We start from the raw sequence: 57671 nt of genomic DNA on the forward strand, positions 1-57671 counted from the left end.
GTGTCATCTCGTCCTTCAACGACGATGACTTTTTCGATTTTTTCTTTCATGAGGACAGACCAAACACTTTCAGTGCATTCGCATAGGTTTGCTCAGCGACTTCTTCCAAGCTAATTCCACGGAGTTCCGCGATTTTTTCTGCTGTGTAACGTGTATAACCTGGCTGATTCTCCTTACCTCGATAAGGCACTGGCGAAAGATAAGGGGCATCAGTTTCAACAAGAATACGGTCTAAAGGTAACTTAGCAGCTGCTTCTTGAACATCGAGAGCCTTTTTGAATGTCACAACACCCGAGAAAGAAAGCATCAGACCAAGATCCATAAACTGTTGTGCTTCTGCATAAGTCCCAGAAAAGCTATGCATGATTCCTCCACGAGGACCGACACCTTCTGACTTTATAATCTCATAAGTATCAGCTAAAGCATCACGCGTGTGTACCACAAACGGAACATCTGCTTCTTTCGAAATTTGAATCTGACGACGAAAACTTTGCTCTTGCAATTCTTTTGATTCGACCATCCAATGGTAGTCTAAACCAATCTCACCGACTGCTAGCACCTTATCCTTATGCAAATTTTCTAGAAGATACTGCTCTGCAGCTTGATCAAAGCTTCCACATTCATCAGGATGCCAACCAATCGTGGCATAGCATTCTGTAAATTCTGCAGCGATTTTCATTGCCCAATCATTTGTCTTACGATCCACTCCGACAATATTCATGCGGTGAACACCTTGCTCATGTGCCTGAGTGATAATTTCCTTTTCTCTACCTATGAATTCATCTGAATTGAGGTGTGTATGCGTGTCAAAAATATCCATTCTTCTATTATAACCCAAAACAAAGTAAATCTTCTCTTAGAAAAACCGCTCTATTTTAAAAAGAAAAATTTTCTTTGCTAAAGCTAGATAGCAAAAAACACCCACTCGGGGTGTTTATAATAATTGCATTTGATTTTAGATGGCATTACGCAAACGAGCGCCGCCATTTTCTAAAATACGTACTGTACGTGGTAAGAAAGCACGGATTTCTTCTTCGTTGTATCCCACATGTAGACGTTTCTCATCCATGATGATTGGACGGCGCATGATTTGCGGATTTTCTGAAATGATTTTGATAGCTGCTGAAAGCGATAAGTCTTCAAAATCAACGCCCAATGTTTTCACAAAGCGATTACGGCTAGAAATAAGCCCTTCCACACCATCATCGCACTTTTCGAGAATGCGACTTATTTCTTCTGCTGAAAGTGGGTCGCCAATGAGATTACGTTCTTGAAATGGAATATTGTGATAAGTAAGCCAAGTTTTAGCTTTTTTACAACTCGTACAAGATGGGGCCGTATAAATAGTAAGCATCCCTCTCTCCTTTATATTTATGGAACAATCCATGATCTTATTTATAATACCTAGCGGTATTAGCATTTGCTATTATAGCACAATTGACAGACAAAAAAAAGACCCTTTCTCCTTTTATTCTAAAAAATTCTGTCCTCTTGGACAGAATAAAAAAAAGTATTTAAATGTTGTAATACTGGCGTTTTAGCATAGATGGATAAATGTTCTTTGCTTCTTCCAACTCTTTTTTCTTGTTCTCAATATCTTCCGTAATTTCAACGGAAAAATTCTCAAAAATAGGACGTGCTTCCTTGAAAATATATCCTCCATTTTTCAAATCCTGCTCGTCTTCGAAAACAGCCAAGTGGTGAGAAAGATTTTTGAAGAAAGTACTTAAGAAATAAGCTGGGATGTACAAATTATACATTGAAGTGTAATTTTTCAAAAAGTTATAGTCATAAAACGGCACTTTTACATCACTCCGAGGATTAACGATTTCTTCATCATCTCCAATAATCGGGCGGTTCAAGATTTCGATAATTTTTTGATTTAAAGTATTTCGGACTTCAATTTCCCGTAACAGTTTCTCAACAGCTAAGCGTTTCTTATAGCGATTTTCGTCATAGCGTTTGTAAATATACATGCCGGCGATAAAAAGCCAAGCACCTGCAATCATAGCAATAATCATAGAAATAATAAGTTCTGAATTCATACCATTATTATAACAAAATGACTAATATTTTAAAACTCATTTCTCCAAAATTTTTATCTCTAAGCGGTTATTTCAATCTTGTTCCCCTCGGGATCGAGAATAACTGCTTCATAATAACCATCCCCAGTCCTCCGCGGTCCAGATAAAACTTGGAAGCCTTGGTCTAAGAAATCTTGAGTACGTTTGTCTACTTCAGATTCATCTCCCACCTGTAATGCAAGATGGGCAAGTCCCAGACCTTCTGGCAGGACTTTTTCAATATCTGCACGGTGCATGAGCTCGATACGTGCCCCTTCTTCAAAACGCAAAAAATAAGAGGTGAAGCCTGTTTTCGCGTTGTCATATTTTTGACCAGCTTTTGCTGAAAAAAATGTTTCATAAAATCTTTTCATCTTCTCTAGGTCGCTTACCCAAATTCCGATATGTTCAACTTTCATCTGTTTATCTCCTTACCTTTATTATAGTATACTCCGACAGATAAAGGTGTTCCTTTCTTTGAAACATTTTACTTTTAAAAGATATCTCTATTTCCTCCTTTTTAATCGTACTTATTTTTTGACCTTTTTTGACCTTTGATTTATAATAGAATAAAACATTGAAAAAGGAGACTTATCTATGGGATATTTAGTACCTACTGTCATCGAGCAATCAAGCCGTGGTGAACGCGCATATGACATTTACAGCCGTCTACTGAAAGACCGTATCATCATGTTGACAGGCCAAGTTGAGGATGGTATGGCCAACTCAATCATCGCACAACTCCTCTTCTTGGATGCCCAAGACAGCACAAAGGACATTTACCTCTATATTAATACACCTGGTGGTTCTGTATCTGCTGGACTTGCGATTGTAGATACCATGAACTTCATCAAGTCTGATGTTCAAACAATCGTTATGGGTATCGCTGCATCTATGGGTACAATCATTGCTTCTAGTGGTACAAAAGGTAAACGTTTCATGTTGCCACATGCAGAATACATGATTCACCAACCTATGGGAGGTACTGGTGGCGGCACACAGCAAACAGATATGGCTATTGCTGCGGAACATTTGCTTAAAACACGTCGTACTTTAGAAAAGATTTTGGCAGAAAACTCTGGTCAATCTATGGAAAAAGTACATGCCGATGCAGAACGTGATAACTGGATGACTGCACAAGAAACATTAGACTATGGTTTCATTGATGAAATCATGGAAGCCAATAGCTTGAAATAAAAATAAAAAAAAACACCTGATTGTGAGCAGAACTGCTCTCTGGGTGTTTTTTTCGTTCTATCTAAAAAAGCGTCCAACCTAAGAGTTGAACGTTTTTCTTTTATTGCTCACGTATCTCGATAAGGAGGTCTTTCGTCTGAATAGCTTCTCCTGCTACCACATGGATATCTTCAATCCTTGCATCAAACGGTGCTTCAATCGTTGTCTCCATCTTCATCGCTTCTGTAACCATTAGAGCCTGTCCTTTTTTAACCTGATCTCCTTTTTTCACTAGAATATCTAAAATAGAACCTGGCATGGTTGCACCGATTTGTTGAGGATCTGTGCTATCAGCTTTGCGTTTCGCAACAACTTGCGTTTTTATCGACTGATCTTTTACACTAATTTCACGTCTTTGACCATTTAGGTTAAAGAAGAGAACACGATTTCCTAAAACATCTGGCTCACCAATCTCATCAAGACGAATGATCAAAGTTTTACCTTTTTCAATCTGCACCTCGATTTGCTCACCCATTCGCATACCGTGGAGAAACGTTTCCGTATCTAGCAAAGTCACTGAGCCAAAAGCATCTTGCATTTTTTGATAATCCAAGAAAACTTGCGGGTACATAATATAACTTAAAACTTCATGTTCTTCAGCTGGGTAACCTAATATATCTGAAAGTTCCTTTTCCACTTGTGCAAAGTCAACGGCTGGCGCGTGAAGCCCTGGACGGTCCGTTAAAGCTTGTTTACCTTTGAGAACTAGCTCTTGGAGTTTCTCAGGAAAACCACCTACAGGTTGCCCCAAATCTCCTTGGAAGAAAGAAACAACTGACTCAGGGAAGTTTAATTCTGAACCTTTTGCATAAACATCTTCTTCTGTGAGATTATTTTGCACCATAAAGAGTGCCATATCACCCACAACTTTCGAACTTGGTGTCACTTTAATAATGTCACCAAACATCATGTTCACTTTGCTATACATGGCTTTGACTTCATCAAAACGAGCATCTAAGCCAACTGCAGCAGATTGTGCTTTAAGATTGGTATATTGTCCACCTGGCATCTCATGTCTGTAAACTTCTGTTTGCGGGCTTGTAATTCCAGCTTCAAAAGGTGCATAATATCGACGTGTATCTTCCCAATAATGGTCAATTTGTTCTGCATTAGTAATGTTCAAGGCTGCATGACGTCCGCCATGTTCCAGAGCATAATAGAGGGACTGCATAGAAGGTTGCGAAGTTCCACCAGCAAGTGACGCTGTCGCCACATCAACGATATCTACACCTGCCTTGATCGCACCCGAATAAGTGATAATACCGTTACCGGCCGTATCATGTGTATGCAAATGAATCGGTAAATCAACAGTCTCTTTCAGTGCGGTTATCAGTACATAGGCCGCTTGGGGTTTCAAAAGACCAGCCATATCCTTAATCGCAAGAATATGAGCGCCGCTAGCTTCTAGTTCCTTAGCAAGATTTTTATAATACTCCAGGTCATATTTTTGACGCGTTTTATCTAAGATATCGCCAGTATAACAAATGGTTGCTTCAGCAATTTTCCCTGTGTCACGCACAGTTTGGATAGACTTTTCCATTTGTGGCAGCCAGTTAAGACTATCAAAAATACGGAAAACATCAATACCTTCAGCTGCTGCTTTTTGAATAAACTCTTGAATGACATTATCAGGATAATTTTGATAACCCACTGCATTTGAACCACGGAATAGCATTTGGAAAAGTGTATTTGGCATCTGTTCACGTAATTTTCTTAAACGATACCAAGGTGATTCATTTAGGAAACGATAGGCAACATCGAAAGTTGCACCACCCCACATCTCCACAGAGAACAGGTCTGAAAGTCCTTGGTCTACAGATGTTGCAATCCCCTTCATGTCTTGTAGGCGTAAACGTGTAGCTAACAGACTTTGGTGTGCATCACGGAAAGTTGTATCTGTGAGTAGGACTTCATGTGATTCCTTAACAAAGTCTACTACAGCTGCAGCACCTTCTTGATCAAGGATATTCTTTGTTGTTTTTTTCTGAGTGATCTCAATTTCAGGTTGACGAGCAGGCTCAAAGTAACGCTTCTCTGTTTTATCAATACCTGGGAAACCATTTACGGTAATATTCGAAATGTATTTCAACATCTTTGTACCGCGATTACGTTTACGAGAAAATTTGAAGAGTTGCGGCGTATTGTCAATAAATGTTGTCGTTGCTTGACCACTGGTAAACTGCTCATCATCGATAACATTTTCCAAAAATGGGATATTGGTTTTAACCCCACGAATACGGAATTCACGCAAGACACGCTGCATCTTATGAACTGCCTCTTCAAAATCTGTCGCATGTGTACAAACCTTAACTAAAAGGCTGTCAAAGTAAGGTGTCACTTCGTACCCTGCATAAGCATTACCTACATCGAGACGTACTCCAAATCCACCTGGAGAGCGGTAGGTGTTAATTTTTCCTGTATCTGGAAGGAAATTATTTTCGGGATCTTCAGTGGTGATACGGCACTGAATTGCCGCACCTAAACATGGAATTTCATCCTGTGCAGGGATTTTGATATCTTGGTGCAAGTCCTTACCTTGCGCAATAAGAATTTGTGCTGTAACAATATCGACACCGGTAACCATTTCTGTAATCGTATGTTCTACTTGAACCCGTGGGTTAACCTCGATAAAGTAAAATTGATGATCTTTAACTAAGAACTCAACTGTCCCTGCATTAACATAACCCACAGCTTGGCAGAGTTGGACAGCTGCTTGACAGATTTCATTTCTAAATTCTAGATCTAAGCCAACAGCTGGTGCAATTTCAATAACTTTTTGATTGCGGCGTTGCACAGAACAATCGCGTTCATGGAGATGGACAATATTGCCGTGTGTATCCCCTAAAATCTGCACTTCGATATGCTTTGGGTTTTCAATATATTTTTCAACATAAATTTCTGCTGATCCAAATGCTGTTTGTGCTTCTGATTTCGCACGTGCATAGCCATCACGCATTTCTTCGTCATTACGTGCAACACGCATTCCACGTCCACCGCCACCGAGTGCTGCTTTTATCATGACAGGATAACCGTATGTTTCAGCAAAGGCAAGAGCCCCCTCTAAATCAACAGCGCCATCAGTTCCTGGTATACCCTGAATTTGCGCTAAATCCGCTGCTTTCTTGGCTTTAATCTTGTCGCCAAAAATATCCAAATGTTCTAAATCTGGCCCTACAAAAACTAAGCCAGCTTCACGGACCTTAGTCGCAAATTCTAAGTTTTCAGAAAGTAAACCATATCCTGGGTGAATTGCATCTGCTCCCGCATCTAGAGCAATGCGAATAATATCATCCACATCAAGATAAGCATCTATCGGTTTTTTACCTTGTCCGACTAAATATGCCTCATCTGCTTTGAAACGGTGTACAGAGTACTCATCTTCTTTTGCATAGATGGCCACAGTGGACAAACCAAGTTCATTACAGGCACGAAAAACACGAATGGCAATTTCACCACGGTTGGCAACGAGCAGTTTTTTCATACAATCCCCTATCTTTATTCCCTAATATGTTGTGTAATATGGTTGACGATACCTTATAATTCAATGCTCTTTTTGCTTCAGCGAAATAGAGACATTGAGTATTAGAAAGCATCAGCAACCAAATTATGAATTTTCACAACATACAAACTTTATAAAAAAAGCTAATTTGATTAGCTTTTTCTTAACTTTAGCATTTAATATTAAACATTTCTAGCATACGTACTTGAAAGCTCTCTGACTTCTCTACGCTTCTCATCTGCGGAAATGTTGAGCACAAAAGCAATTCCCAGTGATAACACAAGGAAAGATGACCCTCCTTGTGATAGGAACGGGAATGTTACCCCTGTTTCCGGAATAATTCCAAATGCCCCACCAATATTAATAAATACTGAAATCAGGAGGGTTGAACCAATCCCGATACAGATCATCGAATTAAATGCATTTTTTGCACGGATACCGACCATTAAGATACGCACAATCATAAAGAACAATACGCCCAGAACGATAATTCCTCCAATTAGTCCCAGCTCCTCTATAACAATCGAGAAGATAAAGTCCGTATGCGCTTCGGGCAGAAAGCCATTTTTCTCAATAGAATTCCCAAGACCACGCCCGAACCATCCACCGTTACTGACAGCGTAATATGAGTTTGCCATTTGGTGGCCATATGTTGACAAGCCTTCGAAAGGATTAACCATTGCTTTAAAACGTGCGTTGACATAGTGTCCAGGGATAACATCCCCATCTACAGCATAAAGATAGACGATAAAAGCAACCATCGCTCCCAAAATCATCTTACCGTACCCACTAAACCAACGCCATGAGATTCCACTAGAAGCAATCATCACTCCTGTAATCATCGCCATAATCGATGCATTACCCAAATCTGGCATAATGACCAGAATACCTAACATCAATAAAATCGAAAAGCGCCATCCCCCAAATAGTTTTTGCCCAAGGGTTTTACCTTTGAAAATTGCTGCGATATCTTTTTCATATATTTCATCCTGTTTTTCAGAAAAGACAGAAGCCAGATACCAGACAACGAAAAACTTTGCGTATTCAGCAGGTTGAATTGTACCTACACCTGGGATAGGAATCCAACCGTGAGCACCATTGGCTGAAGTGTTTGGTCCAAATCGTGAATAAAACATGGCTAAAACCAAAAGACCCAGAACCCAACCAATCATTTTTTTACTCTTAAATGCACGGAGCTTCATTCGGTAAATCACAGCAATCGCAACAAAACTGAGCAACATGAATGCGCCTTGGTTGATTGCCATTTTATAAGGTGAGAGTCCCTTTGCCAGCTGATATGGGACCGTTGCTGAAAAAACCATAACGATACCTACAGCTGACATTATCAGGTAGGGGATCAAAATAGAATAGTTCAGGAAGTTTGCTTTCTTCAATCCGTCTTTCATTTTAAGTTATCATTTCATTTCTATTATTTTTTAACATTTTTTATTATACCATTTTTTCAGATTCATTTTTACAGATGTGCAATTATTTTAAAAATAAATGGTTATTCTCAAATGAAAAATGCGTTCTAACGCTTAAACTTCTCGGTGTAATGTAACCCTACGCTCTTTAGGACAAAATTTCATTGTTTCAACTTTATCAGGGTTGCTGCTTTTATTTTTACTACTAATATAGTTTTTGCTCTTACAACTTGTGCAAGCTAAAGTTATTTTCACTCTCATTCTACGATGCTCCGCTTTCTTAAATATTTTCGGAAATTGACTAGGGACCAGAAGAAATTAACAACCACGAAAAGACTTGTCACAATAAACGCCATGCGATAAGAAATCCAACCTGCAATTGCTGAGCCAACTATTGGACCTACGACGACGCCAAAGTTAGAAAACATTTGGTTATAGGCGAAAATCCGTGACACACCTTCTTTAGGCGTAATTTTTGCTAAAAGAGAATTAACTGATGGCATCAAAGCTCCTGTACCGAATCCCAGCATAAATCTTAAGAGTCCTAATTGGAGTGGTGTTTTTACAAAAGCCATCGGTAAATACATAGCGAAACTAAAGGCTAAACCGATTAAAATCAACCGATGAGCGCCGTATTTATCTCCCAATTTCCCTAACGTACTTGAAGACATCATGGCAGACAAACCAACAGCAGACACAATAAGCCCGGAGATAAACATTAAATTATTAGTACTTGTTGTTAATGTTTTGATATAGAGCGTAACAAAAGGTTCTATTGATTGTGTCGTTACTTGGATAATAAAGCTAGTCACCAATAAGCCAAAAAGAATTTGCTTATTACTTACGCGGTTGACAATTTCTTTTGTAGACAACATTTTATCTTTTGCCACCGGTTCAAAGTTTTCATGAACAAAAAAGACTGTCAAAATCGTTGCCAGAGCAAGTAAGCTTCCAACGATAAGGAAGACGTTTGCCATCCCGAACCACTGCGCCAATAAACCACCGATAGAAGGTCCAATCAAAGTCCCTGTAATCATCGCGGTGGATAGGACACCTAGAGCATAACCCGAGCGTTCTTTAGGCGCTTGAGAAGCAATCATTGCTGTCGAGTTAGGAATAAATCCTGAAAAGAAGCCCATGAGACTTCGCATAAGTAAAAGCCACCAATAGCCACCCATTTGGTGTGAAAAAGCAATTGCAGACATGGTAAAGGTCATGGCAAAAGAAGCCCTCACCATCATTGGTTTTCGGCCGTATTTATCCGCCAATTTCCCCCACATAGGAGCAACTAATCCTGAGACTAAAGCTGTTGAAGCAAAAGCAATACCAGAAAACAGCTCTACATTGGAGCCCGTCACCCCTAGACTTTGAATATAAAGGGGCAAAAATGGCATTACAAGTGAAAAAGATGAGCCTACAATAAAACAGCCAATCCATGTGATCCACAAATTTTGTTTCCAATTAACTTTTCTTTCTTTTGTTGATTTACTCGTTTTAATCCCTCTTTTCTACTGCTTTTAACAGTTCTTTGATTTTTTCATACGTTTCAGGAATTGTTCCTGAACTGTCAATAATACGTGTTGCATACTTCTTCTTTTCTGACAAAGGCATCTGCGCTTTGATACGCGCTTCCGCCTCTTCTCTGGTCATGTTATCTCTGCTCATGATACGCTCAATTTGGATACTTTCTGGAGCAGCGACGAGCCATATCTCATCAAAGCCATCATAAGCTTGCTCGATGAGTAAAGGAATATCCATAATTATCGCCTTTTGAACCCTATCATCCTCCAAAAGTGCTTCACGTCTCTTATAGAGTTCTTGGCGAATAATATGATTTTGGAGTGATGCTAGTTTTTCTCGCGCTTCATCATCTGAGAAAATCAAGTCACCCAATTTTCGCCGAATCAAAAGTCCTTTCTCATCAAAGTACGCAGGGCCAAATTCTTGTAGAATTGCCTGATATAAGGAGCCGCCTGGTGCTTGTAATTCACGAACCACTTGGTCCGCATCAATGATCGGATAGCCCTGAGAACGCAAAAAATCAACCGCCGTTGATTTCCCAGAAGCTATTCCACCTGTCAAACCGATTACTTTATTCATAGCTTTATTATAGCACAACTCATGAAACGATATTCAGTAATTACGACCTTGCAAAACGAAGACGTTTTTTCTTCCTAGAAAAAAACGCATGAGATTAGATGTAAAGCACATCAATTCATACGTTTTTACCCTATCATTCTACTGACTAAAGTAGGTTCTCAAATTCCTCTTCGATAGCTTTTACAAGCTTAGAGCGTCCATTGTCTCTAATTAAACCATCTACAGAGAACTAAGACACGCTGGCCGTTAGAGCGGTCAATTTTTTCGTGTTGTTCTGTATAGAGTGATTATAACAAAAGTCAAATAGGAAGGTAAATTGGGAAACAATTCGTAACAATTTGACTTACGGTTTAGACGATACATACAGTTCACTTTATGACAAAAATCAAAAATACGGCTTTTAATATAAGAGCAAGAAAAAAAACAACCCATCCTAAGGATAGATTGTTTCTGCATTTTATTAGATATTAGATGTGTGCATTACTTCATCATCATCTTGTGAAAGAACTTCGTGGAACACACGTTCAGTCAATTCTTGTTTTTGTTCTGGTGTGAGGTATTTAGTGTTTACACAGTAACCAGAGATACGTACGATAACGTCTTCGCCAGCCATAATTTTGCTGTAAACGTCTTTAAGGTCCATAACGTTAAGGTTAACGTGTTGTCCACCTTGTCCGAAGTAGCCGTCAAGGATTTGAACCAAGTTATCTACTTGTTCGTCACGTGTTTTACCAAGTGCACGTGGTGAAACTTGAGTTGTCAATGAAATACCATCATTTGCATGAGCAAATTCAAGTTTCGCCAAAGAATTCAAGTTTTGGAGCCATCCACCGCGCGCTTTGTTTGATGGGTTAGCACCTGGTGAGAAGAATTCTACTTTAGATTTGTTCACTGAACCATCTTCATTGAGGAATACACCTTTATGAACTGGTGAGTTACCTGTTTGTTTAGAGTAAGCCACGTTTGAAGTGATTGTCAAGAGTGAAACTGTAGCTTCAGCATTTTTGTAAAGTTTGTGTGAAGCGAGTTTTTCGTAGTACATCTTCATCAAAAGTTTAGCGATATCGTCTACACGGTCATCATCTTCACCGTAACGTGGGAAGTCGCCTTCAACTTCGTAGTCATAGATGTAACCATTTTCATCACGAATTGTTTTAACTTTTGCATATTTGATTGCTGAAAGTGAGTCAACTGTATTGGCAAAACCACAGATACCGAAGCCCATGTTCGCACGAACACGTGTTGGCAAGAAGGCCATTTGTACAGCTTCGTAGTTGTATTTATCAGTCATATAGTGGATGATGTTCATTGCATCCACATAAGTATCAGTCAACCAAGTCAATGATTTGTCAAAGTTTTCCATAACTGTATCATAGTCAAGAACTTCGTCAGTTACAGGTTCGATGTCGAACACTTTGTAGTCTTTATGAACATCGTCATATCCACCGTTCAAACCAGTAAGCATCGCTTTCAGAACGTTAACACGCGCTCCGAAGTATTGGAGGTTGTGACGTTCGTTTTCATTTTCAGGGTCAAGTGGTGATACACAACATGAGATACAAGACATTTCGCCGTAGCCTTCTTTAGCCATTGTTTCTACACCTTCATATTGAATAGAAGAGTGTTTATGAGACATTGACATTGCATAGCGTTTGAAGGCATGCGGTAATTTATCAGACCAAAGTACTGTCAAATTTGGTTCTGGAGCGTTTCCGATTGTATCCAATGTGTTAAGGAAACGGTAGTCCATTTTTGTAACACGGTGACGACCGTCATTACCCATACCAGCCATAGATGTTGTGATGAAAGTTGGGTCACCAGAGTAAAGTTCATCATAAGCAGCAGCACGCGCGAATTTCATTGTACGGAGTTTCAATACGAAATCATCAACGAATTCTTGAATTTCTTGTTCAGTGAATGTACCACGTTCGAGGTCACGTTCAGCAAAGATATCAAGAACGATTGGCACACGTCCAAGTGAAGTTGCCGCACCGTTGATAACACGACATACAGCCATGTAAGCAATGTTGATCCATTGGATAGCTTCTTTAGTGTTCAAGGCTGGACGACGAACGTCAAGTCCATAAAGATCACCAAATTTAGCAACTTGATCAAGTGCTTGGTATTGCATATTGATTTCTTCTTTAAGACGGATAGTTTCTTCTGTGATTTCAGTGATTGCATCCCATTCGCGTGCTTTTTCTTTCATCAAGTAGTCTGCACCGTAAAGTGCAAGACGTGCGTAAACACCGATGATACGTCCACGTGAATAAGCATCTGGCAAACCAGTTACTGTGTGTGCGTGACGTGCTTTACGGATAGCTGATGTATAAGCACGGAAGATACCATCATTTACAGAAGTCATTGTTGTATCCAACACTTCGTGCAATTCAGGATCAACGCTGAGTCCGTGTTCTGTCAAGATTTTTTCTGCTACACGAAGACCACCTTTTGGCATGAAGTTCAAACGGAAAAGTTCGCTGTTTTGCATACCGTAGATTAATTCAAGATCTTTGTTTTCAGGATCGATATAACCAGCAGGAATTTTGTGAATAGAAGTCACACGATCTGTATCGAATGGGAATCCTACTTCTTCATAGTGCGCTTTTGTTGTTTCGATGATATCTTTTACTTTAAGCGTACGTTCTGTTGGTCCTTCGAGGAAACTTTCGTCTCCATCATAAGGTTTGTAGTTGGCTTGAACAAAGCGCGTAACGCTTGCTTTATCTTGCCAGTCTGATCCTTTGAAACCTTCCCAGGCTTGCTCAAAGATTTCTTTAGTTTCTGTTTTCATGTAGAAAATCTCCTTTGGTCTTTCTGTTTCAGATTACGCTTTTATTATATCATACAGTTTACTAATTTCAAGGGATATATGGGAATGTTTGCACTTTCTTTACTAGTACAGTTTGATTTTTAAGTCAAACTGTTATATTTATGGTAAACGATTACAGATATAAATGTCACAGAAGTACAGAGATAACAAAAAAAGCCAAGCTTTTTTGCTTGACTTTTTTCTTGATACAGTTTAGGTACTTAAATCTTATTTGGTTTCGATTAAACCAATGTTGCCATCTTCACGACGGTAAACGACATTAGTACTATCTGTATCTGCATCTGTAAAGATATAGAAATCATGTCCTAACATGTCCATCTGAAGGACTGCTTCTTCAGCGTCCATCGGTTTCAAAGAAACATGCTTTGTACGGACGATCTTTACTTGATCTTCATTTACTTCTTCAGCTTCATCAAGTGGTGCAAACTCGTCTCCGAAAGCTTGTCCAGTAGGAACATTAATCTTAGATTTACGGTTTACACGAGTCTTATACTTGCGAATTTGACGTTCTAGTTTTTCTTCAACAAAGTCAATAGCTGCGTACATGTCAGCTGCTGTATCTTCTGCACGCAAAGTTACATTTTTAGCAGGAACGGTAACTTCTGCTTTGTAACGTTTGTCGGAGTAAACTTTAAGATTTACATAGGCTGTTACTTCATGACCATCGTTAAAGTATTTTTCAAGTTTTCCAACCTTATCTTCAACATATGAGCGGATTGAATCTGTTAACTCAAAATTTTCACCACGGATATTATATTTGATCATAGAGTCTACCTTAACGGCTCTTGTGTTGAACCTTCACTGTTTTGCAGGCGCTGGACAGTCAAGTTTTAAGAACCGTCCTTTCTTTATTTCTAATTTAATTATAATATATAATCGCTTACAAGTCAATCAATAACACTTATTCTAATCTTTTTATTAGAAGAACCAATAGAAATCGTATCCCCCGGATGAATTTCGCCGGCAAGCAATTGCTCACTGAGCGTGTCTTCAACCTCACGTTGCAGAGCTTTACGCAATGGGCGGGCGCCGTATTCAGGATCAAATCCTTTATCAGCAATAACTTTCAAAGCAGCAGGTGTAAATTTCACTTTGATATTTTGATCTTTCAAGCGTGATACGAGAGATTTACTCATAATTTTCACGACTTGTTCAATCTCTTTTTCTGTCAGTGAATGGAAAACGATAGTTTCATCGATACGATTGAGAAATTCTGGACGGTACTGTTTCTTCAGTTCTTCCATGATTCTCGCTTTCATAGCTGCATAGTCTGTTGAGATTGATTTGGCACCGAAACCAACTGTTTTATCATCACGAATAGCTGTTGCACCAAGGTTAGATGTCATAATGATAATCGTATTTCTGAAATCAACTTTACGACCCTTCGTGTCTGTAACGAAACCATCATCTAGAATTTGTAACATGATATTGAAAATATCAGGATGGGCCTTTTCGACTTCATCAAGAAGGATAACAGAATAAGGCTTATTACGGACTTGCTCTGTCAGTTGCCCCCCTTCATCATAACCTACGTAGCCTGGAGGCGCTCCAATCAGGCGAGATGTCGAGAATTTTTCCATAAATTCACTCATGTCTACGCGAATCATGTTTTCTTCACTTCCAAAAACACTTTCCGCTAAAGCCTTAGCAAGCTCTGTCTTCCCAACCCCTGTCGGACCAAGGAACATAAATGAACCCAAAGGACGTCTCGTATCGGCGATACCTGAGCGTGCACGTCTTATGGCACGAGAAACAGCCGATATCGCTTCTTCCTGACCAACTACACGCTTATGTAACTCTTTTTCTAGATTAATCAGACGTTCACTTTCAGTTTTCGTCATCTGTTGGAGCGGGATTCCTGTAAGGTTGGAAACGACAGCATAAACATCGCTTTCCTCAACCAAAGGATTATCATTTTCCGATACTGTAAAGTTATCAATTTTATGCGTTAACTTTTCAATATCTTTTTCAATCTCCTGTGCTTCAACAATATCAAGTGCTACAACTGCTTTTTGTAATCTCAGCTCTTCTGCTTTTAACTCTGCTTTTAATTCGTCAAGCTTGGTGTAATTTGTTTTACTCGTAATTTTAACTTTGGCTGCGGCTTCATCAAGGAGATCAATTGCTTTATCTGGCAGACGACGACTTGGCATATAACGATTGCTCAGGCTGACGGCACGTTCCAAAGTTCCCTCTTCAAATTTGACCGCATGGTAAGCTTCAAATTTTTCTTTTAACCCTTGTAAGATTGCAACTGTTTCATCTTCTGATGGTTCTTCAACATTAACACGGGCAAAACGACGTTCTAGGGCCTCATCTTTTTCAATATATTTTTGATATTCTTGATAAGTTGTTGCCCCAATAAGTTGAAACTCACCACGTGCTAATGCCGGTTTTAAGATGTTGGAAGCATCATTAACAGAATCCATTCCTCCACCAGCACCGATAATGGTATGAAGTTCATCGATAAAGACAATCACATCTTTATCATGTGTCACTTCATCAACGATAGCTGTCAAACGATCTTCAAATTCACCACGGAATTTTGTCCCCGCAACAACCATCGCCATATTCAAGGCCATGATACGACTGCCACGTAAACCTACAGGAACATCCCCTGCAGCCACACGCGTCGCAAAGCCTTCAATAATCGCTGACTTACCAACACCAGGTTCACCAACAAGAACAGGATTATTCTTTGTCCGACGACTCAAAATGTGGATGAGGCGTTCGACTTCTCGCTCTCTTCCAATCATTGGATCAAGCTTGCCTTCACGGGCTGCTTTTGTCAAATCTGTCGATACCGTGTCTAAAGTAGGCGTTGTCGTGGTTTCGGAAACTTTCCCTGACAAGTTTCTTTTCGAAGCTGGTGTCACCGCTTTACGGCGTTCTGGTACACGTAGATATGCTTTTTGCTCTAGCTTTTTACGGAGGTTAACGATATTGATGTTTTGCTCACGTAAAAGTTGTCCTGCAAAGCCAGCATCATTTGCTAAAAGCATATACAAGAGATGCTCTGTCCCTATGCGGTTTTTATCGTTGTTTTGAGCCAATGCACGTGCTTGCTCAATAATTGTCTCAACTCTTGGGCTAAGCTTTATTTCTGATTTCTTCGTTTTCACTTGACTTGAAAAATCTTCAATGTCGATTAACATTTCTTCCAAATCAATTTTTTCTGAATTAAGTAGCGTAAATGCCAATGAAGCCGGGACCTCAGCTAAGGCAGCCAATAAGTGCGAGCTTTCAACCCAAGCGTAGTTAAACTTATGCGCATAGTCAACAGACTTCTCAAGCACTCTTATGACTTGTGGTGTATAGTCCTTTTCATTAAATTTCATCATCACGATCCAATCTCTGTAGTATTTTTATCATCATTTGTGCTCGACAACTGTTAGAAATATCACTATCAGCCAAAAGCAAAAGGAGAAGATTGCCTTCTCGTTCAGTCAAAATGTGTTCATCAAATAAAAGTTGCAAGACATCTTGAGCCATACTTTCAGTCAAGTTAGTAGGCAACTTCTGCGCTAAATCAAGCAAGAACTCGTGCTTTGCTGAATAATGGTATTTGAATATTTTGATGTAGCCACCACCACCACGCTTTGACTCAACATCAAAACCTTTAGATGGGGTGAAACGGGTTTTAATCACATAGTTAATTTGCGAAGGAACCACGTCAAATTGACTGGCTAAATCTGCACGTTTAATCTCAATCTCACGTGCCTCTTCTAGCAGTTTTCGCAAATAAGCTTCGATAATATCTGAAGTATTTTGGGCAGACATAGAACCTCCAATCTTTGACCTTTATTGACTATTATAACGAAAATTTTTATTTTTTACCAAAAATAGTGGCTGAAACACCTCTAAAATAAAAAAATCCGCTAAAAAGCAGATTTTTTATTTTATTTCACATCAACAATCTTAACTTCGATTTCACCCATAGGCAATGGAATTTTTACCACATCACCAACTTTACGACCAATCAAAGCTTGGGCAATTGGAGACTCATTTGAAATCTTACCTGAAAACGGATCAGCTTCAGCAGTACCAACGATTTCGTACTCTTCCTCTTCATCATCGCCAATTTCTTGGAAAACAACGGCTTTACCAAGCGCAACTTCATTTTTATCGATGTTAGCATTGTCGACGATCTCAGCGTAACGAATCATTGTTTCAACTGTTGAGATACGTCCTTCGATAAAGGCTTGTTCATCTTTTGCTGCTTCGTATTCTGAGTTTTCTGAAAGGTCACCATAGCTACGTGCAATCTTGATGCGCTCAATAACTTCAGGGCGTTTAACCAATTTAAGGTTATCTAATTCTTGTTCTAGTTTTTCCAGACCTTCTTTGGTCATGGGGAAAGTTTTTTCTACCATTTTTTATCCTTTTTAAATTTCTAAATTAATTACCCGACGCAATCGCATCATTAACATACTTTTGAACATTGATATTTTGTTCTTCAAGTGTTTGCGCAAAGTAAATCTTACCTTCAACGTCTGCTACAAAATACAGATAATCATTTGCAGTTGGGTTAAGCACTGCTTTGATTGACGATAAACTTGGGCTGACGATTGGGCCAGGACCAAAACCTTGATACAGGTATGTATTGAAAGGTGAGTCTAATTTTGTATTAATTGCAGCTTGTTGATCAAGCGATGTATCTTTTCCAAGCTTACCTTCAGCATAAAAGATACCTGTGTTGGAATCCATTGTCATCCCCAAGTTCAAACGGTTAAAGAAGACCTGTGCAACGTTGCGACGGTCATCATCACTGTTGGCTTCTTTTTCGACAATAGCAGCTAGACTCAGAGTTTCGTTGACCGTAAGTTGGGAGGCTTCGATTTGTTCATACAAAGGTTCCAATTGTGTATTTGTTGTTGAAAGCATTGTCTCAATTAAGCTTTCAACGGTAGTTTTTTTCGTATACTCGTAAGTGGCTGGGAAGAGATATCCTTCAAGTTGATATTTCACACCACTGTCTTTACTTGGTAAGCTACCAAGAAGTTTTGGAAACTCTTGCTTCATTTTTTCAATGAAGGCTTGATCCTGAACTGTCTTCATAAACTCATCTTTTGTAAAAGGTGTTTTTTCATTTTTATCAGCCGAGTTCACTGTAACAGCTTGAGCGATTTGTTCCAATGTGTAACCTTCTGGAATTAAAATTTTACCCAGAGTTGGTTCAACAGGATGCTCAGTTCCTCCTTGCTCCAAAAGACTCGCAATATCTGATAAGCTCATGCTTGGCGCAAGGTTGTAGTAGCCACTCTTAAAGCCGCTGAAATTTTTAAATTTAGTATAGTATTGGAAAACCATACCATTTTTGATAATACCTTCTCTTTGTAAGATATCTCCGATTTGTTTACTGCTTGCTCCAGCTGGGATATTAATGGCACGCTTGGTTGTATTTGCAGTATTGAGCGGTTGTACCCCTTCTTTGATAAAACTGTAGCCATAAAAGCCAGTTCCAGCTGCTGCCAAAATTAGAACGGCTACGATAACAGCAATAATCTTCCCAGAAGAGACTTTCTTCTTCGGTTTTTTCACTTTCGGCTTAGGTTGGATTTCTTCAGATTCAACTTCAGCTTTTACCGCTGAGCGTCGACTTCTTTGTCTATGCTCCGTCTCTTCGACAATAGCTTCTGCTGTATCTGTCCCTTCATCTTCAGGTGCTTCATATTCATCAGCAACTTCATCAGAATTTTTTGAGTTACGTCTAAGTCGTGAATAACTTTGCCCTTGGCTCGCTTGGAGCATTTGCTCGCGAACACTTGCAAAGTCTGGACGTTCTTCTTGTGCTGGTCCTTTTGTTTTCGCTTGATCCGAAACAGTTTTTTCAGGAAGTTCTACATCTTCTGAGATATTAGGTTGTTCCTCTGCTTCAGGTTTTTCGAGTTCTTCTGTCAACTTAAACGGTGTTGGACGTTGAATATCCGAAAAATCAGCACGTTCTCGCCGAGTATGTCTACTCGGGGTTGAAGAAAGCTCTTTGTTGGATTCACGGGCATAGTTTTCAAAAGTCCCATCCGTGTTTGCTCGATTTCCTTCTTCAAGTTCACGCAAGATTTTATCTTTGAAACTTTCTCTCGAAAACTTCTCCGTATCTTTTTCTACCAAGGTTAATCCTCCTTATCACGCTTCTCTCCCTTTTGAAAAGCGAAGCGTAAGTTTGTTGGGTAATATTCACAAAAGCGAGGCCATGGACCTCACTCTTTTAGATTTTAATTCTCTTCTGAGTCGTTGTCGTCATCATCGTCGTCCTCTTCATCGAGTTCAACGTCTTCATCCACGTTATCCAGTTCAACTTCAGCAAGTTCAGCATCATAAGCTTGAACTTCATCTTTTTCGTCATCTGGATTCTCATCATCATAAGTCATGTCATCTGCATCATTACCTTTATCGATGTGTTCATCTTCAGGATCCACTTCGTCTTCGATACCAAATGCATTAACTTTTGTACGTTTTTTCGTTGTTTTCTCTTCTTCGTCATCAATTTCATCGAGGGCAATGACTTCCTCATCGATTTCGTCAATAGCGTACCATGAGCGTAATGCCCAAACATTATTTCCCAATGGAATAAAGCTTCCATCTGTATTCATTTCTGTATAAAAACGTGCAATTGTGGCTTTGATTTCGTTATCAGACTTTTTCAAGTAGTCTTGAACGGCATTCAAGATTTCCGCAAAAGCCATTTCCTTACCATTTTGTTCCAAAATTGCATGAGCAACTTCAATCATTGAAAGTTCTTCGATATTTTGTCCTTCTAATGCTTCAATTTTCAAACTTTTTTGCTCTCTTTCAGATTTTCTTTTTCTATATTATATTAAATTCGCTTCATTGTCAATATGTAAACGGATTTAAGCTGTTTCATTATATGTCGTTTTCAGTCTTGTTTGGTGAGGCTTAAATTAATAATGCATCAAGACTTTGTAATCATAGTTACCGAGTTTTTCGCGTCCTTTAAGCTCGTCAAGCTCAATAAAGAAGGCACAACCTACAACGATACCACCCAAACGTTCAATCATCTCAATCGTAGCTTTTACTGTTCCACCTGTTGCCAGGAGATCATCTACAATCAGAACACGTTGTCCTGGTTTTATCGAGTCAGCATGCATTGTCAATGTGTCTGTACCATACTCTTTTTCATAGTCTGCTGAAATGACTTCACGTGGTAATTTTCCTGGTTTACGCACTGGTGCGAAACCTACACCAAGCGCAAAAGCAACCGGACATCCAACGATGAATCCACGCGCTTCTGGGCCAACGATTACATCGATTTCTTTATCACGTGCATATTGCACAATTTCTGTAACGGCATAGTTGTAGGCATTTCCATCCGCCATAAGTGGTGAGATATCGCGGAAAACGATACCTTCAGTTGGGTAATTTTCAATCGTTGCAATGTAATCTTTAAGTTGCATGTGCATCTTCCTCTTTTAATTTTTTATAAATTTCTTTGACAGGGGATAAGGCGAAAAGTTCTTGAAATGCAACAATTTCTCGAAGCTCTTGGTAAATGTTACTTTCAGCAATATCACGTTTTTCTGCTGCTTTATTCACACTCATCATGCCATTATCAATTGTTACAAAATTCAGTTCTTCAAATATTTGAATCATCTTTATCAGTAAGATATCTGGTATCTTCAGATAATTTGCTAAATCTTTCAATTTAAAGCGTATATCAAATTCAGGATATTGATAGATTGCTTTATAGAAACGCGCAAACTGCTCACGTGTCCCTGATCCCGTCAAATAATAATTTTGTTTGATTGTATTCTTGAAATAAATCAATTCAAAATCTTGCTCATGTATTAATTCCGTTAAAGTCGATAAGGCACCCTTATCGGTTGGGGCTTCCTCAATAATAAGCACTTCTTCTATTGTACCATTTTTCACTTCATTATGGACAAAACGTATTGTATTTTTGGGCAATTCGACTTGTCGACTTCGAATATCCAGAAGTTCAACACCATTTACTCTGGCATCAGCCACCATAAGCTGAACGGTTGTTGTACCATTCCAGGTATTGCTAGACAAGGTGCCAACAAGCTCAGTATCACTTTGTTCAAATTCCAGACTTTCTGTCCCATGACCAAAGTAAACCGCATCTAAAGGTTGCCCCTTTTGTACTAACTTAAGTTTGAGATGACTGTTATCTTTTCCCATGCTCCGAGCTTGCTCAACCTGGTAATCCGTAATAAGAAAATGAGGTTTCGGATTATCCATGCCATACGGAGACAATTTTTCTAAACTTCTAATCGTCTCTAAGCTTATCTGGTCAAACTGCAGACTTCCCTGAACTTCTAGTGTGCTCTTCCCTGACATATCAATGTCGTTGTCTTGAATAAAATCAAGCATCACTTGCTTAATTGCTTCCACATTCTCCAAGGCAAAAGTCATTCCAGCAGCTTGTTTATGACCACCAAAAGCGATAAAGAGCTCTCGATGTCCATTGAGTGCTTCAAATATATTAAAGTTTTCAATCGAACGGGCTGATCCTCGGAGAATTCCCTCTTCTTCTGCCAACATTATTATAGGTTTGTGAAATTGCTCAAGCAAACGCCCTGCAACGATCCCTAGAACACCTTTATGCCAATCCTTATGATAAAGAATTTGTACAGGTTCATCTGTCATCATTGTGAGGGCTTGATTGAAGATATTCTCGACAATTACTTTACGCTCGCTATTTTTTTCATCAATCATTTGCGCGATTTCAGAGACCACTTCTTCATCCCAGCCCGTTAATAGTTCAATTGCTGGATTTGGATCATCTAAGCGTCCTAGAGCATTCAAACGAGGTGCAATTTGAAATCCAACGGTCTCCTCGTTTACCTTTTCAAAATCAGTTCCTGAGAGACGCATGAGTTCCATCAGGCCTGCACGCTCAGTATTTGCTAGCACTTTTAGCCCATGACTCACCAAGATGCGATTTTCATCTGTGAGACTAACCATATCCGCAATTGTCCCAATTGCTACCAAGTCAAGCATATCTGAAGGAATGTAGTCCAAAAGTGCTGTTGCGACTTTAAAAGCCACTCCGACTCCAGCCAAGTACTTAAATGGATAGTCTGCTCCGGGGTGTTCAGGATGCACAATAGCAAAAGCTTCGGGTAGCTCTTCTGGCATACTATGATGATCAGTAACGATAACATCAACGTCTTGGCTTTGTGCGTAAGCTATAGCTTCATGACCAGCCACCCCATTATCCACGGTAATAATCAAATCAATGTCTTCATTTTGAATGAAATATTTATAAACATCAGGATTTGGTCCATACCCATCGGTAAAGCGGTTAGGAAGATAGACTTGTACCTCCGCTCCTAATTCATCCAGTGCCGATTTCATCACTGAACTTGCCGTCATGCCATCAGCATCATAGTCACCATATATTAAGATATTTTGCCCATTTTCAATTGCAGTCAAAATTCTTTGAACGGCTTTTTCCATATCATGCAGTAAAAACGGATCATGCAACTGCTGCAAATCAGGTTTTAAGAAGGTTTGCATTTTCTCTTCTGTCCTAATACCGCGTTGCCACAAAATTTGCGCTGCCAGTGTGTCTAATTTATATTTTTTACTTAACTTGAGAAATTCATCTGGTAAGTCTGACTCAGTTAAATTCCATATATATTTTGATTTAATCAAGTTTCCTCCACTTCGACTGCCTGTTTGAAGATTTATTTATAATTAAAAAACTTATTTCCTATATTATCTACTAGAGCTGGAAAAAGAGCACGAACTTTCGCAACAAAAGCCAGCTGAAGGGGTAAGTTCATTTCTCTTTTATTTTTACCTAAAACCTGCTCGATTTTACCCGCAACGTAGTCTGCACTAACCGCATTTTTACCTACTTTTTCAAGATAGTCAGCATTGCCTTTATGAAATTTTGTAAGGACCGGTCCTGTATTGACTGTTGTCACGATAAGACCCGGTATTTCTAAACGTAAAGCATCTGAAAAAGCAAGAACAGCAGCTTTGGAAGCTGCATACACTGTTGACTTAGCTGTAGGTAATTTTCCTGCGATAGATGCAATATTAATGACTTGCAGCTGCGGTTGTAAATCACGTGTGCGCTTAATCAAATCTAACGTATTCACCTTGAACATTTCGTCAATCTGTTCATCTGATAAGTGGGTCAACGCCGAAAACTCCCCAAATCCTGCATTGTTAATAAGAATATCCACCTTATCAGGAATGACTGGCTGGGGAAGGGAACGACTGATCAAGATAAGATTATGCCCCTCTAAACGCTGAATAAGCGCCTGTGCAATATCGCCGCTAGCACCTGTAATTACTATATTCTTTTTACTCAACTTTTTCTTCATAAAAATCTTTCGCCACATATGAGTTAGGATGGACAGCTCGTGCTTCTTGTGCGAGCTGAGCCACGAGTGGGCCGACATATCGTGCACTGATATGTGTGAGCAACAAGCGTTTTACACCAGCTTCTTGTGCAACATCTGCTGCTTGTTTTGAGGTCGAATGTCCATGTCGACGGGCCATTTTTGACTCTTTTGCTTCATAAGTTGCTTCATGAACTAAAAGATCTGCACCAACAGCTAAACGAACAGCACTTGGTGTCCGGCGTGTATCTCCAAGGATCGTTACCACTTTGCCAAGTTTATCTGCACCGATATAGTCTTCTGGATGAAATACCTTTCCCTCATACTCTACTGTTTCGCCACTCTTAATTTTTCCAAAGAGTGGGCCAAAAGGTAGACCATCTGCTTTCAAGGCCGCTGCATCGAGTTCTCCAGGACGCTCTTTTTCGACTACACGATAGCCCAAACAAAAAATTGTATGATCCAAGGTATCAGCATATACTTCAAAAGTGTCATCTTCAAAGATTTTCCCAGGCATTTCAACTTCATGAAAATGAATCTTATACCCAAGGCGCGACCCCGACATGCGTAAAGCTGTCATCACAAAGTCTTTCAGACCTTTTGGTCCATATAATTCCAAGTCCGTATGGTCCTCATCTTTACTTGAACCTTGGAATGAACGGCTTGATAGAAATCCTGGTAGACCAAAAATATGATCGCCATGCAAATGTGTAATAAAAATTTTGGTGATTTTTCTTGGCTTAATTGATGTTTCCAAAATTTGATGTTGAGTCGCTTCACCACAATCAAATAGCCATATTTCGTTACGTTCATCGAGTAACTTCAAAGCAATAGCTTGTGTTTTTCGCGTTCGTGACGGCTGACCTGCGCCCGTCCCTAAAAATTGAATATCCATATCTTCCTCAATATTCTAATTACGTTCTTTTCTATCCATTGGTGGAGTCAAATAAAAAACATTTTCTACTTTGGTGCCCGTTTCCCATTTTTCTCACTTATTGATTAAGCAAGAAATGAGAATATCAAAATGTAAAAGACATTGTGCTTCTCACAATGTCTTACAGCGCTCAAAATAAAAAATTATCCGTCTGGAGGGAATCGAACCCCCATCGCAAGAACCGGAATCTTGCGTGATATCCATTACACTACAGACGGCACTGATAACTCTATCATTTTACAGGAAAACAGAGGAAATTTCAAGTTTCTTTATTTCAAAAAGTCCTCAAGAAAGGATTGAATACTCTTATAGTTTTCATCTGCAATTTTACTGTCGTTATATCCTATATAAGCAGTAGCTAAGCCAAGCTCTTGTGCAGGAAGGATATCGTGTTCAACCAAATCCCCGACCATGAGCGTTGCTTTACGTTCAAAGTTTTCCTTTTCCAAAATATTCCGAAAGGCTGCTTGATCAGGTTTAGCAAAGCCCGTTTCAGCTGAAATATAAACAGGAAAGAGGTTTTCAAAACCAAAACGCTTAATCTTTTCTCTTTGTTCCCAACTCTCACCATTACTTAAAATAGCTATATTGTAATTCTGGGAGAGCTCTTTTATTTTAGTCAGTAAATCGTGATCAACTTCTATTTCTTCAAGCAAGGCTGTCAAAAAGATATCAAAGAATAAACGCACAAAGTTTTCTTTATAGTGAATCGCATAGTAATCTAAAACCTGGCGCACACGCTCTTCGCGCAACTGCGCAATCGTCATTTTCCCTTCATGAACCAAGGGCCAGAGTTGCTCATCCAATTCACGGTATTTTGCCATAAAATCATCTATAGAAAATCCATCTTGGAAGTCAATCAAATCTAAAAAAACTTTACGATGCGCTATTTCCCAATATTTTTTAAAAGGAAAGAGTGTGTTATCCCAGTCAAAAATAATGTTTTTTATCTCTTCCATGTTCCTCCCTTTCCACTTCCTTTAAAAGTTTATCATTTTGCCCCTTGTATATCAAATGAATTAGGGCGAGTCCCTAGTAAGTTTTAAACTTCTATTTCTCTGAAAGAACCGCTTTGATTCCTGCTTCAAAGCTTGTAATTTCAAATTCTGGAAAACGTTTTTTAAACTTGTCTGAATTAAATACATTATCCTCTGCATAACGTGGAAGAAGTTCTTGTAATTCTTTCGCTTTTTGACTGAAAAGGCTGGCTAATTTAAATTGCCACATCTTAATTGTTGTATATCGAAGTTTTTGGCCTGTGATTTTTTCCGAAAGTGTAATGATTTCCTGATAAGTCAAACTTGGTGCGCATGGCAAATGCCAAGTTTGACCATAAGCATCGACATCATTCCCTATAAGAGCCATTGCACGGCTAGCATCGGGGGTCCAAATCAATGTTCTCAAACGAGTAGCACTCAAGGGGATTTTTATTTTTTTATTCTCTTTAATAGCGTTGAAGACCATTGTATTTGTGATACTCTGCGTATGATTTGGACCATAAAACTCCGGCGCACGGCAGATCACAGCTTCGAGCGCTTGGTTTTCCATTTCCTTAATGACCATCTCTGCTAAGTGTGCACGTACTGCTGATTTTCTTCCCTGTGGTGCAAATTTAGTGTCTTCATATTGCACTTCTGAATTTTTAGGATACATGTAAGTATTATCAAAGAAAACCAGTTTGCTTTGGTGTAGTTTACAAGCTTCGATAACATTTTTCATCATAAGAGGAAATTGCTCTTCCCAAAGTTCTGAATTCATAGGTAAACCTGCTGTAAAATAAACAATTTCACTACCAGCAATCGCTGCACTGGCTTCTTCAAACTTCAATAAATCTGCTGGAAATAAGTGATCTGTTGAGTTTACTTTACGAGGTTTTCTACTCACAAGTCTAATTTCTTTTGTATATTTTTTAAAAAGTTCCTTAGCCAGTTCTTGACCAATCTGTCCATTACTTCCTAGTATTGTTTGCATTATTTAATCTCCTTTATAAGCATTTTAGCAACTGACCGTACAGAAAACGGATTTTGTCCCGTTATAAGTTGCCCATCTTGGACGGCAAAATCTTTATAGAACCTTTTTTTACACCAGATTGCACCATGGCTTTTAGCAAGTTCTTCATTGAGGAAGGGAACAACGCTCTTCTTGCCTGCAATGATTTCTTCAGCTGTTGTAAATCCCGTTATTTTTTTCCCTGAGATAATATAATGACCTTCTTGATCCTTGAGATGAAGTAAACCGGCAATACCATGACATACGGAAGTGAGGTATCCATCATGTGTATAGATATCTTGCGCGATTTTTTGTATTTCTGGATTATCTGGAAAATCCCACATCACACCATGACCACCTGTAAAATATATGGCACTATAGTCTTGTGGAGCTATCTGTTCAGGGTTCAAGGTGTTTTTTAATGCTCTTTCGACAAAGTCATAATCATCATAAGTGTTCCAGATGGCTTCATCCATATACTTCATGCTTCGTGGATCAAGCGGAACATAACCTCCATTTGGACTCACAAAATCATAAGCAATACCTTCTTTTTGTAGTTCATCAACAAACTCTGCGCTCTCTCCCAGCCAAAGCCCTGTCGCTTCATTGGTATTTTTATAACGATTAACATTTGTTTCGACAATCAAAACTTTCTTCATTTTTCTTGCTTTCCTTTCATTATCCTTGTCACTTCATCTAGAAAGTGTTGCAATTTTATAATTTCTGCTGTGTCGTGTTCAAGATAATAAAAATTTTTTGTTCCTTCTGACCGATAGTTTACTATTTTTGCTTGACGTAGAATCTTTAAGTGATGAGAAATCGCTGGGCGAGATAAACCTGTTGCCTCGATTAAATCGCCTACTTGTATCCCTTTACAATCACTCTCTTCGAGCAATTTAATAATGATTGCTTGTCGTTTTTCATCACCCAAGGCAATTAAAAAGTCACCGACTTCACTCAATTCATGTTTTAAATGTTCAAATTTCATTTTTATCTATTCTTTCGTTTATATTTTTAAACTATTAAACCATTCCCTCTCTTAGAAGTCAAAAAATTTGATTTATAAAATGCTCATCCGTTATTTAAAGAAAATAAAAAAACTCACAGCACCATGTGCTCTGAGTTTTCATTTTTGTATAAAACGATTATTTAACTTTAACTGAATCTGTGATTGTTTCAACAGCTTTCTTCATTGCGATATCGTGTTGGAGCATATCAACTGGAAGAAGTTTTTCAACTTGTTCAACAGGCATGTTGTATTGTGCAGCCAAGTCAGCAATTTCAGCTTTAACTTCTTCATCTGTAGTTTCAAAGTTTTCAGCTGCTGCAATAGCTTCGATTACAAGGTTTGTACGTACACGTTTAGCTGCATCTGCTTGGTATTGTTCGTGCAATTGTTCTTCAGTTGTACCTGTGATTTGGAAGTACATTTCTGGTGAGATACCTTGTTGTTGCATTCCTCCAAGGAATTCGTTCATTGCGCGGTGAACTTCTTCGTGAATCATTTCTTCAGGAATTTCTTTGATTTCAGCATTTGCTACAGCTGTTTCGATAGCTGCAGTTTCAACAGCATCGTTGTAAGCTTCTGCTTTAGCATCTTCAAGTTCTTTACGGAATTTAGCTTTGAGTTCATCCAATGTTTCAACTTCTTCGTCGATATCTTTTGCTAATTCATCGTCAAGTTCTGGAACTTCTTTTGCTTTAACTTCATTAACTTTAGTTGCAAATACTGCTTCTTTTCCTGCAAGATCTGTAGCTTGGTAGTCTTCTGGGAAAGTCACTTTCACATCGATTTCTTCACCAGCTGAAGTGCCAACAAGTTGTTCTTCAAAGCCAGGAATAAATTGACCTGAACCAAGTTCTAAACTGTGGTTCGCACCTTTTCCGCCTTCAAATTCAACGCCATCGATAGAACCAACGAAGTCGATAACTACTGTATCTCCGTTTTCAGCTTTACCTTCTTTAACAGTTAATTCAGCAAGATTGTTTTGTTCTTGTGACAAACGGGCTTCAACTTCATCATCAGCAACATCTTTAGTTGCTTCTACTGAAACTTCCAAGTTTTTGTAGTCACCAAGTTCTACTTCAGGTTTAACAGTTACTTCAGCTGTCAACTCCCAGTCAGAACCTTTTTCCATTTTAGTGACATCAATTTTTGGTTGAGCAACAGGTTCGATACCTGCTTCTTTTACAGCTGCATCATAAGCAGTTGGCAATACAGCATTCAAAGCTTCTTCATAAAGAGCTTCTTCACCATACATACGGTTAAACATTTGACGGCTGATTTTACCTTTACGGAAACCAGGCACTGAGATATTACCTTTTACTTTATTGAAAGCTTTGTCAAGACCGTTTTTGATTGTTTCTTGGTCGATTGAAAATGAGAGTGTACCAGTGTTAACACCAGTTTTTTCAAAACTTGCAGTCATTAATTATTTCTCCTTATTTATGAGCCTTGAGCTCAGAAATTTCATACCTTTCTAGAATAGCATAAAAACTGAGTGAATTCAACTTTTTGAACGATTATTTTTCTCTCTTTCCTTTGAATTTAAATGATAAAAAAAGCTTGCAAAAGCAAACTTTTTATGGATTTAAACGTTGCATGACTTCTTGCCATAGATCGCCACTAAAAACACGGGACGCTTGTCCGCCGCCTAGTACACCATAGCCTAACATCAAGCCCGCTGCACCTGCTATAAGGACAAGTACAAGAACTAAAAAGACTAATGAAAGGCGAACGCCTAATACTTTAATCGTTTTTTTAATCATCAATTTCCTCAAGTTCTGGAACACGTTCAATATCTGCTCCAAGTGATTTTAATTTTTCATGGAATCGGTAATAACCACGATCAAGGTGACTTAATTTACGTACTGTAGTTTGACCTTGCGCAACCATACCAAGCAAAATTAATGCTGCACTTGCACGTAAATCTGTTGATTTAACTTGTGCACCTTGTAATTTTCGTGTGCCTTGGATGATGGCTGTGTTACGTGTAATATCGACAGTTAAGCCCATACGACGCATTTCTTCTAAATGTTGGAAACGATTTTCAAAAACCGTTTCAATCATTGTTGATTCACCCTTAGCGATAGCTTGAGCCGCAGTCATTTGCGATTGCATGTCTGTTGGGAAACCAGGATGTGGTAGAGTTTTAACATTTGTAGCTTTCAAAACTTCAGGTCCAAGAACACGAAGTCCTTCATCTTCTTGGACAAACTCCACACCCATCTCAATCAATTTAGAAATTAAGGGACGGTTGTGCTCACGAACCGCATCTTTGATTAACACATCGCCTTGTGTCATCGCAGCTGCTACCATGAAGGTTCCAGCTTCAATACGGTCTTGTACAACCGCATGGTTCGCACCATGCATTTTTTCAACACCCTTGATAATAATTGTATCTGTGCCAGCACCTTTGACATTTGCACCCATTTTATTAAGCCAATTTGCAAGATCGACAATTTCAGGCTCGCGTGCTGCATTTTCTAAAGTTGTTGTTCCTTCTGCTAGAGTTGCAGCCATCATCAAGTTTTGTGTGGCACCTACTGATGGGAAGTCCAAATAGATATGTGCACCACGTAGCTTTTCAGCCTTAGCTTCAATGTAACCCGCTTCTTGAGTAATTTCCGCCCCCATCAATTCAAAGCCACGCAAGTGGAGATCGATAGGACGCGAACCAATTGAGCAACCGCCGGGCATTGAGACACGAGCATGCCCGTTTCGAGCTAAAATTGGACCCATTACAACGATAGAGGCACGCATTTTACTCACGAACTCGTAAGGCGCTTTTGTTTTTATTTTAGCAGCTGCTTGTGCATGAACGGTCTTACTTTCTTCTGAAAACTCTAAATCCACTCCAAGATGATCCACTAAATTATTCATCATGTAGACGTCGCTCAAGATAGGAACATTACGAAGAATAATTTCTCCCTCGCTTGGCAAAAGTGTCGCTGCAAGTAAAGGCAGAACAGCATTTTTTGCTCCTTCAATTTCTACAGTTCCTTTAAGGCGGGTATTTCCACCCTTGACAATTATTTTATCCATTTATACATTCCTATAATTTCTTTATTCTGAAAGACACCCTAAATTATAGCACAATGAATCTTTTCGTCAACTTTACAGGATTATGTCTGTCCCTTGTATTAATTGTTCAACTAAATGTGCAGGTAGGCTATAAACGTACTGGCGGTCTGTAAGATTGGGTTTTTCCCCTTCAAAGGTTTTAGTCACAAAACCGAGTTTTTCGGTCAGAATACCTCCCGCGGCATAATCCCAAGGTTGCAAACGGCTAAAATAAGCAACTGTTTTTCCCTCAAGAAGGTCTGCATAAGCTATCCCAGCACTGCCTAACATCCTTACTCCTAAAGTATTCAAACTAAAGTTTGTTAGGTTATATAAATTTTTACGATAAATCATTGAATTGATTGAAAGCAGACTTTTTTCAAAAACTTGAGGTTTGTAAGAAAGTAACCGATCATTACAAAAAACTTCTTGCGCATTATTCCAATAAAGTTTGTCCGCCATTACATCAAGGATTAATCCAAATTGTGGCTGCCCTTTTTCATAATAAGCCAGCATCACAGCAAAGTTGTCTTGCTGTACAACAAAATTTATCGTGCCATCAATCGGATCCAAGACCCAAAAATTTGCTTGACTGCGATCAAAATCCGCAGTATTTCGTCCTGCTTCTTCTGCTAAAATTTTATCCTCAGGATAAGACCTACTAATTTCTTCAATGATGATTTCTTGAACCTGATGATCAAAATTTGTCACCAAATCACTAAAATTACTTTTTTGCGAAACTTCCAAAGTTTGATGAATATTATCACGAAGAAAAGCACCAGCTTCTCTCACCCAAGTTTTTGCTTGTTTAAGCTTTTTCAGAGCGAACAAATTGTCTTTCACTCGCTTGTACCTCCTTGACGGCACGATAAAGCGAATAACCACTGTTTTCTTCGAATTCTCGTCCCAGCTGTTTTTCTTGCATCTTAGAAGGAACAATCTTCTTGAATGCCTTATAAGCTTCCAAAAACTCTTCCTTGTTCACTTTACTCTCATAAAAATTTTCGACTTGATTGAAAAAAGAGAGCACTGCAGTCATTTCAGCAGTACTCCAACTTAAATCAAGTGGATATTGATAATTAGCTTTCATTATTTCCACTCCCCCATATGCAGTTAGAAGTCGTTTACCGCACGTTTCATTTCCGCGCGACGATAATGACGAGGTAAGAAAGCACGAATCTCGTCTTCATTAAAACCAATTTGTAACAAACGATCATCTGTGATAATCGGCCGGCGCAAAAGGTTCGGATACTCTGTCACAAGATTAATCAACTCATTAATTGTCAACTCATCAAGATCCAAAGCAAGTTTTTGAAATATTTTTGACCGAATTGAAATAATATCTTCCGTTCCGTTTTCTGTTTTTGACAAAATTTTACGTAAGTCATCATTTGTCATCGGCTGTGTCAAAATGTTGTGCTCCGTATAAGGGACACTGTGTTTGTCCAACCATGCGCGCGCCTTACGGCAGCTTGTGCATGAAGGCGATAAGTATAAATCAACCACTTTCTTTCCCCATTCTATCTAGGCTGTAACCAATTATTAAACTTGAGCAGCGCTATTATTTGTTACTTATTATACCAAAAATTATAGATTAAAAAAAGTGCGTTTTTTTACTATTGTGTAAGATTTTATGTCTATGTTACATATTGTTCATATCGTCACAAATTTCTTGTAAATCTTCAAATCTAATCAATTCCATATTATAATTTGATGTCTTTTGCATCCTATCCGTAATAAAATGGAGCTTGGTTTCGTTTTCTTCGTCATATAAAACTAAAGAACCATCCGAATTTTCAAGCAAAAAATCGTTATACTGACGAAATTGACTTGGACTTTCGTAATCTTCGTAAGCATATTTAACATAATCTACATCTTTAAATTCACGTAATTTGTCTTGATTCGCCTCATTCCAGTTCTGTCCTTGCGTTTCAAAGGGAAATATACTAGCAATGTGAAAATTGTATTCTGTTTGTAATTCTTTAGAAACTTGCAATGCCCAATATTCAAAGCCAAGACTCCCCGTAAAAATCACCCATTTTAGTCCTTGATCCAAGTAAGCTTCCAACCTTCTTTTAAAAGCTCTCTTGATAATCGATATTTTTATATCTTTTTCATCAAAAATCCCCAGGTCAAAGGCTGTATAACCTGTAATAAGCAGCGTCTTCATAACCAAAACTTCCTTGTTAAATATATATATTCGTACTTTATTTTTATTGCCCAGATTATCCAAAGTCTATTTTCTATCAATTTATGCAATAAAATAAAGCAGCTGTCCTTAGTGCTCGCACTAAAATTTCAAGCAATAAAACTAAAAAGAATCTCTACAATAATATGTTCTTTTAACTATTACAGTCCAAAAGGCAAATAATTTGCTATAATTACATTTTACAAGTCCGTATAACCCCTTATGCCTCTTGACTTCTCCATGTACCTATAGTCGTTAATATTGATGTTTTTTTTGTTTTTTTTGAATCAATATTTGCTCTCTATCCCTACCTACTCCTTTTAATTTTGGTTAGTTTTTGGTTAGTTTTTAAAATACCATCTCGTTCATTTTCAAAAGCAAATTTTCTTGCATATTCTTTGTAACATGACTATATACCTGTAAAATCATCTTTTCATTCGAATGTCCTACACGTTCCATTATTGCTTTAATCGGGACATTCATTTCAACCAATAGAGATATATGAGAATGTCTAAGCATATGTAATGTATAATGTCTTTCACCTAAAACATTCGTACAAGCTTCTTTAAAAACAACTGACAATGTATTTCTGTCTAATGTTTGTCCTTGATTTCCCACAAAGATAAATTCTTCATCTTTACAATGATCAGCTAAAATATTGATGATTTCTAATGCTCTGTTATTTAAGCTCACACTTCTGTATGAATGACCTGTCTTTGGAGACAATAATTGTCGCTTCTTCGCTGATACCCCATTCATATTTAAAGTATGCTTAACCTGAATAAGTTGTTTTCCCGGATTAAAATCTTCCCAACGTAAAGCCAATAATTCTCCTGTACGAAGTCCCGTTAAAAACAGGAACTCATAAATTAAAGCTTTCCTAAAATGTACTTTATTTTTATATAAAAAATCAAGAACTTTCCTAATTTCTTCACGTTCTAAAAATTTATTTTGTTTCTTCATTATCTGTTCATAAGATAATTTTATTCTTGGCAAAACCACATTATCCATTGGATTATCGTTCCTATATGCAACTTTCTTTGCATAAGAGAACAACAAATTATAGTATGTTTTTCGTAATATGCGTGTAGTGGGGGCTAAATTTTGCTTTAAAATGAACTTTTGAATTTGTATACCAGTAATTTTCGAAATTTTTTCTGTGCCAAACTCTCTCAAAAATTTTTTAAAGGCATTTTTTTCTACACTGATGGAAGAAAGTTTTAATTCTTCATCGCGAATAATACGCCACTCATTAAAAACTTCTTGAACGGTAAGTTCCTGTTTTTCTTTGAAGGTTTCCTTTTCTTCCAGTCTTTCTTTTAATTTTTTTTCGATTTTTTGAGAAAGTCTGTTTTTTGCTTCCGCTTGAGAAGCTCGGCTTTTCGAGTTCATTGTTACTGTAACTTGTCGCCATTTTCCTTGATTTTTATCAAAGTATTTTTCAAAATAGCGGTATTTTCCACTTGATAATTTTTTATAAAACATAATTCTCCTTGCTTGCAAGCAAGAAAATGTGTGCGTACTTATTATAACATTTTCTTGTTTTGCTTTTCTTTATATTTCATGAACTGATAATATCCAGATAAACTAATCCGCCGTAAATCTCGGCTTGGCTCTAAGATATACTTTGAATATTCTGTTCTTGACATTTCAGTTAAATGTTTCTCTACCGTTTTTACAGACCATTGAAAAATAGTCGCAAGCTGGTATTTTGTTTTTAAATCTACTAACATATTCCCTCCATTAATCACAATTCAATAATTGACCATAATAAAAAAATAAGGACAAGATTTCTCTCGCCCTTAATATTCACCGATTTTATTTTTACATTGCAGCAATTATCACTGCCTAAACTAATTTCCTAAATGTTACGTACATAGCCATGTGATGTTTGAGAATAATCACTTATTGCTAAGTCACGACCATAAGCTGCATAGTTGAAATACTGTTCTAAAGTTGCTTGGCTTAGAGTTTCTACTCCTCCCATTTGTGCAACCAATTCTGCTGCTAAATCTTCATCATCTTCAGCTTCTACAAATTCCAAGTCATCTTTACAAGAAATAATATCATCTATTGAATATATTTCCAGAAATTCTTTGAGATGGTCTAAATCTGAGATTTCTTCTAGTTTTTCCGCATAATCATTAAGTTCACTAATAGAAGAATATTCGCCTACTGAAAATCCATAAAAATTTTCGAAATCATGAATTGCATATTCTTCCCCATGCTCTGGATCAAGCTGCAATTCTCGTTCAACTCTTCCCATATCAACTGGCAGTTCGTACCACTTGCCCCTTGTATTGCCATTATTGTAGCTGTTTAAGTTTACAATATATATTTTTGGTGTTTCCATATCTTCTCCTTTAAAACATATCTTCTATATCTCGTAACTTTCGTGTTGCTTCATACAACAAGCCGCCAACTGCTTTAAATGCTGTATGTGCTTCCTGAAGCTCCTTACTTCCTGAACTTCCAAAATTTGTACGACTTATTGCTCCTGAAAGGTGTGTTCTGGTTTCAAATAAACTTTTCTCTACATTATCAAAACCTACACGTACTTGTCACCTTTCATAGTTATCTTTGATTCTCATATTTCCCCCAAAATTAAAAAGACCTGCTTGCACAAGTCCTTCGTTCATACCATATTGAAATGAGTCATGCGATTCATCTCTTATTCTATTTGTACTCAAAATATCCTCCTCAATTCATTAATGGAAAATCAACACTAGATATTAAGTACTGATTGCTTTTTTGCTCAACATTTATTTTTAATACCTGTGGTGTCACTTGATTACCATTAAGCGAATAGGTAACCAAAGCTAAGTATTGTCCTTCTTCTCCTTCATAAATATCTGAAGAAATGATGGATGATTCCATTTTTATTTCTTTATCCACTTTAACTAAGTGCAGCTTCTTCTGAACCTCTGAAGTGCAAAAAACTTTCGTCAATTCATTACGCTTGTTTTCTGAATCATAATTGTAATAGCTGTCAAGAAATTCTCCGACTATATCTCTTGCTTTTACTGCTTCAAATTTATCTTCAGAAGTTGATGTACTTTTTGAAGTTTTATTCGATTCCACCTTGTCATCTGAAGATGATTTTTTTATTTGTTGCGAAGATGAAACTTCTACTTTATCTGGTTTAACAATTTCATTATTGCTACAAGCTGAAAGTAACAACAATGAGGAAACTCCAAATATTAATAAATTTACTCTTTTCACTTTTTATCTCCCCTACTATTTTTTAGGTGGTATAGCAATACTCGTGATACTGTCATCCCATGTTCTATCCATTTTCTGAACAATTTGTACACCACCTACATTTTGCTCATAGGTTGTAAAACTATTTCCTTTTACTGTACTGATAACACCAGTATGACCGTAAGGATTCTCACTTGCCGAACCTGCGACCGGTCCAAAGCCCCAATTGACAACTGCACCTGCTACAAGCTCACTCGCTTTTGGTTTCATAATGACCTTCCAACTGTGAGAAGTAAATGCACTAAAGTTATCTGAACCAATATTAAAGGCACATAGTCCTTGAAGATGAAACCCGCTAATACTATTCACATAGTAATCCGATAAAGCATAACATTGTCCTGACCCTACCTTTTGACCAAGTACATCGTTAAGGAGCTTTATATCTCCTCCTGAAGAAGCTGAACCGTTAAAGTAGGCGTACCATTGATTCGCTAACTGAGAAATCATTTCCAAGTTCGTTTGCCCATCAGATAAGCTGACACCTTCATAGTAAAGCGACCAATCTTTGGCTGCTTGTACAGGTTCTTTAGATTTACTTAACAAAGTTTTTACTTTTGAATAAGAACCATTTAATTCTTTATCCATAAGTTTAAACTCATTATCAAGTGTTAGAGTCGACAAGTCCATGCCTTGTATTGATCCCTCGGAATGAATTCGGTCGCCATTAATGAAGCTCCCCCATCCAGACCATTGAAAAAGACCTGCAACACCTCCTGCAGGATTGATAGCTTGTGGGTTAAACATACTTTCACGCTGACCAACCGCAAGCGCCCCTGAAGCACCTGCAGAAGTAAATTTATGTTCTTTCCTCAAGTGCTGATACGTTTTTGTCGCCACTTCAAGGGCTTGACCTGTAACTGGTGGTGTACCATTTCCTGAAATATCTGGTGTATTTTCTTGACTTCCAATACTTAACATTGAGCCAAAGAGAACAAAGATAAGTCCAAGGAAAAGAAAAACAGGAACAAAAATTCCTGCAATTATTAACCCTATTTTCTTCATACTTCCACTCTCACTTCTTGTAAATCATAATTGGCTTCTTCCCAACTGATTAAATCACTTTGATTAATTGACTCTTCAATAATCGGTTTCTCTTCAGTCGCAAACGATTTCTCAATATCAGGATTGTCTTGTAAATCTTGAACATCAACTTGTTCCGTTGTTTCTTCATTTTCAAGTGTTTGATTCTCTTCAGAAATAAAGTTTTCCGTATTTTCAAGTTCTGTACTGCTTTCCTCTGCAGTCAAAATATATTCTTCAGGCGGCACTTCAATATTTTGATTTTCTTCTGAAGCTTTTTGCTCTTGAAGTTGAGTTTCATCTGAAACTTGAATATCATTTGAACTCTGTTCTTCCATTTGTTTATCAAGTTCTTGCATATTTTCAGAAGGCTGTTGCTTCATTTCTTGAAAACGATTATATCCCTTCGTCATGTTAGGGGCAACCATAGAAGCACCATCAGCGATAAGAGCTGGATTTTCTGTCGCAACACCTGCTGCAACCTTAGCACCGCCTTCTGCTTTTTCTTTAAACCCATTTTTAAAGTTTTCCCATTCCATTTTCATATGTGAAAGCTCCGCATTACCTGCAGCCATATTCGTACCTGAAATCTTTTGAGAAATACCAGACCGATTTTTCCATAATACAATCATGAATACTATTTTCAAGATAAAAACTACTGGTAAAAATATAAGGAACTCAATACTGCCTAACCCTGATACTGCAGCTTCTAAATTGGTTTGTGGTTTACCGATAATCAAACTTAATACACCATAATCAATTTGTGTCATTAAGAAAAAAAGAAAACCAAGCATAACACTTAAAATAGACGGTGCAACCAATAAACCAAGCGTTGTTTTTATTGTCGTAAAGAAAGCATTTCTAAACCACGGAATAAAACTTAATAATGCGCTCAATGGTATCAGAATAATAAACACACAAACTAAAAGAGAAAGAGCCGATATAGTAGAATTGACTGCAATAATTGGAACAGCATATATCCATAAGTTAATGCCACCCATAAAACCTGCAGCAATTTGAAAACCAAGCTGTTTACCATCATTTTTTAGATAATCATCTTTTCTAGAGAGTTTGTCTACATATTTTTGTCCATCATCCCCTTTAGCTTTTGTATAATCAAATGTTTCTCCTGTTTTAGAATCAACGATCCCTGCAGGATTTCCTGTGTTGATAAAATTTGCGGTAGGTTTAACCACATAATTCTCAATAAAATCACCTGATTGCTCCGCTTCTGAAAAACCTGTCATTCCATTAGTAATTTGTTTTTTTGCAGTATCCGCAACATTGGTTACTGTATCAAAGAGGATTTGACCTCCCATAGCCGTTTTACTATTTCCTGCTTGTGTCGTTACGGTAAAATTTCCAAAAAAGAAAAACATAGTCGCGACAACTGCCATCAAATGTATAAAGGCACGCATAAAATTCCCTTTACCATTGGTATATTGGTAAAACAAATAAAAACCTGTGACAGCCAATAACATTCCTGCCCCTGAAGCCTGTGCAATTGTACCATTTGAGCCACCAATAAAGCCTAAGAAGATGGCTTTAGCATTGGACATCATAGTTGCTTGAACAGATTTCAAAGAACCTGAAATGTTAAGAAGATTTGTAAGGAAACTAACGACTAGAGCCTGTATCTGAAATATTTGAAAAGGCATACTTATAATTATGCCTGAGATGAAATTCCAAAACATAGGAACTGGTTCTGCAATTTTACCATGAACAGTTTCATGATAAATCCCATAATTCATTATGCTTTTGTATAAAACACTAAAATTCATAATTTCACCTCCTAACGTTTTTGGTATTGCTTTTCTAACTGAGATTGTTCTGAATCAATTTCCGGTGAGAATAATTCTAGCCACGCTCCAGGGATTTCAATTGAAATACGATTAATATTACCAAAAACATCTAAGTACACACATTGCCCTTGATTCATGTTACGAATCCATTGAAGATTAGTTTCATTGACTTCTAATTTCAAAGTACGTAAAATTTGTTCTTCTTCTCCGTCCTCATAGAAACAAAAACGTTCACCTGCGCCCGTTGTATCTTTTGAATCTTTCACATCATTGACAGACTGCGAAATAAGAACTAACTTATTATTTTGAGAACGTCCGACACGCTTCATAGTTTTGATGATACGTTTACCTTCTTTAGAAGTTGTAATCACCCAAACTTCATCCATAAATTCGACTGTTTCTTCTTTATCGTTCATTGAACCAAATCGTTTACAGAATGTCCCTAATGCCATCATCACTGCGACAGAGTTACGTTCTTCTTCTGAAAGTTCATCATCTGAATCAGATTCAGGCAATTCTAAATCCGCAATTTCTAAGAGCGTACCATGTTCTTCAAAAGAAATTCCCTTGACATCACCATAAGAAAAGGCTAAAGACAAAATAGAGCCATCCACTGCTTCAAAAAGATACTCTCCTGCAGCTCTTACAACTTCATTTTTTGATTTTCTTAAAAGTTCAATAACGTGCATAAAGCCAACTGTTTCGCCTTTAATTTTACGCTTGACAACTTCCTTTGCTGCCTGAGAAATAGCTGTGGTTTCATCTTTTTTCCACGTTCCCTCACCCAAATACTTAAGCATGGTTTTAGCCACAGTCAAAGCATCTTCTGGGTTCAAAAAGACAATAGGGTCAAGAACACCTGTATTTTCTGGTTTCTGATAATCAAGTGTCACATAATTGATACGCTCAACAACATCTGCCAACTCAGGATTTTTCTTACACCACACAGGGTCTTTCAATTTACTTTGCCATTGTTCTCTAACTTTATGTTTAGGGTCAATATAAAGTGATTTAATTTTAGAGTGAACGTTTTGTAAAAATTGGTTTTGTGCGAGAATTGTTTTACCTGACCCTGTCATACCTGTAATAGTAGTTAAGAGGTTATTAGTAATCTTCCCTGCAATCCCTTCTTTATTGGCAAGCATAGGGTTATAGAGAACAATATTTCTTGAAGCATGAATAGCTTGGTCTAAATTTTCCCACTTGTGATAATTTGTATCTACTCGACCTAAAGGAAAACCTGAATCTGAACCGCTCTTTGTTGTAGTAAATGGCAAGTGTTGAGAAAAACCTGCAGAATCTGAAGAGTGATACCAAAAACGTGTCGTACGGTCTAATTTTGCGCCATAGAGTAACGATTGAAAAAGATAGGCTTGATCCATACGTGCACGTTCCAATTCAAATTTACCTTCAAATGCACCAATTGCAGTTTTTACACGACTTCTCAACTGTTCACGACTTGAAGCTGCGATAAATAAAAAAGCGCCATATTCAATAATAGGCTCTTTTGCTTGAACTTTTTTTGCCATGTCGTTTAAACCTTTACGCCCAATAATAATACGGTCGTGCATAACATTTCCTGTATTTGCAGTTTCACGCATAATTGTTTTTGAACGGACTAAGCTTTGACTCATTTTAGATTTATATCCAAAAGTACTCTTCATATCAGGAAAATGACACTTCTTCTTAAGACCAATTGGAAAGTTGAAACTTTGAACAATCTCATCAATATGATTGTTGGTCAATATTCCTGTAGACTTTCCGATAGGTAAAATTGAAAGATAACTTGTACCATAAGGACTTACAAACTGTAACTCCCCCATATTATTCGCATAAATCATAGTATCCGTAATATTGTTGATACTTCTTGATTCCAGTACATCTTTAAACAAATGTGGGATATAAGGTAAAAATTGAAGTTTTTGGTAATAATACATTTGTTCATCAGACAAAGGCACAGGTTTTAACGCTGAAAGAGTTTGTCTGAGTTCCATTTCTGCATGATACCAATTTTCTGACCAATCCTCCCCTACTTGAACATATCGCCCTAAAGCGTTCATCAAAGCTGTTGTTTGTTTTGTGATTGCATTTTTAATAAGCTCTTTGAAAGACATATCTTTCATTTCTTTTGAGAGATAAACCCCTAGTAACCAAACATATTTATAAGGAATCTCCATCTCTTTTTTATAACGTTCCGTTACTTCTTTAAGATAAACTTCTCCTGATTTTTTATTTTCAGATATGAATGTTTCCGCAAGGTCTGACATTTTTTCTTCCAAAAGAAAATCACGTGATACTAAAGAAAGTTCAAAATAGACATTAGGTAATAATTTTCTTACCGCTTTCTCTATCGTTTCTTTTGTTTCTCTTTTTTTCTTAAAATTGATTGGAGAAGAAGAAAAATAAGGGATTGTGTAAAAAGCCATCACTTCTCTTTCTTTGGTTAAGACTAAATTCTCCTTATAACGTTCTATTGGGTAACTAAGTTTCATATTCCTCTTTCTAGCTTTCTCTAAAGCATTACTTTTTCAAATACAATTTTTTCTTGCACTTCTTCCCTCCGTTCTTCACCATAAATACAACGTTTATCAAAACCGAAATTTTTTATAAAGCGAAATGTACCATAAATAAAATAGTGCATCTTTTTACCATCGGGCTCTTTTTCAACATAAGCTTTTCCTATAAACCAAGGAGCTATCGTACAGAGCGAAACTGGCACAAAAGGCACATATCTTAAGACAGGCAGCAGCGGATGAATGAGAAGAAAAATTGCGACTGCACTTAAACTCATGACACCTAAAAATGGAACAGATAAGGGCGTTTGAAAAGTCCAGTAAACTTTCCCACGTAACCTTATTTCTTGTATCCAATAAGGTGTTTCTAAGCCAATCGCATAATCATAATGTAATTTCTCTTGTTTTTCCATAGACAATCACGCTATATGAATTCCAAATACTTTTAGAATAGCAGTAATAAATTGCCACATCATAGCAAAAATATCTTTACCTGAGAATAGCGCCCACATAATACCACCAATTCCAAGAACAGATAGTATCTCGACCCAAGCTCCATTTTTCCAATGCTTAAAAATCATTACCCCTGCAACAATAGCGAGTAACACTATAAAACCACGTTTAATATCTTCAATACTCATATTTTAATCACACTTTCTATTTTTTATTTTTAGACGGCTGTACTTTACCTTTAGGCGCTGAAGTCTTTTTATCTGTACTCTTTGAGGATGATTCTGACTTTTTCTGACCATCTTCTAATGTTTTTACACGACCTGTCAATTTTTCGCTCTGATCCATGAGAACTTTTTGATTCTCACTCAAAGTTTGAGTCGTTTCATTCACTTTTTTTGTTAATTCTGTGACTTGAATATTTGCATTATAAGCCGAATAGCCTAATCCAATAAACAAAGTAATAACAAGTAGAGCAACAAGCCGATAAATGCGTAACGCTGTTCCTTCCTTTACTGTTTTAGTTTTAGGAATTTTAGGCTCTTTTGGCTGCTTTTCATATTTCTTCAAATTAGAAAGACCTGATTTGAAAAAACCTTTTTTTTGCGATACTTCATTTTTAGTGACCTGAGGTGCTGTGATTTTTGAAACAGCTTCAACAGGTTCTAAAACTCCTCCTGCTTCATCAAAAGCTTGAAGTAATTTAGCCTTATCATCAGAAGTCAGTTCTGAAGCTATACTTTTCGCTTCAATACCTTGTTTTTGAGCAAAGAAAAGAAGCGATTCTCTATCCACACCTAACTCCCTTGCCAATTCATAAATTATCAAGTTTTACCTCCATATTTTTCCACCATCCCACCACTTCACCGCTTTTCACGGTCAATATTTATTATTATTTTTTATCTTTGTTAAAAAAAGCTTTAATCTTGTCACGACGAGCAGCAGTTAATGCTACAAGGATTGCACCAATACCTACCAAGCTCCAAACAGCTTTTTCTTCACCTGTAGAAGGGAGAATACTCTTTGGAGTGTCCGGTGTTTTTGGTGTAGGAGTTGGTGTTTTTGGCTTAACGGTAAACGTTTCACTTTCATCATTCTTATCGTGATGATGGATGATAGGACGGTTTTTCTCCGTTTCCTTGCCTACCCAAGCATCCTCATACAAGGTAATCTTATGCCCTGCATATTTCTTTGTATCAATCTTGACAGGCACATCAACCGTACCTGATGAACCCTTAGCGGTAAAGGTTAACTCACCATCCACATCAATAACTTTTTTCAAGTTATGGTCATAGGCTTGCTTGATTTTTACCGTGTACTCTGTACCTTCGACCAAATCCTTATAATAGAATTTGTCCGTGATAGAATTTTTACCGACTTCAAGTTCCTTCGTTTGTACTTCGGTGTGACCGTCCGCATCCGCAACTTTTACCGTTTGAGAAGGATTTTCCTTGAAGTTATTTTCTTCTACAACCGTGTTCCCTTCTTTGTCACTCACAAGCTCCGTCACAGTATATTCCTTGTTTTCATCTTGGGAATTGTCAATAAGTGGAAAGTCCAGTTGTACTTCCGCATTCCCTTCTTTGTCCGTGGTAAATTTCTTCGTTGCAGTCACAGGTTTACCATCTTTACCCATGACAGGTTTTCCAGTGCCTTTATAAACCACCGTACCTGTAAGCGTGTATTCAGTGTTAGGCAGAAGGTCTGAAATTTTCGCCAAGTCTGTGACTTGTGCATGACCAACACCTAATGTCTTATCACCATCTGCTTTGTCTGTCGCAGTTGTTGTGATTTTAGGTTGAGCTTGCATTTTATCTGTAAAGATACCGAGATTAACTTTAAACATCAAGTTGTTATCAACTAAGCTCGAAGCATCAACCTTGATTTTATCAATCACTTGCCCTGTGACCGTATCTGTAAAGGTTGCAGTATAAGATAAAGGATTGCCTTTATCGTCCACTTCATCTTCAATCGAAACATCCACATCATTAATTGGTTTTAAGCCGTTTGGTGTTTTTGTTTCTGATAGAGTATAGTCACCGATAGCAATACCATCTTTAGAAGAGTTTCCTGCTTCTTCATTGGATTTTCCATCAAAGACTGTTAAACCATTGACAGTAAAGCCGTTTGAGTCTACCCCTGTACCAGAGATGGCTTTAATCGGATTACCCTTTGTACCTTCTTTAGGTGTGAGTGTAAACTCTGCACCATTCAGACCTGTAAGAGAGCCATTAACTTCTTGCGATTTGTTAAACATGAAGCTAAAGACATTAACCTTGTTTGAAGCCTTGTCTTTATCCGCAAAGTCATTTGTCGCAACATCTACTTCACTCTTATCATTAAAGACTACTGGAATTTTCTTAGAAGATTGAGAATAACCTGATGAAGTGCGTAGCTCTTGCCAGTAGAAAGCTTTGCCATTCTCTTTCAACGGTAAGTTTTGAACACCAACTTTGTTAGAGTCGTCAATGGTCAACTCTACCTTCTTATCATCTGCTTTTGTACCAAATGTAGGTATAATTGGAAGATTTTCAGTTGAACCTGCTGTTTTGTCTGTCAGTCCCTCAGACCATTCAACAGCTTTACCATCCGCATGGAAAAGACCGTAAGTAACACCTTTAAGTGTAGCTTCACCTTGTGTTTCGGAAGAGTCGGTGTCAGCATCCACCTTTGTTAAAGTTGTTGATCCTGTAGGAATATCTTGTGTAGCTACATCATCTTGATAGTTCTTTGTTGTACCATCAAACTTAGAGTTTTCATCAAAAGTCACAGGAATTTTAACCGCATTTAAAGCAAAGCCTGCAGGAGCTTTTGTTTCCATGAAGTAATATGATTTGGTGAAATCAAGGTTCTTGACACCAAGTTTCGCATCTTCACCCATTTTCAATACCACATTTGTATTGTTAGCTTTCGTACCTGCGGTAGAAGTAATCGGATATCCTGCGTGTCCATCCGTCCATTTCACAGGTTTGCCATCAGAAGTATAGAGTGTAAATTCTGCGCCTGCCATTTTCTTATTGGCAAAAGCATTGTTTGTGGAAGTTTTTTGAAGTGTCACTTCGCCTAAGCCAATAACTTTTATTTTCAACTCCCCATCTAAACGAGCTGGGTCTGTTGTAGCGAATAACGTTTGTCCAACTTTTCCATCAGGATTAATTGTGCCGTAAATATAATGTGGAACAAAATTTTCATTAATGTTGTTATAAACTTTAACATTACCACCATTTCCAATAGCTGATGGAGTGGCAGAAACTACTAAGGAATTTCCTTCACGTTTAGCACTCAGCCCTTTTGAAGGAACAAGCTTATCAAATGGAGTACCGTATCCACCTGCACCGCCTGCAAGCACTCCTGTTTTATCTGTGGCAGTTGCACTTGAACCTGCAATAACGGTCAAAGGATTAGGGTTAAAATCCGGATTTTTAGAACTTTCGACTGCTTGTTTCAAAATTGTAGTCGCATATTTGACAACCTCAGATATATCCGCACCAGTAGACTCTAAACCTGTAATTTTATTCCCACCTACAACATTATTCAGTTTTGAAGTGTCAACCTCTGAAACTTTAGGAAGAAGTCCTGAAACTTCATTTTGTCCTGCTTCAACCAACCATAAAGCAAACTGTGTCGCAAGGTTAATGTTTTTGTCTGCTTCCGCATTATTCACTTCACCAATGTAAGTAATATTATTTACAAGATTACGTTGATACTCTGTCATGTTGTTCCACAATTGATAAACTGCTTCACTTTGCCCTGCCTTTGTCGCATAAGCACCATTAAAGACATCTACAAATGGTTCTAAACAGAATGTTGTCGCACCGTTAACTTCCATAAAGTTTGCGGAAGCGTCATGCCCATTCGACCACTTGACCGTCCCTGTACCTGAAAACTTATAATTTACACTCCCTTTATCAGGAAGAGTAAGCGAACGTGAAGGATTTGAAAAAGGTTTAATGTTAATGACATCTGCTTGTGCAAGACCTGCGACTGTCCCACCTACGGTAAGTAATAACATAGCTGTTGTCACAAAATGTTTTCCCGATTTACGTAATCGAAAACGGGTTTGTTTTTCTTCTGTGAGTGCTTTTTGTAATTTTTTCTTTCTAAATTTAGACATAAATTTTCTCCTATGTATCTTTTTATTTTGCGCAAAATAAAAAAGCCTAGTTGTGGCTCTAGGCTTCATGTTTCAAATTATTTTTATCCTCTTCTTCCTACAAACCTTTTTATGCCTTGATTGAGGGCGAAATAGAAAAACGGCAGTTTCGCAAGAAACCACCGTTCTTTTTTATATTAATAAGCACCTGATGACCATGCGTCCTCTGGATTAGGTTGAGCATTTGCCCAAGCTGCTGCTGCACTTGCTGCTGCTTCAAGTGAAGGAAAACCACCTTGTGACCAAACTGTTTGTCCTGCTCGATTTTTTACCCAACCAGTAAATGTCTCTGCAGGTGGTGTAACGTTTCCGCCACCATTATTTCCTGAGTTCCCATTTCCACCACCTGTTGGTGGTGTTACAGCATTACCGCCACCAGTACTTGGAGGATTAGGATTTGAGGTGTTTCCACCACCTGCAGGAGCTTGTGGCGTTTGAGGGGTAGGTTGATAAGCATTAACATTATCATTTGCAGCTACACCATCATTTACAGGTGCTGGATCAGTCACAACTGAATTTTCAGCTTGTGGTTGATTCACTTCTGAAGCATTACTTTTGGCTGTTTGATTTGAATTGTCTACAGCTTTTGCAGTTTGAGCTGATTTTTTAACTTCTTCTGCTTTTTTGGCTTTATCTGCCTGTGCTTTTGAAGCTGCAATATCTTTTGTTAATTTTGCTTTTAAAGTTTTGCTATAATCAGAAGTCAATTTTGATACAGCAGTTTGTGCTTTTTTCAATTTATCTGCGTTTGTAGCATTTTTTTGATAATCCGCAACTGCTTTTTTAGCTTCCGTTTCAAGTTTTACACGATTTTTAATACCGTCTAATTCTTTCGTCAGTTGTTGAGCTGCTTTATCATCTTTTACAAGAGAAATAGCTTTTTTCGCAAGTTCTAAATTATTAGCACTAGGGCTTTTTTGTGCTTCAGCAAGACTTGCTTTAGCTTTTATCAATAATTCTTTATCTGCTTGTTTTGCATTTTCAATCGCTTGTTTTTTCTCTTTCTCCTGTTGGACTTGTTTAGCCTTTTCAGCTTTAACATTATGAGAATATGTAGCGCCTGCAGCACCACCAAGCAAAAGAATTGCCAAGCTAACACCTACAATAGTTTGTTTTTTGTTTAATTGCATCAGAGTTTCTCCATTTTCATTTTTTATTGAAAATAAACGGTGTTTTTGCCCAAATCCACACCTTCGAGAAGCTATTATTGCTCGGCTTTATTTATATAACTATTATACCATTTTTCCCTTGTAAATACAGGGTTTAACGGTACTTTTTTTAATATAATTTCAAATGTGTGAAAGCAAAATCCCACCCATTTTTTATACTATTTTCGCTGTTTTTTTATTTTGCGCTACGGCGAGCTTGCGCTTGTACATCTTCAAGTTTTGCTTTCAATTCATTGAAAGATTTTTTTGAAAAATTGTAAGATGATGAAGCTTTAACCAAGTTTTTAATAACATCATTTGTGCGATTTGCAATAATTTCAATTGTATCATCCAAAATTATTGTGTCATTTTCAACTGTTCGTAAAACTTTACCTTTTCCTTTAAGCTTTTGAGCTGCTTCTTGAAAAGCGTTTCCTGCAGCAAAGAGTGCTTCAATGTCGTTTACTTCTGCTTGAAGTGATTTAATTTCTTGTGATAGTGTTGGCATATTGTTTTCCTATTCTTTCTATTTTTTCCCTCCTCTGATTTTGCCTTCACACATCTGAAATTATTCAATAAAAAATGTTTATCCAAAAATTTCAGCAATCCAACGTTCTGAAAAAACTTCTATAATACGGCTTGTACCGTCTGCATTATAACCTAGGCGTTTATCCAAACTAGAAAATATTAAACGATATTCTCGATCAGTCAATTCTTCTCCGACTTGAATTTTTTCCATTAATTCCGTACATTCTTTCTCTGATAAAATAACACTTTGACCTCCGTTCTAAATAAAAAATAGAATTCATATTCTCTTGCTTTTAATGTTATTTTTTGTTTTTAAAAGCTGAACACATTATTTAACAGCTTTTTTATATAAAAAAAGAGCACTTGTATGCTCTTTCTATAAAACGATACTTAAATTCTTTCAGAAGAAATTGCTGCTACTAAATCAGACAAAGATGGAAATACACTACCTCCTTTAGTTACAAATTCCATAAAATCAGGTTCTGGAATATAAAGAAGTAAATTATTTAATTCTATTTCTTTAGATTGACAAAGCGTACCTATTAAAAGATTGTCTGAATTATTCTCTATATACTCTTTTAGAGCTTTTAAATGCTCTAATAATTGTTGTATACTAAGTGATCGTTCATTACTTACGAAGAATGCTTCTGGTAACACAAAAATAACCTTTTGTTCTTCAAAATATCCTGATATTTCTGCATATGGTTTTTCTAACGTTCCCACTGAAACTTTATCTATATATGCACCTGTTGTGATATTCTTCCAGCTATCAGTCTCAGATAACTGATGGAGATATATTTGATAAAAGCTAGGTTCTCTTACTTTTCCCTCACCTTCTTTTTTAATTACATCTGAATCAGAATCATAGATAACTTTAGTGGTAACTTGTTGTACGGTATCTTCATCTACCTTAGTACGTGGTGTAGGTCTCTTCCTTTTCGTCCTTCTTTCAGTTTTTTCTGGTGGGTTTAGAAAATTTTTAATCATTTGACTAGTAACTCTTTTTCTTCGTTTGAGCCCCCCTTCAGATATTCTTCCTTTTACTTCTTCATACTCTGCCATTTCTTTTTGCCGCTTAATTTCTTCAGAAAACAACAAACACTCCGCTGAATGTATTGCCGATTTATGTTTACTCAAATAAGCGCCTTTAGTTCTTCTGTTATAAGTCAGTCTGGCATCGCAGTTTTCATCTGGACAATGAAAACTATGAAGAATTTCAGATAAATCCCTTCTTCTTGAAATATCTTCCAGACTTATTATAACATTCTCTTTTTCTGTTAATAATAGTGCTTCCTCAAACTTAATAAAAATCACCTCTTTTTAATAGTATTCAACAAAAAATAATTCTAATATCGTTTATTAAATAGATATCTTCTGTTTATAATAATTATACTACTTTGAAAGCGCTTTATCAATTTTAGCTATACTATATTTGATACTTAATAATAGCTTCTTTTATGGTTTCTGTTGGAATTTTATTTACATCGTTTACCATAATATATGTATAATAATGTGGACATAAATTACCATGACTATTTCCCTCAAAATCAAACGCTTTTTCTGCTTGAGCATTATAAAAACAATATGTTTGTTCTGCAGGGATTTCTACCAATTCCCACCCCACCAAATTAATATTTTCCTTCAACATCATACTTATAACAGAAAAAACATTTTTAAAATCTTCTTCTGAAAGTTTAAGGTACAGATCTTTTAAATTTAATAAACTTATATTCAATATTTTCCTCCTTTATATCTGGACTACAAAACTGCTTCCGCATAGCCATTATCAATTAAAAAATAAATAGCTAACCTGTAACCATAGGGCAATGTTCCTATTTTTTGATTTTTATGTTTTTCATAATAATTTTTTCTTGAAAGTTGCGCTTCATGAGGGAACATTAATCCTACTTCATCTAATGTTCTTAGAGCCGATTCTTCATCTGTAAGTTGAAGGTACAAAGAATCATGAACTTTATTATCATACTTTTCTTTATCAAACGTATAACTACTTAAAGTTGTCTTCAGCAACCTTGCATGATTTGAAAGTCGCTTTTCCTGCATTTTGTGAAAGTGTTTCAAATTAGTTTCTATGGCTAGCCTCCTTTGATAAGTTCGAGTTGTTCCAGTATTTTTTCATTTCTTTCTGTTATTTCCGCAGATTCTATGATTTCTTGTAAACGACTATCTCCCATCATTTCATCATATTTACTCAATAATAAATATGTTGAAGCAGGGCCACCATTTTCAAACCAATGAAACATACTGTTGACATCAGGTTCTTCAGGCTGCACAGTAAAGTGATAAGCATTCATTGTTCCCATCAACTTATACCAGTCCATATCCAAATTGCCTTCTTTATCATAAAAGGTCAAATTATCATTAATCAACTTGACCCCTTCTTCCGCAAAATTGAAGTTCTCATTGACGAAACGCTCCACAAAAGCATTTGAAATTTCTTTACGCATGACTATTTCATAACGATTTTTTAAACCGTAGAGATCTCGAACAGATTCGACTGAAACTTTTTCTTGTTCTGCACGTTCATAGTCTTTTTCATAGAAACGAAAAAATAAGTGTGTGCGTTTTGAACCAAAATAAAGAGATAAGCCATCATTGACTAATCCCTCTGCAGTTCTTCTTCCTCCCAAAATAGCCGCATAACTCTTTTTACGACCATTCCACCGTCCATCACGTGCAGCACTCAATAAGCTAAACAAATCGAAGTTCCCTTCTTTTTCGTTATATTGTTCATCAAGTGCCAAGTCAAAGCGTGTTACTTTTACAAAATTTTCATTTTCAGGCGCTTTTCTTAACCCATAATCAATAGCATTTGAAAAGAAGTCATACCATGTTTTCTTATTTTGGTGATATTCAAACTCATATTCTAATTCACGGCACGCTTGACCACTCATTTCAATCAAGACACCTGCTTTAGGGTCTTTATCATGATAGTAAACATTGATATGCCCATAATTAAGAAAGAAGGAATAATTGTAACGTTTCATATCATTCAAGTGAAAGTTTTCGATTTTCAAACCCAAAACTTCTTTTATCACTTCATTAACATTTAAAGTTTGGAATCGAATATTCACATAGTCAATCGTTGCAATAATTTTGTAGTGACTATCAAATCTTTTAAAGAAAGCCTTTTTTATCTTTTCCTTTAACTCAGGAGTAAGAGGTTTAATCCCCTTCTCGATTTTTCTATAATAACTTAGAGAAATACCAAGAACATCAGACATAAATTGTTGTGTAACATGAGCGCCTTTCCTTACAGATTTTACATCAATTTTTGTCAACCTCCTTCATCTAATTACAATTAACCACTCCAAATAATTATGTCATATCACAATAAATTTCAAACAGGTGACACCTGCTGAACTCGCTTGTTTACTGGGATTGTTAAGGTAGTGTCACTTCTTACCCCCCTCATTACCAATCGCAATAAAAAAAGAACTTAACCTCATATTTCATAGGGGTTCAAGTCCTTGTTTTTTATTTTTGGTAGCTATTTTGGTAGCCAAGAATAGTACTTTAATATACTACTTATTCTTCTGACTTACCATTTTCCATATTCTCGTAACTTACCATACTATCATCCCAAAGCTTTTCATCATCAGGAAAAACATAATCGTGAGTTTTAAAATATTCTTCTCGAACAACATCAATCCAATTTTTAATATATTTTATGGCTACAACAGAATCTTCGGTAATATGAATTGAAAAAAACATAGATGTTATTTGCGCTAAAGATATTGCTGAATGCTCTCCAGCTGTAGTAATACCATAATCGCTTCTACCCACGGAAATAATATCTTCTCCTCCTCCAGTCCCTAATCGACTAAAAGTTCCTTGAGGTGAAGCATGTACAGTTTTGTTCGCTAAGTCATATTGTTGTCGCCAACTAGCACTATCTATATTACAGTTTTTTTGTATATCATTAAAGCTTATGTATCTTTTTGAAGGAGGAAATATATCACTTGCTCGAGCCCATTCATACCTATCATCGGTAAACGATGAATCTATAAATGCTTTTGCAACTTTCTCTCCATTTTCAGTAATAAATGATGAAATAATAGCAAGCTCATACATTGAACGCCACCTTGCATATGCCCCATCTGCAAAGCCATTTTTCATCAATGTGATAATTTCAAGAAATTGTTGCATTGCTCTCCCATGTATATGTAACATTGCAGTGAAAGTGTAAGAACGCTCTTTTAATTGTTCTTGTGGTAACTGATTTACTTCCTCAATATATGCTTCTGCACCCTCTAATGTCATAATATACATTGATTCAGATGCCGCAAAAGCCCTATACCATTTTTGCTCTTGCCTTGCTAAAAATTCTTGTTCATCGGCTCGAAATACTGTAACTTTTTCAAACATAGTATCTCGCATATAACGGGTTGTATCATCTGCCACTGTATTAAACATTTCAACAATAATTTTACTTATGTCTATTTTTTCAAATTTTTTTATTATCTCATCAGCTTCTTCCTGTGATTCAGCTTTTCCCAACTGTTCTTCTAACATATTCATGAAAGTATCTTGTAACAATTTAGTTGCACTATTAGCCATAAAACTCTCCTTAAAATATTAACAATTCATTCTCTTAATTATATCTATTCTATTTAGAAATGCAAATATACAAATAGTTTTAATTGATAATATTTTTTCAATTTCAGAGTACACTATTTCCTAAATTTCACCAAATTTTTCAGCTGTTCTGTTATCTCTTCATCCGCATTAGGGTAGAGGTGGCTATAAATACCCAATGTCGTTCTTACATCTGTATGCCCTAACCTCTTTTGAATAAGTAGGGGAGTAACATTATACTCATTGATTAGAAGTGAAGCATGAGAATGTCTAAGTGCTTTAGCTTGTATTCTTCTAACTCCAGCACGTTGGCTATATTTTGTAAGCATATCACGTACAAAATGAGCATCATTAGGGGTCAAATCATAAGAAAGAACAAAATCAAATTTATCGGATAATTCTTTTTGTCGCTCTTTCCATTCTGCTAATACTTGACAGGTAGTATCATCAATAGAAATAATACGTCTTGATTTTTCAGTCTTTAACTTGTTTACTCGTTCCCAATTTTGTTTATTTCCATAATCTAAATTATGGCTGATTGTGATCCTTTGCTTCGTAAGGTCTACATCAGCCCAATATAAAGCTAATCCTTCACTTACTCGCATACCTGTAAAGAAATATAACCAAATCATTGTAAAAATAAAGTGTTCATAATATTTAGAGCGGTCAAGACTATCAATAAATATTTGAAATTCTTCTTTTGTCCAAAAATCTATCTCTTTCCTTTCCATGGGAATATTTCCTACTTTTTCAACTGGATTGTCACGTAATAAACCATAATTTTTAGCCATATTCAAAATTGTATTCAAATATCCCATTTTCTTTCTTGCTCCATTTTTAGAATATGTTTCTAATAGGTATTTTTTATAGCGTGTAATTTCAAAGACCGTAATATCTTTAGGCTTTTTCTTTCCTAAGAAGTCTTTTATCTGTTCATATTCATAGGTTCGCCTATCCATTTTATTTACTCTCACACGAGAAAAATAATCAGGCAAGTATATTTCATCAATAAACTGGCTTAAATTCATTTGAGTATACGCCATACCTCCCATATCATGAACTTTTTTCATAGACTTAATACGAGCCTCATGAGCCTCTTTAGCAGTCTTAAAACCACGTCTACGCTCTTGATAAGGCTTGCCTGTAGCTCTATCTATTCCAGCCTTAAAATAATAAGCATATTTACCTGTTTTTTCATCTCTGCTTACTCCTGTGTAACTCGTTTTTATCATGCAATTTTAGTCCCTAGAATTTCTTCTACAACTTCAAGAGGAACAGTTCCTAAGCGCTTATTATCATAAAAATCAAAGCCACGATTAATCATCACTTGTTTAGCTTGCTTAATCAAACTTCGAGAAGTTCCCACAGTAAACCCTAATTTAACTAAATCTTTGTACTGTATCACAGTTTGAATTTCTATTTTTTTAGGCATTTCATATCCTCCATTTCTGATTAATAAATAGCTTTTATATCGCCATCTTTACTCTTAACAACTTGATTTTCGCATTTCCCCCAAGTCTTTTCTTTAGAAAATTTTGCCATTTTTTCCAAAAAGTCAAAAGCATCAATAACTGGAATTTGTCCAGCATTCCCACCGCAAGTATCATCTACCCAGCTACCTAAAACCTCTTTGTCTAATTCTAAATGTTGCCAAATATGAATATACCCTTTATTTACAGCCTCATCCGCAATATTTGACGCAATCTCCAAAGGCATAGATACCCAGCCATTCTTAATAAATAAACAATCCGCAAGTGTTAAGACTTTATTTTTATCAAATTTTTCTTTATTCATTTTTCAAACCTTAATTTCTTTTTTCTTCAATCCAAATTTTTGTAAAATTTCTAATGCAGCTTTTTTCATTGTTTCGTCATCATCTATTTTTTCACAAATAACAGACCCAATAGAAAACATTTCTTGATTTTGATTGTCATATACCCCTAGACAAAATTTAGTTTTCATATATCCCAAGGAAACACACTGTATTTCATAAGGGACACGTCGTGCTATTTCATGTCTTTTTATCTGCCTATTCTCAAAGCTCTCTGCCTGTTCAAACTTTGGCATTAGATTATTAATAAATGTTTCTCTACTATCCGTACTCGTTAAGAATAGATACCTTGCTAGCCAATGCTTATCCTTACCACGTGAGTTAATCGGACTATAATTTTTAGGGTCTGCAAGTCCTAGAAATTCTTTATTATTGAACTCTTTACCAGAAATCTCATTAAATATAGAAACTTCTTCGCCTTGATATAAACCAGAAGGGTCGAAGGTCTTATTTTTACCAGAAGCAGGTATCAAGTGCAATCTATCCGTGAGTAGCAATCCCATTCTTTTAGCTAAATGACTCTTACCGCCCTCACTTACTCCCCAAATATATACCGTAGATAAATCTCTCCCATTAACCTTATATTCTTCGCCTTTATGCTGTAAGTATTCTTGAAAGTCTTTTTCAAATTCTCTACGGTATCTTTTATAAAGTTTATCAGCTAAAGCTCGATCAAATTCTTTAAAAAATAAATCTCGAATTTTAGGTAAGTACAACTCCCCATTCATAATTTGTTCGGAAATATCGGCTACAAATTCCTCTATTTCATTTTGAACATTTATTTTTTCTTTCCCTTTTATCAATTTAAGGTAATCACAGTTGATTGTGTGGACACTAGAGACTTCATACTGATATTTACCGTCTATCATAGCTTGTTCTGTTCTATGGGTTAAATACCTCGCAGAATTGGCTATTTTCTTTGTGTTTTGGCAATTTTCTGGTCTTGAAACATTGAATATTTTCATAACAGCAGTTTGATGTCTTGCATTTTGAAAACTAACTAAAATATGAACATGTAAAGGCTTCGGTAATCCGTCTGATAGTATATCTTTATCATGGAAAGCATAAGCACACCAATCATTATCAGAAATATTCTGATTAATCATCTTAATTACTTTGTCTTTCCATTGCTCTTTTGTCATATCTGACTTTATATTTCCTTGTTCATCATGAATTTCATAGTCATAATTTAAGGTTATACTATAGGTTCTTTTCTTCGACTGTCCCACATAATAACCCCCTCCCCAAATTGTCGATACAATTCATAATATTCATTTTCATAAATTTTCATTTGGCACAAATTAGATTACTGTGCCATATTACACTAATATTTCTTTTTAGCTTCGCAATCCCTTCGGGTACTCTATGACGGAGTTTTCGAGCACCCGTAATATTACAAAGTACATTTTATTTTGGCACTGGCACATTATACTTTTTGTAAAACATACTTTCTTTTTCTCATTTTTCTAGTCTAATTCTTGTCGGTCGTGTTCGCCTTATCTCTTTACGACAAAAGGGAGCTTAATGCCTTTGGGGCAACGCTCCCTTTTGTCTAAGATGTCGCCCACTGACAAGAATTAGCCTAGCTTTCTAAGTGTTCCATTGTACCAAAGCATAACCCCTTTACGGTCTGTAATTGCCCCATGGTTCGTAATCTCCACAGAAACCTTATCGTTCATAGCAACTCTTGGCTTTTCAGTTGATTTGATAAAGAATGTTTGACGCAAGTATTCAGAACCTGGTTCCATAATTTGAATTTCAGTTTTCCAACCGTTGGGTTCATTTTCTTTTTTGTCTGGGTTCCATTTCATAGCTTCTACTGGATCAGCATTTACATACAGCTCTTTAGCATTTTGAATTTGTTTAACGATATCGTCTGCGATTTTATTTACATTTACTGTGATTTGTGCCATTTTAGCACCTCCATTATTGTTTTTTAAATATATTCTTTAAGCCTTTATTTTCGAGTGCTTCAACTCGCTTCGTTAGAGCCATTACTTGATTATGTAGAGTAGCAACATCACTCTGTAAGACTTGGTTTCTATCTTCCAAAGTCTTAATTTTTCCTTTTGCAATATTGAAATTACGCGTTAATCTTGATAATCTATCGTCTTGTTTAGAACGTTCTTCTTCAGCAAGATTGCCCCATATCTCAGAAATAGCATATTCTTTGCTTTTACCGTCCAACAACAATTTTTCAAGTGCCAAGAAGTCCTGTAAATCATCTTTTGAAAAATCATAAGTTGTTCGATTTTTTCTCCCTCTACCATTCCTCACTTTTATACGATTAAAATGATAACCGGAGATTTTTTCTATTTCTCCTCTCCATTTACGAATGGTATTATAAGGACGATTAAGTCTATCAGCTAGTTCTTGATAATTCATCAGTCACTTCTTTTTCAGTGTTTGCATAAGGGGAACTTTCCCCATTTTCACGAAACTTTTTTAAAGACAAAGTCTCTTTATACATATCTATGCTTTGAATCATAGCCTTTTTTTCCATATGTTGAGATTTTTCGACCTCTCCCGCAAGATTTTGTAAATGGTCTGCATATACTGATGTCATTTCACACATTGAAGAAAATAACTCAATATGTTTATTAGTGAAGTTTTCATCATCTCCAAAAGTAGTTTGACCAACAAGCATAACATTAGCAATAACTCCAATACCTCGCATAAGGTCATCTAATTTATCTTCTGTTTCTGTCATACAACCGCATTCCTTTTCTAAAGTTTTTCTGATATAATTAGTTTAGTTTAATTTAGTTTGGGGGCTTTTTAGTCCCTTTGCTTATTTAGAGTGTTTTACATGCAGTAAGCACCACCTCCTTTAATTTAAGTTTAAATAATCAAAATATGCCAAACCCAACCAAAATGATTGTAATTAAATAATACAACTTTTTTGGTTGGGTGTCAAGAAAGAACTATTTTTGTTATGCTCAAAGACAGATTAAAAGCAATTCGATTAGAAAAAGGCTTGACACAAACTGAAATAGCAAAGCTACTGGATACTAGTTATCAAAATTATGCTAACTGGGAACGAGGAGTTCGAACTCCAAAAGAATCCACTATACAAAAACTAGCAGAAGCACTTGAAGTAACTCCAGACTATCTCACAGGGCAAAGCTATGTTATTGACCTCGAACCATATAGCCCCACAGAAGAGGATATGAAAGCAGTTAGAGAGCTCATAGATACATATTTCAGCAATAAGCCATAATCTCCTACATTTGAGCCTACGGCTCAACCACTATCACGTGGAGTGAGAAAATCAAAAAACGCCAAAGTTTAACAACTTAGGCGATTTTTTGCTTTGATATGCTATAATTACTTTTGGCGCACCTTCTTGGAGCATTTCTGCCTAGGAAGGGGGTGAAATGTATGCTTCAAATTCTATTCGTATCTGTAGTCGCACCTATTGTGGTGGGTGTCGTCCTCGAATTAATCAAGGACTGTTTAAAAAATCGACATAAAAAGCGCCATTAATTCCACATTTTTAAGCTGTCAGACCTACTCAATCTGGCAGTTTTTTTGTACAAAAAAATGAGCTACAGCTCCCCATAGCTCATTTGAATCTGTTGTGAATGTACACTCCAAATTCTATTCGTTAAATTCATTATACCACAACTTTTGGTTGTATAACAGATTATACAACCATTTTTTCATTTTGGTAGCTAAAATGGTAGCTCGAATAAAAAAATCA

General features: G+C 36.9%; 61 protein-coding genes and 1 tRNA gene (1 of these 62 running past the window's edge). 3 read left to right on the top strand and 59 right to left on the bottom strand.

What is annotated here, in order from left to right:
- The 5 genes from rnmV to KJS37_RS01445 all read right to left on the bottom strand — a co-directional run.
- Positions 1-50, bottom strand: partial view of a ribonuclease M5 gene (rnmV, locus tag KJS37_RS01425; protein ID WP_213495566.1) — the 5' end (the start) only. The gene continues 496 nt to the left of window position 1, outside the view; 50 of the gene's 546 nt are visible here — the first part of the coding sequence; it begins with the start codon at positions 48-50; its stop codon lies off the left edge, out of view.
- Positions 47-820, bottom strand: coding sequence for a TatD family hydrolase (locus KJS37_RS01430; protein WP_213495568.1), 774 nt, complete (start codon positions 818-820; stop codon positions 47-49). Before KJS37_RS01430 ends, rnmV begins: the two co-directional genes overlap by 4 nt.
- A 135-nt stretch (positions 821-955) precedes the next feature.
- Positions 956-1354, bottom strand: coding sequence for a transcriptional regulator Spx (gene spx / locus KJS37_RS01435; RefSeq protein ID WP_003134024.1), 399 nt, complete (start codon positions 1352-1354; stop codon positions 956-958).
- Positions 1355-1514: 160 nt separating this feature from the next.
- Positions 1515-2045, bottom strand: a complete 531-nt coding sequence (locus tag KJS37_RS01440; RefSeq protein WP_017368814.1) for a hypothetical protein — start codon at positions 2043-2045, stop codon at positions 1515-1517.
- Between the two features lie 59 nt (positions 2046-2104).
- The gene (locus KJS37_RS01445; RefSeq protein ID WP_213495570.1) at positions 2105-2482 is read right to left on the bottom strand and encodes a VOC family protein; all 378 of its coding nucleotides are present in this window, start codon (positions 2480-2482) and stop codon (positions 2105-2107) included.
- A gap of 178 nt (positions 2483-2660) precedes the next feature.
- On the opposite strand from KJS37_RS01445, the gene KJS37_RS01450 reads away from it, so the two are divergent.
- Positions 2661-3260 carry an ATP-dependent Clp protease proteolytic subunit gene (locus KJS37_RS01450; protein WP_003134020.1) on the top strand — a complete coding sequence of 200 codons (600 nt, stop codon included), beginning with the start codon at positions 2661-2663 and terminating at the stop codon, positions 3258-3260.
- A 100-nt stretch (positions 3261-3360) separates the two neighbouring features.
- Here KJS37_RS01450 and KJS37_RS01455 read toward each other — a convergent pair whose 3' ends face one another.
- The 54 genes from KJS37_RS01455 to KJS37_RS01715 form a co-directional block, all read right to left on the bottom strand.
- The gene (locus KJS37_RS01455; protein ID WP_213495573.1) at positions 3361-6780 is read right to left on the bottom strand and encodes a pyruvate carboxylase; all 3420 of its coding nucleotides are present in this window, start codon (positions 6778-6780) and stop codon (positions 3361-3363) included.
- A gap of 200 nt (positions 6781-6980) precedes the next feature.
- A complete protein-coding gene (locus KJS37_RS01460; RefSeq protein WP_213495575.1) occupies positions 6981-8204 on the bottom strand; it encodes an FtsW/RodA/SpoVE family cell cycle protein in 1224 nt (407 codons plus the stop codon).
- 132 nt (positions 8205-8336) lie between these two features.
- Positions 8337-8483, bottom strand: a complete 147-nt coding sequence (gene rpmG / locus KJS37_RS01465; protein WP_165713136.1) for a 50S ribosomal protein L33 — start codon at positions 8481-8483, stop codon at positions 8337-8339.
- Positions 8480-9721, bottom strand: coding sequence for a multidrug efflux MFS transporter (locus tag KJS37_RS01470; RefSeq protein ID WP_479682623.1), 1242 nt, complete (start codon positions 9719-9721; stop codon positions 8480-8482). The genes rpmG and KJS37_RS01470 overlap by 4 nt, the downstream gene beginning before the upstream one ends.
- Complete coding sequence (coaE, locus tag KJS37_RS01475) at positions 9717-10322, bottom strand: dephospho-CoA kinase (protein WP_213495577.1); 606 nt, start codon at positions 10320-10322, stop codon at positions 9717-9719. The genes KJS37_RS01470 and coaE overlap by 5 nt, the downstream gene beginning before the upstream one ends.
- Before the next feature lie 460 nt (positions 10323-10782).
- Positions 10783-13116 carry a formate C-acetyltransferase gene (gene pflB / locus KJS37_RS01480; RefSeq protein ID WP_003134012.1) on the bottom strand — a complete coding sequence of 778 codons (2334 nt, stop codon included), beginning with the start codon at positions 13114-13116 and terminating at the stop codon, positions 10783-10785.
- Between the two features lie 246 nt (positions 13117-13362).
- Positions 13363-13920 (bottom strand): ribosome hibernation-promoting factor, HPF/YfiA family, encoded by a 558-nt coding sequence (gene hpf, locus KJS37_RS01485; RefSeq protein WP_003134010.1) that lies wholly within the window; start codon positions 13918-13920, stop codon positions 13363-13365.
- A 122-nt stretch (positions 13921-14042) separates the two neighbouring features.
- Entirely contained in the window at positions 14043-16493 is a 2451-nt protein-coding gene (locus KJS37_RS01490; protein ID WP_213495742.1) for an ATP-dependent Clp protease ATP-binding subunit, read from the bottom strand.
- Complete coding sequence (locus KJS37_RS01495; RefSeq protein WP_017368805.1) at positions 16483-16935, bottom strand: CtsR family transcriptional regulator; 453 nt, start codon at positions 16933-16935, stop codon at positions 16483-16485. Before KJS37_RS01495 ends, KJS37_RS01490 begins: the two co-directional genes overlap by 11 nt.
- Before the next feature lie 119 nt (positions 16936-17054).
- Positions 17055-17528: a transcription elongation factor GreA gene (greA, locus tag KJS37_RS01500; protein WP_017369377.1), complete on the bottom strand. Its 474-nt coding sequence runs from the start codon at positions 17526-17528 to the stop codon at positions 17055-17057.
- 25 nt (positions 17529-17553) lie between these two features.
- Positions 17554-19266 carry an endolytic transglycosylase MltG gene (mltG, locus tag KJS37_RS01505; RefSeq protein ID WP_213495579.1) on the bottom strand — a complete coding sequence of 571 codons (1713 nt, stop codon included), beginning with the start codon at positions 19264-19266 and terminating at the stop codon, positions 17554-17556.
- 104 nt (positions 19267-19370) lie between these two features.
- The gene (gene rpoE, locus KJS37_RS01510) at positions 19371-19931 is read right to left on the bottom strand and encodes a DNA-directed RNA polymerase subunit delta (protein ID WP_096368662.1); all 561 of its coding nucleotides are present in this window, start codon (positions 19929-19931) and stop codon (positions 19371-19373) included.
- A gap of 126 nt (positions 19932-20057) precedes the next feature.
- Positions 20058-20570 (bottom strand): adenine phosphoribosyltransferase, encoded by a 513-nt coding sequence (locus tag KJS37_RS01515; RefSeq protein ID WP_003135164.1) that lies wholly within the window; start codon positions 20568-20570, stop codon positions 20058-20060.
- Positions 20560-22794: a single-stranded-DNA-specific exonuclease RecJ gene (gene recJ / locus KJS37_RS01520; RefSeq protein ID WP_213495581.1), complete on the bottom strand. Its 2235-nt coding sequence runs from the start codon at positions 22792-22794 to the stop codon at positions 20560-20562. The genes KJS37_RS01515 and recJ overlap by 11 nt, the downstream gene beginning before the upstream one ends.
- 32 nt (positions 22795-22826) lie before the next feature.
- Complete coding sequence (locus KJS37_RS01525) at positions 22827-23474, bottom strand: SDR family NAD(P)-dependent oxidoreductase (RefSeq protein ID WP_213495583.1); 648 nt, start codon at positions 23472-23474, stop codon at positions 22827-22829.
- Positions 23455-24387 carry a ribonuclease Z gene (gene rnz, locus KJS37_RS01530; protein WP_213495585.1) on the bottom strand — a complete coding sequence of 311 codons (933 nt, stop codon included), beginning with the start codon at positions 24385-24387 and terminating at the stop codon, positions 23455-23457. The genes KJS37_RS01525 and rnz overlap by 20 nt, the downstream gene beginning before the upstream one ends.
- 185 nt (positions 24388-24572) lie before the next feature.
- A tRNA-Arg gene (locus tag KJS37_RS01535) sits at positions 24573-24644 on the bottom strand.
- A gap of 51 nt (positions 24645-24695) precedes the next feature.
- Positions 24696-25385, bottom strand: coding sequence for an HAD family hydrolase (locus KJS37_RS01540; RefSeq protein WP_017369383.1), 690 nt, complete (start codon positions 25383-25385; stop codon positions 24696-24698).
- Between the two features lie 91 nt (positions 25386-25476).
- Positions 25477-26397 (bottom strand): NAD-dependent epimerase/dehydratase family protein, encoded by a 921-nt coding sequence (locus KJS37_RS01545; RefSeq protein WP_213495587.1) that lies wholly within the window; start codon positions 26395-26397, stop codon positions 25477-25479.
- Complete coding sequence (locus KJS37_RS01550) at positions 26397-27074, bottom strand: type 1 glutamine amidotransferase domain-containing protein (RefSeq protein WP_213495588.1); 678 nt, start codon at positions 27072-27074, stop codon at positions 26397-26399. Before KJS37_RS01550 ends, KJS37_RS01545 begins: the two co-directional genes overlap by 1 nt.
- Positions 27071-27403, bottom strand: a complete 333-nt coding sequence (locus KJS37_RS01555) for an ArsR/SmtB family transcription factor (RefSeq protein WP_017369386.1) — start codon at positions 27401-27403, stop codon at positions 27071-27073. The genes KJS37_RS01550 and KJS37_RS01555 overlap by 4 nt, the downstream gene beginning before the upstream one ends.
- 157 nt (positions 27404-27560) lie before the next feature.
- Positions 27561-28844, bottom strand: a complete 1284-nt coding sequence (tig, locus tag KJS37_RS01560) for a trigger factor (RefSeq protein ID WP_017369387.1) — start codon at positions 28842-28844, stop codon at positions 27561-27563.
- A 154-nt stretch (positions 28845-28998) separates the two neighbouring features.
- Positions 28999-29184, bottom strand: a complete 186-nt coding sequence (locus KJS37_RS01565; protein ID WP_017370713.1) for a DNA-directed RNA polymerase subunit beta — start codon at positions 29182-29184, stop codon at positions 28999-29001.
- The gene (murA, locus tag KJS37_RS01570; protein WP_213495590.1) at positions 29177-30460 is read right to left on the bottom strand and encodes a UDP-N-acetylglucosamine 1-carboxyvinyltransferase; all 1284 of its coding nucleotides are present in this window, start codon (positions 30458-30460) and stop codon (positions 29177-29179) included. Before murA ends, KJS37_RS01565 begins: the two co-directional genes overlap by 8 nt.
- Positions 30461-30532: 72 nt before the next feature.
- On the bottom strand, positions 30533-31321 hold the full coding sequence (locus KJS37_RS01575) for an inositol monophosphatase family protein (RefSeq protein ID WP_096368671.1): 789 nt from the start codon (positions 31319-31321) through the stop codon (positions 30533-30535).
- On the bottom strand, positions 31287-31568 hold the full coding sequence (locus KJS37_RS01580; protein WP_096368672.1) for a UPF0223 family protein: 282 nt from the start codon (positions 31566-31568) through the stop codon (positions 31287-31289). Before KJS37_RS01580 ends, KJS37_RS01575 begins: the two co-directional genes overlap by 35 nt.
- Positions 31569-31591: 23 nt before the next feature.
- Positions 31592-31984 (bottom strand): transcriptional regulator Spx, encoded by a 393-nt coding sequence (gene spx / locus KJS37_RS01585; protein ID WP_003133982.1) that lies wholly within the window; start codon positions 31982-31984, stop codon positions 31592-31594.
- Positions 31985-32120: 136 nt separating this feature from the next.
- The gene (locus KJS37_RS01590) at positions 32121-32648 is read right to left on the bottom strand and encodes an SLOG family protein (RefSeq protein WP_165714304.1); all 528 of its coding nucleotides are present in this window, start codon (positions 32646-32648) and stop codon (positions 32121-32123) included.
- 366 nt (positions 32649-33014) lie between these two features.
- Positions 33015-34151, bottom strand: a complete 1137-nt coding sequence (locus KJS37_RS01595) for a tyrosine-type recombinase/integrase (RefSeq protein ID WP_213495592.1) — start codon at positions 34149-34151, stop codon at positions 33015-33017.
- A 41-nt stretch (positions 34152-34192) separates the two neighbouring features.
- Positions 34193-34399 carry a hypothetical protein gene (locus KJS37_RS01600; protein WP_003135183.1) on the bottom strand — a complete coding sequence of 69 codons (207 nt, stop codon included), beginning with the start codon at positions 34397-34399 and terminating at the stop codon, positions 34193-34195.
- A gap of 128 nt (positions 34400-34527) precedes the next feature.
- On the bottom strand, positions 34528-35019 hold the full coding sequence (locus tag KJS37_RS01605) for an antirestriction protein ArdA (RefSeq protein WP_213495594.1): 492 nt from the start codon (positions 35017-35019) through the stop codon (positions 34528-34530).
- Positions 35020-35366: 347 nt separating this feature from the next.
- Entirely contained in the window at positions 35367-35888 is a 522-nt protein-coding gene (locus KJS37_RS01610; protein WP_213495596.1) for an EF0163 family protein, read from the bottom strand.
- A 15-nt stretch (positions 35889-35903) separates the two neighbouring features.
- Positions 35904-36929, bottom strand: a complete 1026-nt coding sequence (locus KJS37_RS01615) for a phage tail tip lysozyme (protein ID WP_213495599.1) — start codon at positions 36927-36929, stop codon at positions 35904-35906.
- The gene (locus KJS37_RS01620; RefSeq protein ID WP_244851287.1) at positions 36926-38728 is read right to left on the bottom strand and encodes a hypothetical protein; all 1803 of its coding nucleotides are present in this window, start codon (positions 38726-38728) and stop codon (positions 36926-36928) included. The genes KJS37_RS01615 and KJS37_RS01620 overlap by 4 nt, the downstream gene beginning before the upstream one ends.
- Before the next feature lie 11 nt (positions 38729-38739).
- A complete protein-coding gene (locus KJS37_RS01625) occupies positions 38740-41241 on the bottom strand; it encodes an ATP-binding protein (RefSeq protein ID WP_213495601.1) in 2502 nt (833 codons plus the stop codon).
- Between the two features lie 20 nt (positions 41242-41261).
- On the bottom strand, positions 41262-41675 hold the full coding sequence (locus KJS37_RS01630; protein ID WP_173816799.1) for a conjugal transfer protein: 414 nt from the start codon (positions 41673-41675) through the stop codon (positions 41262-41264).
- A 6-nt stretch (positions 41676-41681) separates the two neighbouring features.
- Positions 41682-41903 carry a TcpD family membrane protein gene (locus KJS37_RS01635; RefSeq protein WP_061414868.1) on the bottom strand — a complete coding sequence of 74 codons (222 nt, stop codon included), beginning with the start codon at positions 41901-41903 and terminating at the stop codon, positions 41682-41684.
- A 16-nt stretch (positions 41904-41919) separates the two neighbouring features.
- Entirely contained in the window at positions 41920-42540 is a 621-nt protein-coding gene (locus tag KJS37_RS01640; RefSeq protein WP_213495603.1) for a translation initiation factor IF-2 N-terminal domain-containing protein, read from the bottom strand.
- Positions 42541-42604: 64 nt separating this feature from the next.
- Positions 42605-45826 (bottom strand): VaFE repeat-containing surface-anchored protein, encoded by a 3222-nt coding sequence (locus KJS37_RS01645; RefSeq protein ID WP_213495605.1) that lies wholly within the window; start codon positions 45824-45826, stop codon positions 42605-42607.
- Positions 45827-46002: 176 nt separating this feature from the next.
- The gene (locus tag KJS37_RS01650) at positions 46003-46995 is read right to left on the bottom strand and encodes a hypothetical protein (protein WP_213495607.1); all 993 of its coding nucleotides are present in this window, start codon (positions 46993-46995) and stop codon (positions 46003-46005) included.
- A gap of 214 nt (positions 46996-47209) precedes the next feature.
- A complete protein-coding gene (locus tag KJS37_RS01655) occupies positions 47210-47521 on the bottom strand; it encodes a hypothetical protein (RefSeq protein ID WP_213495609.1) in 312 nt (103 codons plus the stop codon).
- Positions 47522-47599: 78 nt separating this feature from the next.
- Positions 47600-47725: a hypothetical protein gene (locus KJS37_RS10445; protein ID WP_276512716.1), complete on the bottom strand. Its 126-nt coding sequence runs from the start codon at positions 47723-47725 to the stop codon at positions 47600-47602.
- 206 nt (positions 47726-47931) lie between these two features.
- Positions 47932-48855, bottom strand: a complete 924-nt coding sequence (locus tag KJS37_RS01660; protein WP_213495611.1) for a hypothetical protein — start codon at positions 48853-48855, stop codon at positions 47932-47934.
- Between the two features lie 112 nt (positions 48856-48967).
- Positions 48968-49276, bottom strand: a complete 309-nt coding sequence (locus KJS37_RS01665; protein ID WP_165705638.1) for a hypothetical protein — start codon at positions 49274-49276, stop codon at positions 48968-48970.
- Positions 49277-49299: 23 nt separating this feature from the next.
- Positions 49300-49602: a hypothetical protein gene (locus KJS37_RS01670; RefSeq protein ID WP_213495613.1), complete on the bottom strand. Its 303-nt coding sequence runs from the start codon at positions 49600-49602 to the stop codon at positions 49300-49302.
- Between the two features lie 32 nt (positions 49603-49634).
- Positions 49635-50840 (bottom strand): replication initiation factor domain-containing protein, encoded by a 1206-nt coding sequence (locus KJS37_RS01675; RefSeq protein WP_244851289.1) that lies wholly within the window; start codon positions 50838-50840, stop codon positions 49635-49637.
- Between the two features lie 247 nt (positions 50841-51087).
- Positions 51088-52119 carry a DUF5677 domain-containing protein gene (locus KJS37_RS01680; protein WP_213495615.1) on the bottom strand — a complete coding sequence of 344 codons (1032 nt, stop codon included), beginning with the start codon at positions 52117-52119 and terminating at the stop codon, positions 51088-51090.
- Positions 52120-52232: 113 nt separating this feature from the next.
- The gene (locus tag KJS37_RS01685) at positions 52233-53369 is read right to left on the bottom strand and encodes a tyrosine-type recombinase/integrase (RefSeq protein ID WP_213495617.1); all 1137 of its coding nucleotides are present in this window, start codon (positions 53367-53369) and stop codon (positions 52233-52235) included.
- Positions 53366-53569: a DUF3173 family protein gene (locus tag KJS37_RS01690; RefSeq protein WP_213495619.1), complete on the bottom strand. Its 204-nt coding sequence runs from the start codon at positions 53567-53569 to the stop codon at positions 53366-53368. Before KJS37_RS01690 ends, KJS37_RS01685 begins: the two co-directional genes overlap by 4 nt.
- Positions 53570-53589: 20 nt before the next feature.
- Positions 53590-53931, bottom strand: coding sequence for a hypothetical protein (locus tag KJS37_RS01695; RefSeq protein WP_213495621.1), 342 nt, complete (start codon positions 53929-53931; stop codon positions 53590-53592).
- A 3-nt stretch (positions 53932-53934) separates the two neighbouring features.
- Positions 53935-55197, bottom strand: a complete 1263-nt coding sequence (locus KJS37_RS01700; RefSeq protein ID WP_213495623.1) for a Rep family protein — start codon at positions 55195-55197, stop codon at positions 53935-53937.
- A 348-nt stretch (positions 55198-55545) separates the two neighbouring features.
- Positions 55546-55881 (bottom strand): hypothetical protein, encoded by a 336-nt coding sequence (locus tag KJS37_RS01705; protein WP_213495625.1) that lies wholly within the window; start codon positions 55879-55881, stop codon positions 55546-55548.
- Between the two features lie 13 nt (positions 55882-55894).
- Entirely contained in the window at positions 55895-56353 is a 459-nt protein-coding gene (locus KJS37_RS01710; protein WP_213495627.1) for a hypothetical protein, read from the bottom strand.
- On the bottom strand, positions 56331-56678 hold the full coding sequence (locus KJS37_RS01715) for a hypothetical protein (RefSeq protein ID WP_213495630.1): 348 nt from the start codon (positions 56676-56678) through the stop codon (positions 56331-56333). Before KJS37_RS01715 ends, KJS37_RS01710 begins: the two co-directional genes overlap by 23 nt.
- Before the next feature lie 225 nt (positions 56679-56903).
- On the opposite strand from KJS37_RS01715, the gene KJS37_RS01720 reads away from it, so the two are divergent.
- Positions 56904-57188, top strand: coding sequence for a helix-turn-helix domain-containing protein (locus KJS37_RS01720; protein WP_213495632.1), 285 nt, complete (start codon positions 56904-56906; stop codon positions 57186-57188).
- A gap of 161 nt (positions 57189-57349) precedes the next feature.
- The gene (locus KJS37_RS01725) at positions 57350-57454 is read left to right on the top strand and encodes a type I toxin-antitoxin system Fst family toxin (protein ID WP_213495634.1); all 105 of its coding nucleotides are present in this window, start codon (positions 57350-57352) and stop codon (positions 57452-57454) included.
- Positions 57455-57671 lie beyond the last annotated feature (217 nt).

This window comes from Lactococcus formosensis (genome assembly GCF_018403745.1).
GTDB classification, from domain to species: Bacteria; Bacillota; Bacilli; order Lactobacillales; family Streptococcaceae; genus Lactococcus; species Lactococcus formosensis.

Excerpts from the sequence above, each read along its gene's own strand:
- KJS37_RS01430 (WP_213495568.1), bottom strand. The coding sequence starts at position 820 with ATGGATATTTTTGACACGCATACACACCTCAATTCAGATGAATTCATA.
- spx (WP_003134024.1), bottom strand. The coding sequence starts at position 1,354 with ATGCTTACTATTTATACGGCCCCATCTTGTACGAGTTGTAAAAAAGCT.
- KJS37_RS01440 (WP_017368814.1), bottom strand. The coding sequence starts at position 2,045 with ATGAATTCAGAACTTATTATTTCTATGATTATTGCTATGATTGCAGGT.
- KJS37_RS01445 (WP_213495570.1), bottom strand. The coding sequence starts at position 2,482 with ATGAAAGTTGAACATATCGGAATTTGGGTAAGCGACCTAGAGAAGATG.
- KJS37_RS01450 (WP_003134020.1), top strand. The coding sequence starts at position 2,661 with ATGGGATATTTAGTACCTACTGTCATCGAGCAATCAAGCCGTGGTGAA.
- KJS37_RS01455 (WP_213495573.1), bottom strand. The coding sequence starts at position 6,780 with ATGAAAAAACTGCTCGTTGCCAACCGTGGTGAAATTGCCATTCGTGTT.
- KJS37_RS01460 (WP_213495575.1), bottom strand. The coding sequence starts at position 8,204 with ATGAAAGACGGATTGAAGAAAGCAAACTTCCTGAACTATTCTATTTTG.
- rpmG (WP_165713136.1), bottom strand. The coding sequence starts at position 8,483 with ATGAGAGTGAAAATAACTTTAGCTTGCACAAGTTGTAAGAGCAAAAAC.
- coaE (WP_213495577.1), bottom strand. The coding sequence starts at position 10,322 with ATGAATAAAGTAATCGGTTTGACAGGTGGAATAGCTTCTGGGAAATCA.
- pflB (WP_003134012.1), bottom strand. The coding sequence starts at position 13,116 with ATGAAAACAGAAACTAAAGAAATCTTTGAGCAAGCCTGGGAAGGTTTC.
- hpf (WP_003134010.1), bottom strand. The coding sequence starts at position 13,920 with ATGATCAAATATAATATCCGTGGTGAAAATTTTGAGTTAACAGATTCA.
- KJS37_RS01490 (WP_213495742.1), bottom strand. The coding sequence starts at position 16,493 with ATGAAATTTAATGAAAAGGACTATACACCACAAGTCATAAGAGTGCTT.
- KJS37_RS01495 (WP_017368805.1), bottom strand. The coding sequence starts at position 16,935 with ATGTCTGCCCAAAATACTTCAGATATTATCGAAGCTTATTTGCGAAAA.
- greA (WP_017369377.1), bottom strand. The coding sequence starts at position 17,528 with ATGGTAGAAAAAACTTTCCCCATGACCAAAGAAGGTCTGGAAAAACTA.
- KJS37_RS01515 (WP_003135164.1), bottom strand. The coding sequence starts at position 20,570 with ATGCAACTTAAAGATTACATTGCAACGATTGAAAATTACCCAACTGAA.
- KJS37_RS01525 (WP_213495583.1), bottom strand. The coding sequence starts at position 23,474 with ATGAAGAAAAAGTTGAGTAAAAAGAATATAGTAATTACAGGTGCTAGC.
- rnz (WP_213495585.1), bottom strand. The coding sequence starts at position 24,387 with ATGGATATTCAATTTTTAGGGACGGGCGCAGGTCAGCCGTCACGAACG.
- KJS37_RS01540 (WP_017369383.1), bottom strand. The coding sequence starts at position 25,385 with ATGGAAGAGATAAAAAACATTATTTTTGACTGGGATAACACACTCTTT.
- KJS37_RS01545 (WP_213495587.1), bottom strand. The coding sequence starts at position 26,397 with ATGCAAACAATACTAGGAAGTAATGGACAGATTGGTCAAGAACTGGCT.
- KJS37_RS01550 (WP_213495588.1), bottom strand. The coding sequence starts at position 27,074 with ATGAAGAAAGTTTTGATTGTCGAAACAAATGTTAATCGTTATAAAAAT.
- KJS37_RS01555 (WP_017369386.1), bottom strand. The coding sequence starts at position 27,403 with ATGAAATTTGAACATTTAAAACATGAATTGAGTGAAGTCGGTGACTTT.
- tig (WP_017369387.1), bottom strand. The coding sequence starts at position 28,844 with ATGACTGCAAGTTTTGAAAAAACTGGTGTTAACACTGGTACACTCTCA.
- KJS37_RS01565 (WP_017370713.1), bottom strand. The coding sequence starts at position 29,184 with ATGATTAAAAAAACGATTAAAGTATTAGGCGTTCGCCTTTCATTAGTC.
- murA (WP_213495590.1), bottom strand. The coding sequence starts at position 30,460 with ATGGATAAAATAATTGTCAAGGGTGGAAATACCCGCCTTAAAGGAACT.
- KJS37_RS01580 (WP_096368672.1), bottom strand. The coding sequence starts at position 31,568 with ATGAAAGCTAATTATCAATATCCACTTGATTTAAGTTGGAGTACTGCT.
- KJS37_RS01590 (WP_165714304.1), bottom strand. The coding sequence starts at position 32,648 with ATGAAGACGCTGCTTATTACAGGTTATACAGCCTTTGACCTGGGGATT.
- KJS37_RS01595 (WP_213495592.1), bottom strand. The coding sequence starts at position 34,151 with ATGTTTTATAAAAAATTATCAAGTGGAAAATACCGCTATTTTGAAAAA.
- KJS37_RS01600 (WP_003135183.1), bottom strand. The coding sequence starts at position 34,399 with ATGTTAGTAGATTTAAAAACAAAATACCAGCTTGCGACTATTTTTCAA.
- KJS37_RS01605 (WP_213495594.1), bottom strand. The coding sequence starts at position 35,019 with ATGGAAACACCAAAAATATATATTGTAAACTTAAACAGCTACAATAAT.
- KJS37_RS01615 (WP_213495599.1), bottom strand. The coding sequence starts at position 36,929 with ATGAAGAAAATAGGGTTAATAATTGCAGGAATTTTTGTTCCTGTTTTT.
- KJS37_RS01620 (WP_244851287.1), bottom strand. The coding sequence starts at position 38,728 with ATGAATTTTAGTGTTTTATACAAAAGCATAATGAATTATGGGATTTAT.
- KJS37_RS01625 (WP_213495601.1), bottom strand. The coding sequence starts at position 41,241 with ATGAAACTTAGTTACCCAATAGAACGTTATAAGGAGAATTTAGTCTTA.
- KJS37_RS01630 (WP_173816799.1), bottom strand. The coding sequence starts at position 41,675 with ATGGAAAAACAAGAGAAATTACATTATGATTATGCGATTGGCTTAGAA.
- KJS37_RS01635 (WP_061414868.1), bottom strand. The coding sequence starts at position 41,903 with ATGAGTATTGAAGATATTAAACGTGGTTTTATAGTGTTACTCGCTATT.
- KJS37_RS01645 (WP_213495605.1), bottom strand. The coding sequence starts at position 45,826 with ATGTCTAAATTTAGAAAGAAAAAATTACAAAAAGCACTCACAGAAGAA.
- KJS37_RS01650 (WP_213495607.1), bottom strand. The coding sequence starts at position 46,995 with ATGCAATTAAACAAAAAACAAACTATTGTAGGTGTTAGCTTGGCAATT.
- KJS37_RS01655 (WP_213495609.1), bottom strand. The coding sequence starts at position 47,521 with ATGCCAACACTATCACAAGAAATTAAATCACTTCAAGCAGAAGTAAAC.
- KJS37_RS01670 (WP_213495613.1), bottom strand. The coding sequence starts at position 49,602 with ATGCAGGAAAAGCGACTTTCAAATCATGCAAGGTTGCTGAAGACAACT.
- KJS37_RS01680 (WP_213495615.1), bottom strand. The coding sequence starts at position 52,119 with ATGGCTAATAGTGCAACTAAATTGTTACAAGATACTTTCATGAATATG.
- KJS37_RS01685 (WP_213495617.1), bottom strand. The coding sequence starts at position 53,369 with ATGATAAAAACGAGTTACACAGGAGTAAGCAGAGATGAAAAAACAGGT.
- KJS37_RS01690 (WP_213495619.1), bottom strand. The coding sequence starts at position 53,569 with ATGCCTAAAAAAATAGAAATTCAAACTGTGATACAGTACAAAGATTTA.
- KJS37_RS01695 (WP_213495621.1), bottom strand. The coding sequence starts at position 53,931 with ATGAATAAAGAAAAATTTGATAAAAATAAAGTCTTAACACTTGCGGAT.
- KJS37_RS01705 (WP_213495625.1), bottom strand. The coding sequence starts at position 55,881 with ATGGCACAAATCACAGTAAATGTAAATAAAATCGCAGACGATATCGTT.
- KJS37_RS01710 (WP_213495627.1), bottom strand. The coding sequence starts at position 56,353 with ATGAATTATCAAGAACTAGCTGATAGACTTAATCGTCCTTATAATACC.
- KJS37_RS01715 (WP_213495630.1), bottom strand. The coding sequence starts at position 56,678 with ATGACAGAAACAGAAGATAAATTAGATGACCTTATGCGAGGTATTGGA.
- KJS37_RS01720 (WP_213495632.1), top strand. The coding sequence starts at position 56,904 with ATGCTCAAAGACAGATTAAAAGCAATTCGATTAGAAAAAGGCTTGACA.
- KJS37_RS01725 (WP_213495634.1), top strand. The coding sequence starts at position 57,350 with ATGCTTCAAATTCTATTCGTATCTGTAGTCGCACCTATTGTGGTGGGT.